The 57,671-nt window shown below is 37.9% G+C and carries 55 protein-coding genes, 1 tRNA gene and 1 other RNA gene (1 of these 57 only partly in view); 21 read left to right on the forward strand and 36 right to left on the reverse strand.

Annotated features, from left to right (window positions below; all coding sequences use genetic code 11):
* The 11 genes in view from ACE01N_RS16210 to ACE01N_RS16260 are tightly spaced (at most 21 nt apart) and all read right to left on the reverse strand, a layout consistent with a single transcriptional unit that may run on beyond the window.
* On the reverse strand, positions 1 to 790 hold the 5' portion of the coding sequence (locus tag ACE01N_RS16210; RefSeq protein WP_380591291.1) for a protoheme IX farnesyltransferase. The gene continues 86 nt to the left of window position 1, outside the view; only the first 790 of its 876 coding nucleotides appear in the window; the start codon lies at positions 788 to 790; its stop codon lies beyond the left edge, outside the window.
* On the reverse strand, positions 791 to 1,720 hold the full coding sequence (coxB, locus tag ACE01N_RS16215; RefSeq protein ID WP_380591294.1) for a cytochrome c oxidase subunit II: 930 nt from the start codon (positions 1,718 to 1,720) through the stop codon (positions 791 to 793).
* Between the two features lie 14 nt (positions 1,721 to 1,734).
* On the reverse strand, positions 1,735 to 2,043 hold the full coding sequence (locus ACE01N_RS16220; RefSeq protein WP_380591297.1) for a cytochrome C oxidase subunit IV family protein: 309 nt from the start codon (positions 2,041 to 2,043) through the stop codon (positions 1,735 to 1,737).
* A gap of 13 nt (positions 2,044 to 2,056) precedes the next feature.
* Positions 2,057 to 2,671, reverse strand: coding sequence for a cytochrome c oxidase subunit 3 family protein (locus ACE01N_RS16225; protein WP_380591300.1), 615 nt, complete (start codon positions 2,669 to 2,671; stop codon positions 2,057 to 2,059).
* 11 nt (positions 2,672 to 2,682) lie between these two features.
* Positions 2,683 to 4,308, reverse strand: coding sequence for a cytochrome c oxidase subunit I (locus ACE01N_RS16230; protein WP_380591303.1), 1,626 nt, complete (start codon positions 4,306 to 4,308; stop codon positions 2,683 to 2,685).
* An 11-nt stretch (positions 4,309 to 4,319) separates the two neighbouring features.
* A complete protein-coding gene (locus tag ACE01N_RS16235) occupies positions 4,320 to 5,090 on the reverse strand; it encodes an SCO family protein (protein WP_380591306.1) in 771 nt (256 codons plus the stop codon).
* Position 5,091: 1 nt separating this feature from the next.
* A complete protein-coding gene (locus ACE01N_RS16240; protein ID WP_380591309.1) occupies positions 5,092 to 5,484 on the reverse strand; it encodes a DoxX family protein in 393 nt (130 codons plus the stop codon).
* A 19-nt stretch (positions 5,485 to 5,503) separates the two neighbouring features.
* On the reverse strand, positions 5,504 to 6,409 hold the full coding sequence (locus ACE01N_RS16245; protein ID WP_380591311.1) for a c-type cytochrome: 906 nt from the start codon (positions 6,407 to 6,409) through the stop codon (positions 5,504 to 5,506).
* A 10-nt stretch (positions 6,410 to 6,419) separates the two neighbouring features.
* A complete protein-coding gene (gene nrfD, locus ACE01N_RS16250; RefSeq protein WP_380591314.1) occupies positions 6,420 to 7,769 on the reverse strand; it encodes an NrfD/PsrC family molybdoenzyme membrane anchor subunit in 1,350 nt (449 codons plus the stop codon).
* Positions 7,770 to 7,780: 11 nt separating this feature from the next.
* Positions 7,781 to 8,752 carry a 4Fe-4S dicluster domain-containing protein gene (locus ACE01N_RS16255; protein ID WP_375728655.1) on the reverse strand — a complete coding sequence of 324 codons (972 nt, stop codon included), beginning with the start codon at positions 8,750 to 8,752 and terminating at the stop codon, positions 7,781 to 7,783.
* Between the two features lie 21 nt (positions 8,753 to 8,773).
* The gene (locus ACE01N_RS16260) at positions 8,774 to 9,112 is read right to left on the reverse strand and encodes a cation transporter (protein ID WP_375728654.1); all 339 of its coding nucleotides are present in this window, start codon (positions 9,110 to 9,112) and stop codon (positions 8,774 to 8,776) included.
* A 332-nt stretch (positions 9,113 to 9,444) separates the two neighbouring features.
* On the opposite strand from ACE01N_RS16260, the gene ACE01N_RS16265 reads away from it, so the two are divergent.
* Both ACE01N_RS16265 and rbr read left to right on the forward strand, forming a co-directional pair.
* The gene (locus ACE01N_RS16265; RefSeq protein WP_380591318.1) at positions 9,445 to 10,227 is read left to right on the forward strand and encodes a flavin reductase; all 783 of its coding nucleotides are present in this window, start codon (positions 9,445 to 9,447) and stop codon (positions 10,225 to 10,227) included.
* 47 nt (positions 10,228 to 10,274) lie between these two features.
* Entirely contained in the window at positions 10,275 to 10,850 is a 576-nt protein-coding gene (gene rbr / locus ACE01N_RS16270; RefSeq protein ID WP_380591321.1) for a rubrerythrin, read from the forward strand.
* Positions 10,851 to 10,929: 79 nt separating this feature from the next.
* Here the strand turns inward: rbr and hydE are convergent, their stop codons facing one another.
* The 7 genes from hydE to ACE01N_RS16305 all read right to left on the reverse strand — a co-directional run bounded on the left by hydE (position 10,930) and on the right by ACE01N_RS16305 (position 19,938).
* Positions 10,930 to 12,015: a [FeFe] hydrogenase H-cluster radical SAM maturase HydE gene (gene hydE, locus ACE01N_RS16275; protein WP_380591324.1), complete on the reverse strand. Its 1,086-nt coding sequence runs from the start codon at positions 12,013 to 12,015 to the stop codon at positions 10,930 to 10,932.
* Between the two features lie 15 nt (positions 12,016 to 12,030).
* Complete coding sequence (gene hydF, locus ACE01N_RS16280) at positions 12,031 to 13,257, reverse strand: [FeFe] hydrogenase H-cluster maturation GTPase HydF (RefSeq protein ID WP_380591327.1); 1,227 nt, start codon at positions 13,255 to 13,257, stop codon at positions 12,031 to 12,033.
* Positions 13,258 to 13,266: 9 nt separating this feature from the next.
* Positions 13,267 to 14,706, reverse strand: a complete 1,440-nt coding sequence (locus ACE01N_RS16285; protein WP_380591330.1) for a lyase family protein — start codon at positions 14,704 to 14,706, stop codon at positions 13,267 to 13,269.
* Positions 14,707 to 14,716: 10 nt separating this feature from the next.
* Positions 14,717 to 16,141, reverse strand: coding sequence for a [FeFe] hydrogenase H-cluster radical SAM maturase HydG (gene hydG / locus ACE01N_RS16290; RefSeq protein ID WP_380591333.1), 1,425 nt, complete (start codon positions 16,139 to 16,141; stop codon positions 14,717 to 14,719).
* Positions 16,142 to 16,151: 10 nt separating this feature from the next.
* The gene (locus ACE01N_RS16295; RefSeq protein ID WP_380591336.1) at positions 16,152 to 16,397 is read right to left on the reverse strand and encodes a TM1266 family iron-only hydrogenase system putative regulator; all 246 of its coding nucleotides are present in this window, start codon (positions 16,395 to 16,397) and stop codon (positions 16,152 to 16,154) included.
* A 168-nt stretch (positions 16,398 to 16,565) separates the two neighbouring features.
* Positions 16,566 to 17,375 carry a hypothetical protein gene (locus ACE01N_RS16300; RefSeq protein WP_380591339.1) on the reverse strand — a complete coding sequence of 270 codons (810 nt, stop codon included), beginning with the start codon at positions 17,373 to 17,375 and terminating at the stop codon, positions 16,566 to 16,568.
* Between the two features lie 61 nt (positions 17,376 to 17,436).
* Positions 17,437 to 19,938, reverse strand: a complete 2,502-nt coding sequence (locus ACE01N_RS16305) for a PAS domain-containing sensor histidine kinase (RefSeq protein ID WP_380591342.1) — start codon at positions 19,936 to 19,938, stop codon at positions 17,437 to 17,439.
* Positions 19,939 to 20,125: 187 nt separating this feature from the next.
* Between ACE01N_RS16305 and ACE01N_RS16310 the strand changes: the two genes are divergently transcribed.
* From ACE01N_RS16310 to folK, 7 genes are all read left to right on the forward strand, one after another.
* Positions 20,126 to 20,677, forward strand: a complete 552-nt coding sequence (locus tag ACE01N_RS16310) for an RNA polymerase sigma-70 factor (protein ID WP_380591345.1) — start codon at positions 20,126 to 20,128, stop codon at positions 20,675 to 20,677.
* Between the two features lie 36 nt (positions 20,678 to 20,713).
* Positions 20,714 to 21,700, forward strand: coding sequence for a FecR family protein (locus ACE01N_RS16315; protein ID WP_380591348.1), 987 nt, complete (start codon positions 20,714 to 20,716; stop codon positions 21,698 to 21,700).
* Positions 21,701 to 21,730: 30 nt separating this feature from the next.
* On the forward strand, positions 21,731 to 23,029 hold the full coding sequence (locus ACE01N_RS16320) for a hypothetical protein (protein ID WP_380591351.1): 1,299 nt from the start codon (positions 21,731 to 21,733) through the stop codon (positions 23,027 to 23,029).
* A 433-nt stretch (positions 23,030 to 23,462) separates the two neighbouring features.
* Complete coding sequence (locus ACE01N_RS16325) at positions 23,463 to 24,095, forward strand: HAD family hydrolase (protein ID WP_380591354.1); 633 nt, start codon at positions 23,463 to 23,465, stop codon at positions 24,093 to 24,095.
* A gap of 46 nt (positions 24,096 to 24,141) precedes the next feature.
* Positions 24,142 to 24,648 carry a 5-(carboxyamino)imidazole ribonucleotide mutase gene (purE, locus tag ACE01N_RS16330; protein WP_375728640.1) on the forward strand — a complete coding sequence of 169 codons (507 nt, stop codon included), beginning with the start codon at positions 24,142 to 24,144 and terminating at the stop codon, positions 24,646 to 24,648.
* A gap of 2 nt (positions 24,649 to 24,650) precedes the next feature.
* The gene (locus ACE01N_RS16335; protein ID WP_380591358.1) at positions 24,651 to 25,259 is read left to right on the forward strand and encodes an NUDIX hydrolase; all 609 of its coding nucleotides are present in this window, start codon (positions 24,651 to 24,653) and stop codon (positions 25,257 to 25,259) included.
* A 3-nt stretch (positions 25,260 to 25,262) separates the two neighbouring features.
* A complete protein-coding gene (gene folK / locus ACE01N_RS16340; RefSeq protein ID WP_380591361.1) occupies positions 25,263 to 25,763 on the forward strand; it encodes a 2-amino-4-hydroxy-6-hydroxymethyldihydropteridine diphosphokinase in 501 nt (166 codons plus the stop codon).
* Positions 25,764 to 25,767: 4 nt separating this feature from the next.
* On the opposite strand, the gene yaaA is transcribed toward folK, so the two are convergent.
* Complete coding sequence (gene yaaA, locus ACE01N_RS16345; protein WP_380591364.1) at positions 25,768 to 26,520, reverse strand: peroxide stress protein YaaA; 753 nt, start codon at positions 26,518 to 26,520, stop codon at positions 25,768 to 25,770.
* Positions 26,521 to 26,626: 106 nt separating this feature from the next.
* Between yaaA and ACE01N_RS16350 the strand changes: the two genes are divergently transcribed.
* Positions 26,627 to 27,760, forward strand: coding sequence for an alkaline phosphatase (locus tag ACE01N_RS16350; RefSeq protein WP_380591367.1), 1,134 nt, complete (start codon positions 26,627 to 26,629; stop codon positions 27,758 to 27,760).
* On the opposite strand, the gene ACE01N_RS16355 is transcribed toward ACE01N_RS16350, so the two are convergent.
* Entirely contained in the window at positions 27,757 to 28,389 is a 633-nt protein-coding gene (locus ACE01N_RS16355; protein ID WP_380591370.1) for a redox-sensing transcriptional repressor Rex, read from the reverse strand. The two genes, ACE01N_RS16350 and ACE01N_RS16355, sit on opposite strands and share 4 nt — an antisense overlap.
* 132 nt (positions 28,390 to 28,521) lie before the next feature.
* Between ACE01N_RS16355 and ACE01N_RS16360 the strand changes: the two genes are divergently transcribed.
* Positions 28,522 to 29,064, forward strand: a complete 543-nt coding sequence (locus ACE01N_RS16360; protein ID WP_380591373.1) for a hydrolase — start codon at positions 28,522 to 28,524, stop codon at positions 29,062 to 29,064.
* A 1-nt stretch (position 29,065) separates the two neighbouring features.
* Here ACE01N_RS16360 and ACE01N_RS16365 read toward each other — a convergent pair whose 3' ends face one another.
* The 6 genes from ACE01N_RS16365 to ribD form a co-directional block, all read right to left on the reverse strand.
* The gene (locus tag ACE01N_RS16365) at positions 29,066 to 30,049 is read right to left on the reverse strand and encodes a D-alanine--D-alanine ligase (RefSeq protein WP_380591376.1); all 984 of its coding nucleotides are present in this window, start codon (positions 30,047 to 30,049) and stop codon (positions 29,066 to 29,068) included.
* Between the two features lie 8 nt (positions 30,050 to 30,057).
* Entirely contained in the window at positions 30,058 to 31,107 is a 1,050-nt protein-coding gene (locus tag ACE01N_RS16370; RefSeq protein ID WP_380591379.1) for an RluA family pseudouridine synthase, read from the reverse strand.
* On the reverse strand, positions 31,100 to 31,918 hold the full coding sequence (locus ACE01N_RS16375; protein ID WP_380591382.1) for a PASTA domain-containing protein: 819 nt from the start codon (positions 31,916 to 31,918) through the stop codon (positions 31,100 to 31,102). The genes ACE01N_RS16370 and ACE01N_RS16375 overlap by 8 nt, the downstream gene beginning before the upstream one ends.
* Positions 31,919 to 32,045: 127 nt before the next feature.
* Positions 32,046 to 32,204, reverse strand: coding sequence for a 50S ribosomal protein L34 (rpmH, locus tag ACE01N_RS16380; RefSeq protein ID WP_375728630.1), 159 nt, complete (start codon positions 32,202 to 32,204; stop codon positions 32,046 to 32,048).
* A gap of 1,072 nt (positions 32,205 to 33,276) precedes the next feature.
* Complete coding sequence (gene cls, locus ACE01N_RS16385; RefSeq protein WP_380591386.1) at positions 33,277 to 34,746, reverse strand: cardiolipin synthase; 1,470 nt, start codon at positions 34,744 to 34,746, stop codon at positions 33,277 to 33,279.
* Positions 34,747 to 34,769: 23 nt separating this feature from the next.
* Positions 34,770 to 35,825, reverse strand: coding sequence for a bifunctional diaminohydroxyphosphoribosylaminopyrimidine deaminase/5-amino-6-(5-phosphoribosylamino)uracil reductase RibD (ribD, locus tag ACE01N_RS16390; protein ID WP_380591389.1), 1,056 nt, complete (start codon positions 35,823 to 35,825; stop codon positions 34,770 to 34,772).
* A gap of 39 nt (positions 35,826 to 35,864) precedes the next feature.
* Between ribD and prmC the strand changes: the two genes are divergently transcribed.
* The gene (prmC, locus tag ACE01N_RS16395; RefSeq protein ID WP_380591392.1) at positions 35,865 to 36,713 is read left to right on the forward strand and encodes a peptide chain release factor N(5)-glutamine methyltransferase; all 849 of its coding nucleotides are present in this window, start codon (positions 35,865 to 35,867) and stop codon (positions 36,711 to 36,713) included.
* 4 nt (positions 36,714 to 36,717) lie between these two features.
* Here the strand turns inward: prmC and ACE01N_RS16400 are convergent, their stop codons facing one another.
* From ACE01N_RS16400 to ffs, 3 genes are all read right to left on the reverse strand, one after another.
* On the reverse strand, positions 36,718 to 37,548 hold the full coding sequence (locus ACE01N_RS16400) for an SDR family NAD(P)-dependent oxidoreductase (RefSeq protein ID WP_380591395.1): 831 nt from the start codon (positions 37,546 to 37,548) through the stop codon (positions 36,718 to 36,720).
* Between the two features lie 130 nt (positions 37,549 to 37,678).
* Positions 37,679 to 37,752: transfer RNA gene (locus ACE01N_RS16405), tRNA-Thr, on the reverse strand.
* A 6-nt stretch (positions 37,753 to 37,758) separates the two neighbouring features.
* Positions 37,759 to 37,858, reverse strand: an RNA gene (gene ffs / locus ACE01N_RS16410) — signal recognition particle sRNA small type.
* Between the two features lie 170 nt (positions 37,859 to 38,028).
* Between ffs and ACE01N_RS16415 the strand changes: the two genes are divergently transcribed.
* The 5 genes from ACE01N_RS16415 to ACE01N_RS16435 all read left to right on the forward strand — a co-directional run bounded on the left by ACE01N_RS16415 (position 38,029) and on the right by ACE01N_RS16435 (position 43,054).
* Positions 38,029 to 38,619 carry a DUF4199 domain-containing protein gene (locus ACE01N_RS16415; protein WP_380591398.1) on the forward strand — a complete coding sequence of 197 codons (591 nt, stop codon included), beginning with the start codon at positions 38,029 to 38,031 and terminating at the stop codon, positions 38,617 to 38,619.
* A gap of 14 nt (positions 38,620 to 38,633) precedes the next feature.
* Positions 38,634 to 39,590, forward strand: a complete 957-nt coding sequence (locus ACE01N_RS16420; protein WP_380591401.1) for a glycosyltransferase family 2 protein — start codon at positions 38,634 to 38,636, stop codon at positions 39,588 to 39,590.
* Between the two features lie 2 nt (positions 39,591 to 39,592).
* The gene (locus ACE01N_RS16425) at positions 39,593 to 40,114 is read left to right on the forward strand and encodes a DUF7935 family protein (RefSeq protein WP_375728623.1); all 522 of its coding nucleotides are present in this window, start codon (positions 39,593 to 39,595) and stop codon (positions 40,112 to 40,114) included.
* A gap of 2 nt (positions 40,115 to 40,116) precedes the next feature.
* Positions 40,117 to 40,647: a nitroreductase family protein gene (locus ACE01N_RS16430; protein ID WP_380591405.1), complete on the forward strand. Its 531-nt coding sequence runs from the start codon at positions 40,117 to 40,119 to the stop codon at positions 40,645 to 40,647.
* Positions 40,648 to 40,729: 82 nt separating this feature from the next.
* Positions 40,730 to 43,054 (forward strand): transglycosylase domain-containing protein, encoded by a 2,325-nt coding sequence (locus ACE01N_RS16435; protein WP_380591408.1) that lies wholly within the window; start codon positions 40,730 to 40,732, stop codon positions 43,052 to 43,054.
* Here the strand turns inward: ACE01N_RS16435 and ACE01N_RS16440 are convergent.
* Positions 43,051 to 43,398 (reverse strand): nitroreductase family protein, encoded by a 348-nt coding sequence (locus ACE01N_RS16440; protein ID WP_380591497.1) that lies wholly within the window; start codon positions 43,396 to 43,398, stop codon positions 43,051 to 43,053. The two genes, ACE01N_RS16435 and ACE01N_RS16440, sit on opposite strands and share 4 nt — an antisense overlap.
* A complete protein-coding gene (locus tag ACE01N_RS16445; protein ID WP_380591411.1) occupies positions 43,371 to 43,598 on the reverse strand; it encodes a nitroreductase family protein in 228 nt (75 codons plus the stop codon). Before ACE01N_RS16445 ends, ACE01N_RS16440 begins: the two co-directional genes overlap by 28 nt.
* A gap of 81 nt (positions 43,599 to 43,679) precedes the next feature.
* Here ACE01N_RS16445 and argF point away from each other — a divergent pair, with 81 nt between their 5' ends.
* A complete protein-coding gene (gene argF, locus ACE01N_RS16450) occupies positions 43,680 to 44,687 on the forward strand; it encodes an ornithine carbamoyltransferase (RefSeq protein WP_380591414.1) in 1,008 nt (335 codons plus the stop codon).
* Positions 44,688 to 44,696: 9 nt separating this feature from the next.
* Here argF and ACE01N_RS16455 read toward each other — a convergent pair whose 3' ends face one another.
* Positions 44,697 to 48,905 (reverse strand): CheR family methyltransferase, encoded by a 4,209-nt coding sequence (locus ACE01N_RS16455; protein ID WP_380591417.1) that lies wholly within the window; start codon positions 48,903 to 48,905, stop codon positions 44,697 to 44,699.
* A gap of 84 nt (positions 48,906 to 48,989) precedes the next feature.
* Between ACE01N_RS16455 and dusB the strand changes: the two genes are divergently transcribed.
* Entirely contained in the window at positions 48,990 to 49,973 is a 984-nt protein-coding gene (gene dusB, locus ACE01N_RS16460) for a tRNA dihydrouridine synthase DusB (RefSeq protein WP_380591420.1), read from the forward strand.
* Here the strand turns inward: dusB and ACE01N_RS16465 are convergent.
* Both ACE01N_RS16465 and ACE01N_RS16470 read right to left on the reverse strand, forming a co-directional pair.
* Positions 49,970 to 51,607, reverse strand: a complete 1,638-nt coding sequence (locus ACE01N_RS16465; protein ID WP_380591423.1) for a hypothetical protein — start codon at positions 51,605 to 51,607, stop codon at positions 49,970 to 49,972. The two genes, dusB and ACE01N_RS16465, sit on opposite strands and share 4 nt — an antisense overlap.
* Before the next feature lie 37 nt (positions 51,608 to 51,644).
* Positions 51,645 to 53,216 (reverse strand): hypothetical protein, encoded by a 1,572-nt coding sequence (locus ACE01N_RS16470; protein ID WP_380591426.1) that lies wholly within the window; start codon positions 53,214 to 53,216, stop codon positions 51,645 to 51,647.
* A 98-nt stretch (positions 53,217 to 53,314) separates the two neighbouring features.
* On the opposite strand from ACE01N_RS16470, the gene surE reads away from it, so the two are divergent.
* A complete protein-coding gene (gene surE, locus ACE01N_RS16475) occupies positions 53,315 to 54,079 on the forward strand; it encodes a 5'/3'-nucleotidase SurE (protein WP_380591429.1) in 765 nt (254 codons plus the stop codon).
* Positions 54,072 to 54,371, forward strand: coding sequence for a hypothetical protein (locus tag ACE01N_RS16480; protein ID WP_375728614.1), 300 nt, complete (start codon positions 54,072 to 54,074; stop codon positions 54,369 to 54,371). Before surE ends, ACE01N_RS16480 begins: the two co-directional genes overlap by 8 nt.
* A gap of 58 nt (positions 54,372 to 54,429) precedes the next feature.
* Here the strand turns inward: ACE01N_RS16480 and ACE01N_RS16485 are convergent, their stop codons facing one another.
* Both ACE01N_RS16485 and pnp read right to left on the reverse strand, forming a co-directional pair.
* A complete protein-coding gene (locus tag ACE01N_RS16485; RefSeq protein WP_380591433.1) occupies positions 54,430 to 55,098 on the reverse strand; it encodes a uracil-DNA glycosylase in 669 nt (222 codons plus the stop codon).
* A gap of 75 nt (positions 55,099 to 55,173) precedes the next feature.
* Positions 55,174 to 57,318, reverse strand: coding sequence for a polyribonucleotide nucleotidyltransferase (gene pnp / locus ACE01N_RS16490; RefSeq protein WP_380591436.1), 2,145 nt, complete (start codon positions 57,316 to 57,318; stop codon positions 55,174 to 55,176).
* Positions 57,319 to 57,671 lie beyond the last annotated feature (353 nt).

Raw genomic sequence — 57,671 nt, forward strand, 5'->3', positions numbered from 1 at the left:
TTTCCTCTTTTGGTTTATACAATATTCTGTAGAATCCGATAATAAATCCAATATTTAAAATCATCAGAGCTATCATTACCAACAATGATGCATGTTTGAAGAATAAAGGGAATGCAAGTAAATAGGCAGAGGTGATGGCACCCCAGAAAAACACAAGTCTTTTAATTTTCTGCTCATCTATTTTACCCGACAGAATGGAAAAACCGGCTTTTTCGTACTCTTTGCCATATTTTATAACCAGTAACCAGAAATGAGGCATTTGCCATAAAAACATAAACATGGCGAAATAGACTATCTGAGGTTGCATAATATCACCACCTGCTGCTGCCCATCCCATCATTGGAGGGATAGCTCCAACAATTGCTCCTGGTAAAACGGCATACTGAGTTTTTGTTTTAAGTTTTGTATAAATCAGGTTATAAATTACGGCATTAAGTATACCTAATGCTGCCGTGGTGATATTATTAAATGTAAATAAAATTAGTGTTCCTAAAAGCATCAGCAGTAAGGCAATGGAAAAAGCTGAAGGTGCTGATAGAATACCTGATGGGAGAGGCCTGTTTTTGGTTCTCCCCATCATTTTATCCAGTTCACGTTCCTGATACTGATTCATTGCCGACGAGCCGCCAGCTAGAAAAAAGGTACCCAGATACAGAGCAAGTATGCCAAACGATATTTCTGAAGAAAACAGGAACCATCCAACTACCGACGAAAAAGCAACAGTCATTGATAACCTGTGTTTCATCAACACAAGAATGGTATGAAAATATGAAGTTTTATTTCTTTCCATTTAATTTTGTTCTGAGATGGTTTTCAGATATTCTGTTATCTGTGCAACTTCATCCTCACTTATAATGTCTTTATAAGACTGCATTAATCCTTTATTATAGCCTTTTACTATTTCCTTATTTGGCTCATAAATGGAAGACTTAATGTAATCATCCAGTGCTTTGATTGTCTGTTCTCCCTGATCTGTTATTACAACTGCATCGTGCCCGTAGAGTCCTTTAAAACTTGGACCAACCAGTTTTGAACCGTCAAGAGAATGACACGCAAGACATCCATTCTTTTTTAATATTGCCAGCCCATTGTTTTCTGCTTTTGTGGTGTCTACTGCAGCAAGGTTACTGAACCAGTTATCATAGTCTTCCTGAGAAACGACTTTGGCTTTGGCCAGCATGTTTGAGTGTAGAAGTCCACAGTATTCAGCACATAATACATCATAGTTGCCGATGTAAGTTGGGGTGAACCAAAGGTAATTGTCATAACCCGGAACCACATCTTCCTTAACCCTGAAAGCAGGGATGAAAAGCGAGTGATTCACGTCTTCTGAGACCAGGTTAAGTTTTACCGGTTTATTTAAAGGCACAACCAGATCTTTTGATTTTTTACCGTTTCCATAGTCAAACTCCCATTCCCACATTCTTCCAATAGCTGTTATTTCCATTGCACCTTTAGGTACTTTTCGCATGGGGGCAAATCCTTTCCATCCATAATAGAACATTATCAGTACAAGAATTAGCGGGATAACAGTCCAGATAACTTCCAGTTTTACATTCCCGGTAAATTGTCTGGCAGGTTTGTTTTTTTTACGGTTAAAGTGAATGACCGTATAAATCATGAAAATTGTAATACCAATTATAAACAGAAAGGCAACGCTGAATATAAAAATAAACGTCCTGTCTACACCTTCTGCTAAGTTTGAAGCTCCTGAAAACATAGTCTAATATTTTACTATCTTAAAAAGTAGTCAATAAATGTAATTAATATTACAAGCGCAAAAAGGAAAAAAACCCCTCCAACCATAATTCTCATAAATGGTTTTTCATACTTCAGGTGCATAAAGTATGTTGCAACTGTTGTTCCTTTAATTGATGCAACAAGCAATGCCACCACTATTGAAAGGGCTCCGAAATGTATTGCAGCCACAAATACTGACAGAAAAGTAAGGAATAACAAAACAACTAATATTATGCCCAATTGATAATAACTGGAAATATGCACTTGTTTTTTTTCTGTTCCTGGTGTTTCTTCGTTTTTCATTTTGTTATCAAAGTTAAGTTACCAGATAAAGTAGTGGGTAAAGGAATATCCATATAAGGTCTACCAGATGCCAGTAAAGTCCACTGTTCTCAAGTAGCAGGTATTTATCCTTATTGATTCTCCCTGACATAACCCTTCGCATGGATATGATCAGCAACACTGCTCCAACAATAACGTGAACTGCATGAAGCCCGGTCATAATGTAGTAAAGTCCAAAAAACTGAGCCTCTCCGTGTGGCAGATTCTCCATTACAGGTGAACCAGGATAGAGATGCAGATGAAATTTATGACTCCACTCAAAATACTTATTTATCATAAATACTAGAGCCAGAATAAGTGTTGCTAAAAGGAACCAAACGGCCTGCTTGTTTTTACCTCTTTGAACGGCCGTAATTGACATGGCTACCGTCATACTGCTGATAAGAAGAACAACTGTATTCAGGGTTCCAATTAATGCATTCAATTCCAGTGCAGCTTCATGAAAATCTTCAGAATACCTGAACCTCATTACTGCATACACGAGAAATAATCCACCGAACAGGAACAGCTCTGTAAACAGGAATATCCACATTCCCATTTTCCCTGATTCGCTATCAATTACATGCTCTGTGTGCGCTGTTTGTGACATATTAATAAGTTTTATGCATCTTCGTCTTTTGTTGTTTTAAAGAGATACGGGGGATGCTTAATTACCGGTATCTCATCAAAATTCTCAACAGGAGGTGGCGAAGGGATCTGCCATTCCAGTGTAACTCCGTGCCATGGATTTGGTCCGGCTTTCGGGCCTTTTCGTCCTTTTACAAGGTTCCATATCATCATTATTAAACCGGTAAACAGAATAAAAGCTCCTATGGTTGATATAACATGACCTGTTTGGAATTGTGGCAGGTAATCGAAATATCTTCTTGGCATTCCCTGTAAACCAATAATGAAAAGCGGAAAATAAAGAATGTTAAATCCTGCGAACAGAATGCCCCATGCTATGTTGGCTCTGCGGATATTATACATGGTTCCGTAAATTTTAGGATACCAGTAATGAATAGCCGCAAAGAACGCAAATCCCATACCTCCGAAAATAATGTAATGGAAGTGTGCAACAACAAAGGTTGTATCATGTGTCTGTACGTTGGTTGCCAGTGCACCTAAAGTTAAACCGGTAAATCCTCCGATCATAAAAAGAAAAATGAACGAAATAGCATACAGTAGTGGGGGTTTCATGTCGATGGATCCCCCATACATGGTAGATATCCAGTTAAATACCTTGATCGCACTTGGTATAGCAACAATAAAGGTAAGGAAGGAGAAAAACCATCTTGACCAGTAACTGATACCAGTTGTAAACATATGGTGACCCCAAACAAAATATCCAACCACTGCAATGGCAATACTGGATATAGCAATTGCACCATAACCGAATACAGGTTTTTGACTAAAAGTAGGGAATATCTCAGTTACGGCACCCATCGCCGGAAGGATCATAATGTATACTGCAGGATGTGAATAAATCCAGAACAGGTGCTGATAGAGCAACGGATCCCCACCCAAAGCAGGATCAAAAAATCCAATCTGAAGTACTCTTTCTGCGATTACCATTAAAAGTGTTATTCCTACAATAGGTGTAGCGAGTACCTGAGTCCACGCTGTGGCATACAGTGCCCATGGGAAAAGTGGCATTTTGAACCAGCCCATGCCGGGAGCCCGCATACGGTGAATGGTAACGATAAAGTTAATACCCGTAAGAATGGAAGAGAAGCCCAGTATAAATGCTGCCGTAAGGGCATAGATTACATTGGAATTGGCTTCGGCACTATACGGAACATAAAAGGTCCATCCGGTATCCGGCGGTCCGTTACCTACAAACTGTGATAACACACCCAAAATGGCACCTAAAATATACAGATACCATGAAAAGAGATTTAATTTCGGGAACATCACATCTTTAGCCCCAATCATAATCGGGAGGAAAAAGTTCCCAAATACGGCTGCAAGCCCGGGTATCACTACTATAAAGATCATAATAATACCGTGGATGGTAAATAATCCGTTATAGGTCTGAGCACCCATAATTGTTTCTCCAGGCGCAATTTTCTCAATTCGCATAAGCAGTCCTAAAACAGCTGCGATCAAGAAAAAAGTCATAATGGAATACAGGTATAACAAACCAATACGTTTATGGTCTGTTGATGTAAGCCATCCCAGGAGACCCTTATACTTCCCCTGATGTTCCAGATAACTTTCGTAATTCTGATTTTCAGTTACAGACATATGAATAATTGTTATTTAACTACTTTTTTTCTTCCTTTAATCAGCAGGATTATAAATGTAATTGCGGCAATCCCAAGTATAAATGCACCAGCTACTGTTGTAACATTAAGCGTATAGCCCCTGCTTTTGGGATCGTACGCAAAACATACCTGGAGTATTTTACTGATGCTCGGTCTTGATATTCCTTTTTGCGCTTCAATCAGAGCCATTTTAACATCAAACGGAAGGAATGATAAGCCGTAAAGATACCTGGTGATTTTACCATCAGGACTTACGATAATAATAACTGAGGGATGAGCAAAATCTACTCCTGTAGGTTTGTATTTAAACCCAAACGCCTGGGTTGCTTTAGTGATATTTTCCTGAGATCCTGTCAGATATATCCATGCATCCCGATTTTCCTTACTAATTTTTTGAATGAAATTTTCTTTTTTCTCACGCGCTTTTTCTGGTGTGTCTTTGGTATTAAAACTGATGGTTATAACCTGATAATCATCACCTAGTTTCATGTCGAGTTTGCTTACTGCATCTGAAACACCACTTAATAGGGGACTGCAAAGCCCCGGACAATCAAAATACACAAAATTGAAGATGGTTGGTTTGGTTACCAGTTCTGCCAAAGAAACGGTATCGTTATTCTCATTAAGAAACGTAAGATCCAGAGGAATGGTATCGTTCAGATGTTCAACCACTCCAATTTCAACTTCTTTTTCATTACTCTGCGCAAACGAGAGAGAAAACGAAACGGCAGCGAGAAAAATTATGAGACCTCTTTTTAACATGTTAAGCTTCTTGTTTTACTTTATTTCTTTCTTTACAAATACCTGCCACAATTAAAGAGCCACCCATCAGGGAAAGGTCTTTTAGCATGGACATCATGGCAAACGCTTTTTCTGTTTCATTCCCGTTTAAATAATTCGGGATATGAATTGTCAGAATAAATACAAATATCAGAGCAGCCAGTAATAAGGTTGATACCTGTATCAACTTATTCGTTACAATACTAACACCGGCAGCTATAAGTAGTAGACCGGTTAACATAATGGTATACGGACCAATAGCTATAAATGACGTAAACTCGGCTGTAAAAAAGTCCAGTTCAATAAAATGACCCAAACCAAGAAAAATAAACGGAATCCCGAATAACAGCCGTCCAATAAAAGTGAGGTTTTTCATAGCATGACGATTTAAATGATTAATTATTTTTACCTATAAGAAAGATATTTCTGATCTGGAACAGGATATAAAAGATAAATCCCCATACACCTGCAACAACAGTAAAATATGTTATCAGTAACCAAACCGGAGCCATCCAGATGGTATTCCACATACCTCTGTGTGCTCTCAAACTAACAGGATGAGTAGGTACACCAGCCTGAAGTATGGTGTCTGTTTCAACGGTACCATAAAGATCTTCATTTGGAAGGTTAGCTATAAAATTAATATAGCCTGCCGTATCTCCAGGTAGATCTTTAGGTGCTGCAAAATACACTGTTCCTTCTTCATCCGTTCGTTTTACTTCGTCAACAGGTAAATTCCCAAAATGACGTTTAGCAAATAAATTGACTTCAGCATTCTGAACCGGAATCTTTTCACCGTCTTTTGTTCCGGTAACTGAAGCCTGTATTTGCTGTTTATCCTGCAGATATTGTAATAATATCTTTAAATCTTTACCACCAAACGAACCTTCCACAATTTTTTTTGCAACTTCCTGTGCATAATCAGGATTAAAACTTCTTATATATGCAATTACGTTCCAAATGTCAGTAGATGATAATATATTTTTAAAGGAAGGCATTAATAACCGGCCGTTTGTAATTTTATAATGAAGTGTTCCGTCAGTGTTATTCTGAATTTTACCGGTAGCAGGATCACCGGGAACCGGATTTAAGGCGTGGTTGTAATCTCCCTGACCCGGATGACCATGACAGGATGTACAGTTTGCTTCAAATATTTTTTTGCCTGCTTCAACATTTTCGTCAGTGAATTTAAACGGACTTAACTGTTTTGTTTTGTCTTCGGGGACAACCCAGTCCGGATCCTGACTAAAAGAATTAAGCCCGGTTAATAAGAGCAGTGCTAAAAGTGCAAATAATTTCATGATCCTTCCTTTATTCATTAATTTCTTTGGTTTCTTTTTTCTCTGCTTCCTCTGCCATTTCCCATATTGGTATTACCGGAAAGAATTTTGATAATCCCGTTATAATTAAAACAGCAAGCACAAAAGTTCCCAGCGTGATAAAAACTTCCGGAGCTGTGGGCACATAATGCATCCATTTTTCAGGCACATACATCTTTGGTAAAAACGGATGTTCCTGGGCCGGAACAACAATGATATACCGTTTGGTCCATGATGCCATAAAAACAAAGATTGATATTATCAGCATTGGCAGCGGCTTACGCATTTTCCTGAAGAGCAACAGTATAATTGGCAGTATCAGTCCTGACAGCTGGGTTCCCCAAAATAATAAAGCATGTTCACCTACAAATAATTCCCGTATATGAACGGCTTCTGCTTTTTCCATCTTGTATGCAGGAACCAGAAATTCATTGATATTGAAATAAAGATAAACCAGCGAAACCAAAACCAACAGTTTCCCCATTTTATCAAAATGCATGTCGGTGAGATAATTCCCCAGCTTGTAATTTTTTCTAAAAAAGTACATCATAATTATAACTCCTGCTACTCCGGTCACAAATGCACCCGTGATAAAGTAGGGGCCAAAAATTGTACTGTTCCAGCCTGCTCTGGGAGTTACTGCAAATAGCCAGGATGTAACCGTATGAATAGCAAATGCAGTTGGAATAATCAGAATCAGCAGAATTCGCATAGATTTAAAAAGAATATCGTATTGTTTGCTGCTGTGGTTCCAGTTGAGCGATAAAAACTCATACACTTTTGCCAGCCATTTGGGTGCATGCTGTAATCGCGTTTTAGCTATTGCCAAATCAGGTATTAACGGTAAAAAGTAGAGTAACAGACTGATGACCATATAGGTAGTTACAACTGTAACATCCCACAGAATAGGGGATTGAACTCTTCCATACATAAATACATAAGGTAACCTGTCGGGGCGTCCCATGTCGGAAACTATTACCAACCCTGCTACTGCAGAAAAGGCTACCGCAATAATTTCCGCTATTCTTCCTATCGGTTTGATCCATTGATAACCGATAAGTCCTAAAACAGAACTTATCAGCATCCCGATCAGACTGGCAGCAACAAAAAACACAAAGTGTGCAATGTAAAGCCCCCAGCTTACATAATCCCTTAATCCGGTAACTCCGAGCCCGTTTTTTAATTGATAAATATAGTATCCTACACAAACCAGTAACAGTATATGCAGGAATGCTATCCATGCCAAAAAACTTCCGTTAATTCTCACATGACCCAACAGATCGGATGAGATCTTATTCAGTTTTTGATTGTCGTCAGTGAATATTTTTTTGTGATCAGACATAGTTAATATGATTAAGCTTCGTTGATGTAACTATCCTTCGGTGGTTTTTCGTCCGGGAATTTGAACGTCCTGTCTTTAGGAGGCAGGTAATAAACTCTTGGTTCAGTTCCCAGTTCCGGCATCAAGCGGTAACCACCTTTTTCTTCTATCAATTCACTGAAACGTGTTGTCTCCTTAGTAGTTCCGTTGGTGACAGCATCTTCGTTTTTATCACCGTACCAGAATACACCATTAGGACAGGCAGAAACACAATATGGCATTTTACCTTCCCTCAATCTATCGGCACTGAATAAACATTTTGAAATTGTTCCTTTTTTCTGGGGTACGTTCAATTCAATATTGTATACCTGACCTTCGTATTTTTCATGATCACGTGGTTGGCTCCAGTTGAAAATCCTGGCTGAATAAGGACATGCTGCCATACAAAACCGGCAACCAATACACCGCTCGTTGTCGATCAAAACTATCCCATCCTGACGTTTAAATGTTGCATTAACAGGACAAACAGCAGTACAGGGCGGATTATCACAATGCTGACACGGCTTTGGCATAAAGTAAGGTTCTGTCGATTCATCCTCCTGCATTACCAAAGTGTTAATGTGATACTGATAAGGTTGTAACTGGTGAGCTGTCTGGCATGCATTCACACATTTTCTGGCATTGCGGCATTTTGAAAGGTCAATTACCATTACCCAACTTTTGCCTTCAAGTCCTTCACGACCACGGGTCTGAAGCTCATCAAGATCAAGCTTAACTTTTTTAATCTGATCTTTTGGTATTTGAACCAGTTTATTGTCGTCTGTTAATACAGTTACGTACTCGTCCTTTCCTTTTTCCTGCTCAAATTTATGGCCGGTATATATAGCAGCAGCACCTGCGGCGAAAGCGGCACCTGCAATACCGAATTTCTTAACAAATTCCCTTCTGGATGCTCTACTGTCCTTTAAAGGACCTGTTGGATTGTTATTCGGTTTGTCACTCATATCGGGGTTTTTACAAATTCGTTATTCTAAAGATTGTGTGATTCCTGTAACAGTATAACCCGAACCAACTATGGCTTGTTTAATGGCAATGGTGTCTGTTTTATCCGGGTCAAAACTAACTGTCGCCTTCTTTTCTGTATGTGAGGCTGATACAAGTTGAATGCCTTCAAGCTTTCGGACATTTGCCTGGATGGTCTGTTCACAACCTGTACATGTCATACCTTCAACATCGAAATTGTAGGTTTGTAATTCAATTTTTGCATCGGTAGCTTCAGAGTTGGTTGTGGTGCTTTTTTTGCTGTTACAAGAAGTAACTAATAAGATAAGCACAAGGGAGAGAACTGTAAAAATGTTTCGCATAGTCAATTCTGTTAGTGGTTGATAGTCAGAGATATTTATGACATCGTTTTATAAAAGTACTAATTATTATTTAAACTGGTTAAAATTAACCAAAAATTTTCCCCAAAATTTTAATCAGACCAAATAAATAGGATTGATCGTTTATAAGTACAATTAAGTGAGCGAAAAGTTCATGCTACAGTTAAAAAATTTTACAAAAAATCTGTTTTTTTAACAAAAATCATTTTCGCTGTTCTGTGTATAATAAAACTAGCAGTTAAAAAATTTCAGGAACATTATTATCAACGCTTCAGATTCCTTATCTTTACGCATACCACTTATCTTTAGAAATCATGAATTACGAAGCATTTTATAAAATAAGTTACGGTTTGTTTGTTATCTGTTCCGGGGATAAAAACCAAAAAAGCGGTTATATCGCGAACACTGCATTTCAGGTAACATCAGAACCTCCTCAGTTGGCAATAAGTTGTCATAAAAATAACCATACGAACAAAGTGATAAATGATACCGGAGTATTTTCGGTATCGATTCTAAAACAGGAGGCCGATAAATCAATCATTCAGCAATTTGGTTACGAAACAAGTTCAAAAACGGATAAGTTTACTGCAGGCCTTGATTTTAGATATGGTGACACGGGTGTGCCAATTATGTTGAGCGAGTGTGTAGCCTGGTTTGAGTGCAAAGTTACCATGCAGTTCGATGTAGGGAGTCATATTTTATTTGTGGGAGAAGTGATGAATGATGAACTTCTTGAACCGGATATGGATCCATTGACTTATGATTATTACAGAACAGTAAAACGTGGAATTGCACCACCGAACGCACCAACCTATATTGACAGAAAAAAGCTTAAAAAGGAGAGGGAAGAGCGAGAAGAGGAGCAAAGACGGAGTGAGAATCAGGAAGATAAAAAAGACGTAAGCGACAATAATACGACTGAAGAAAAAGAAGAAAACGGAGCACAATGTCTTGTTTGCGGCTATATTTATGATCCTGAAAAAGGTGATCCGGATGGTGGTATTCCTCCCGGAACACCGTTTGAAGATATTCCGGATGACTGGATATGTCCCAATTGTGGAGCTACAAAGGACATGTTTGAGGTGATAGGTAAATAAATATTTTACCTTGTATTGCGCTTAATTCAACAAATAAATAAAGACACATGAAAAGTTTAAAAGGATCTCAGACTGAGCAAAACCTGCTCAAAGCTTTTGCGGGTGAATCCCAGGCCCGTATGCGGTACAATTATTTTGCAAAACAGGCCAGAAAAGAAGGCCTGGAGCAGATAGCTGCCATTTTTGAAGAAACAGCGGTGAATGAAAAAGCTCATGCCAAACGGTTTTTTAGATTTCTTGAAGGAGGAATGGTAGAAATTACTGCCAGCTATCCGGCCGGAGTTATTGGTTCAACCCTTGAAAACCTGAAAGAAGCAGCTAACGGTGAGAATGAAGAGTGGACCGAGTTATATCCTGAATTTGCTAAAATAGCAGAAGAAGAGGGATTTAAAGAAGTAGCCGTGGCATTTAAGATTATCGCAAAAGTTGAAGCAGCTCATGAAGCACGCTATAAAAAACTGTATGAAAATCTTGAAAACGGAAATGTATTCGAACGCGAAGGCAGGGTAACATGGAAGTGTCGTGTTTGTGGATATTTACATGAAGGAACCAAACCACCTAAGGTTTGTCCGGGATGCCAGCATCCGCAGGCATTTTTCGAAATTAAAGAGGAAAATTATTAATGATAAAAATCGCTTAACTTTTCCAAAGTTTAAACTTTGGAAAAGTTGGCTCTTAAAGCTACTTGTTTTTAGCAGCTTTTTATTTTGTGTTTCTCATTCTGAAATGTAAGGAGTCTCCCCATTCGCCCAGCGCTACTTCATTTTCTGCCATTGCAATGCGTGCTTCCAGACAGTTAGAACAGTCTTCAGCATTTTCATCGGTGCAGGGCTTGTTTTCATATAATTTATAATCGTCACGGTATTTCCCGGGCGTAATATTGGGCATAATCACATTGGCCCCAATCTTTATTGCTTTTTCCCTTCCGATTTTGTCAATAGCCTGCAGTGCTGTGGCTGAGGCAATGTTAATATCTTTCATCATGATCCGAAGGATGGCTACCATTTTTAGTGTGAGCTGAAAGCGTTCATCAACAGATAGAAGCTGATCTTTGTATTGGTATAGAGGCGTGTCACGATGTTCGATGTATGGCCCCATACCAACCATGTCAATGTCAAAATCACGCATAAACAGCAGGTCATTTGCCAGGTCTTCTAAGGTTTGAAACGGAAGCCCGATCATTATACCTGTTCCGGTCTGATAACCCGTATCCTGTAAAGCTCTCAACGCTTTGATCCGGTTTTCAAATCGGTGTTTTTCATCATCGGGATGCAGCTTTTTATACAATTCTGGATTGCTGGATTCGATACGCAACAGGTATCGATGGGCGCCGCTTTCCATCCATCGGCGGTAGGTCTCTTTGTTTTGTTCTCCACATGAAAGCGTAACATGCAGTTCTCTATTGGTTCTTTGATGAATGGTTTTCAGGAGCTTATCTATCCGGTTTACAAATGTTGAACCGGTCAGTTCACCCGATTGCATTACTATGGAAGCATACCTGTTTTTCCATGCAAAAACAGCTGCATTTACAATTTCTTCATCGCTTAGGTTATAGCGTTTTATCTTGACATTATCCTTGCGGATCCCACAGTAAAAGCAATTTTTATCACAAACATTGGAGAATTCTATTAGTCCACGGAAATAGACTATATCATCTACGTATTGCTTTTTAATACGTGACGAAGTTTCAAAAAGTAGTTTTTTATCCTCACCTTCAGTTGTTAAAAGTGCAATAATATCTTCTTTAGTTAAAAAGTCCGACTGTAATATGGCTGATATGGATCGCATGTTTGAGCTCAAAATTTAAAGATAATCTTCAACCGATTCAGCCGATTTTACAAAAGGTGCGATGGCCCGGTTATAAATGCCCTGAACCCAGGCAATGGACATGCCATAATTGGTGACCGGAATGCCCGCATCAATGGCCGGTTTTAAGCGGTTAATAAGCTGTTTTCTGGTTATCATACAGCCGCCACACTGAATCACCAGTGCATAATCTGTGATTGGTCGTTCCAGTTTATTTAGTCCTGAAACAACATCGTACTCCAGTTGTTTTCCTGTGAAATTGCTGATCCACCTTGGAATTTTTACCCGTCCAATATCGTCACAGGATACATGATGTGTACAAGATTCCAGCAATAAAATCCGGTCTCCGTCTTTCAGATCACTGATCTTTGGTGTACCTTCCAGATATTTTGGAAAATCACCCTTAAAGCGTGCCAGCACTACACTGAACCCGGTCAGCGGTATATTCTTCGGTATCGATGCATCGGCTTTCAGAAAAATAGAGCTGTCAGTTACTGCCAGTTTGGGTTTTATACCTGTTTTTTTAAGGAAGGCATCTACTTCACGTTCTTTCAGTACAATGGCTACACTGTCGTTGTCCAGAATATCGCGAATAGCCTGAACCTGTGGTAAGATTAATCTTCCGTCCGGTGCCTCAATGTCAATAGGAATTATAAGCAGAACGATCTCCCCGTAACTTAATAGGTCGCCTAACATGGAAGGTGTTTGATATGCTGTAGCGGGAATAGCTTTTTTTATAGCATGAATCAGGTGTTCTGTATTCTGTGCGTCAACTGCGCTAAAATCCTCAATCAGAGCACTAAACTTATTCGAAATAGTGTGTTTCGTTGTAGGTTTTAATGGCTCAATATCCGATTTGTTATGAATGAAAAGTGCCGGTACCCCGTAGTCGTACAGTTCATTAAAAAGTTGAACTTCTTCCTCTCCGATTTCATTGTTGTTGATTACAATTAAGCCAAGATCGATAGACTGAATAGTCTGTCGTGTTTTTTTTATGCGCTGTTCACCAAGGCTCCCTGAGTCATCAATTCCTGCGGTATCTACCAGAACTACCGGCCCGATGCCGTGAATTTCAATGGATTTTTTTACAGGATCAGTCGTGGTGCCCGGTGTGTCTGAAACAATAGCAATATCCTGTCCTGTCAGCACATTAATGATCGAGCTCTTTCCGTAATTGCGACGGCCAAAAATTCCGATATGTGGTTTTAATTCTCGTCCTTTCATCTTATGATCCTAAATATCTTTCAGTGAAAACCCTTCTTTTAAAAGGTTTTCAGGTTTCATTAGAGATTCCAGTTTTTCAGCTTCAATAAGCTTTAGGTCAGCATTTGCTTCAAAAACAGATTTATGATTCGCGGTCATAGCTTTTGCAAGTTCAGCGGATTTATGGTATCCCAAAACCGGAAGAAGGGCTGTTGCCACTGCCGGACTATGAATGAGCTGATCATATGCTTTTTCGCTGTTGATCCGGATATCTTCGATCAAATTCTTTTTCAGTGTCTGGCAGGATGCGATTAATAGTTTTAGTGATCCAATCAGTTTGTGCCCTATGACCGGAAGGTATGCGTTCAGTTCCAGGCAACCCTGCGCACACAAATTGGTGATGAGCATGTCGTTGCTGTAAATAGTATGGCTTGCACTGATCACAAATTCCGGAATTACCGGATTGACTTTTGTTGGCATAATGGAACTTCCAATCTGTTTTTTCGGGATTTCCAGTTCTTTAATGACATGTGTGTCGGAAGCCAGAAGCCTTAGGTCATTCACCATCTTTTCGAGGTTAACGGCGTGTGCTTTTAATATGGCATGAATCTCCACGAAACTATCAAGATTAGCTGTGGCATCGTGCATGTTTTCGCTCCTGGTAACGGGTAAGCCAGTTAGTTCCTTTAATGTCTGAACCACTTCCATAACTACATAACGGGGAACTGTCAATCCGGATCCGATGGCACTTCCTCCCAGATTTACGGGTTTAATGCGTTCGAAACATTTGGAAACCCGCCACCAGTCTCGTGACAACGCATCGCTGTAGGTGCTGAATAATCTTCCAAATGAGGTCGGTACAGCTTCCTGCATTTGTGTGTAGCCAACCCGGAGTTTATTGCGCCCATCCTGTTCTTTTAATTCAACGGAGTGGCGCAGGTCGTTAATTTCTTCTTCCAGCTGATTTAGCAGTCGCATTACTGCAACTTTCAAGGCTGTAGGAATCACATCGTTTGTGGATTGAAAAATATTGGCATGTTCCACCGGATCAATAACAGAGTAGGAACCTGGTTTTTCTCCGGATTGGATCAGAGCCGCATTAGCAATAATCTCGTTGATGTTCATGTTAATGCTGGTTCCGGCACCACCTTGGATGGCAGGAACAATGAACTGGTCGAACCATTCGCCTTGTGCAACCTTCTCAGCTACAGCCTCAAGAATATTAAGCTGATCTTCCGGAATCATCCTGATCTTGAAAGCTGAAAGATCGTATTGTCTGGAGGCGGCTTTAAAAAAATTACCCGCAGTAATATAACAAGCCTGCTTAACCATTCCAACGGCCTTATACCACTCAATCTGAAACGGTGTGTTATCCGGAAAGTTCTCTTTTGCACGAACTGCATTAATGCCGTAAAGGGCATCTTCAGGAATTTCGATGGATCCTATAAAATCAGTTTCTGTTCTTGTCATAAACACTGGTTTAAAAATAAAGGTCCCTTTCTCCTGCTTTTATTTTTTCAATCCGGCTACGAAGCTCGGGTACGTTAGCATGTCCGTTTAACTCTGAAATATTTTTTTCGATGACTTTCCAGCCTTTTTCAGCTGTTTCTTCCGGCGCGTAATCCACCAGGTATTCGGCCAAAGTCAGGATGGCATTTGGTGAGCAGAACCGCTTAATAAAGCCCGGAACAGAAAATTCCATGAAGTGTTCTCCTGTTCTTCCAAGCCTGTAACAAGCAGTGCAAAACGATGGCAGGTAATCGTTATCCAGCAGTTCGTTTATAACTTCATTCAACGATCTGTCGTCGTTAATCATGAACTGTTCCTTGTCAATATGTTGATCGGCTTTAGCCGCTGCGTAAGCGCCAATTTCTATTTTTGTTCCACCATCAATCTGTGATACACCAAATCGCATGACTTCCTTTCGAAGAGCCGCATTTTCGCGCGCTGTCAGGATCAAACCGGTATATGGAACAGCCAAACGCAAAATAGCTACCAATCGTGTAAAATCTTCGTCTGAAACCGAATAATCCTGATCGAGGTTTACGTTAAGGGCGTCTTTTATGCGTGGAAATGATATGGTATGTGGCCCGATATTGTAGCATGCCTCCAGATGATTGGTGTGGCGCACCAGAGCCATCACTTCAAATTTCCAGTCGTAAAGGCCAAAAAGTGCGCCTATACCAACGTCGTCCAGTTTAACATCCTGTGCTCTGTCAAGCGAAGTAAGCCTATTATTGTAATCGGCCTTTTTCCCCGACGGGTGGAATTTTTTGTAAATTCCGGGATGATATGTTTCCTGGAAAATCTGGTAAGTGCCAATGCCGGCTTCTTTTACTTTTTTAAATCCTTCGTGATCAAGTGGTGCAGCATTAATGTTAACCCGCCGAATTTCACCGTTGCCTCTTTTTACTTTGTAAACGGTTCGAACCGAATCGGCAATAAAATCCGCATCGTACATGGGATGTTCACCGTAAACAAGGATTAAACGTTTTTGTCCGTTGTCTTCCAGTGCCATTACTTCCTGGATTAGGTCATCGTGGTTTAATGTATGGCGGACCGCATCTTTATTAGAAACCCTAAAACCGCAATACTGACAGTTATTAATACATTTATTGCCCACATATAATGGTGCAAACAGCACAATTCTGTTTCCGTAAACCGCTTCTTTCAGTTTCATGGCTCCTGCTTTTATCTGCTCAACGGATGATGGATCATCGGCATTAAGTAAATCGGCTACCTCAGGAAGTGATAAACGCTTTTTGGAAATGGATTTACGGATGATTTCATCAATTCTTTCTTTTGAAGGACGCGGTCTTTCCAGAAAGTTTTCGATTTCATGGACATCAATGAACGGTTCATGAGGTCTGTCTTCAATGGTGTACTTTTCAGGTGTAAATTTCATGGTTCTCCCTTTAATCTTTTGCTAAAACCGATTTTACGGTAATCCCTTCCAAACGTCCAAGTTTACCGCTTAATGTACTAATCTCGTCAGTTGTTCCTTCAACCACGAGAGAAATTATACTAACCGATTTTTCTTTCAGGGGAATGCCTTGCCGGGCAATGATGACAGGTGACTGTTCAGAGAGAATCGTATTCAGTTGCTGAACATGATCCTTATTTTTTATGACAATGAGCAAAGCTCCTATTCGCTTCTCCATCAGAAAAATCCTTTGGGTCAGTTAAACATACATTAAGATCTTTGAAGCCGATAAATCAACTCCTCGGATTAGGAGCAAAGGTAAGAAAAACTTTTAATTAGAGAAATATTTCTTTAATTAAAAAGAAAAAATAACCCGGAAACTTTCCGGGTTATTTTAATGAATATTTTATTCCGAAAGAATCAGTTGTTTTTTCTCATTTATTTTATCCAGCTTTTGTTGCTGTACATTCAAAAGTTCCCGCTTAACCTGAACATCTTTTTCCTTGTTTTCCAAATCAAGTTTAAGTTGCTCTATGTTGTTTTCTGATTCAGTAATTTCACTTTGCAGTTCTTTATTCTCAGCTTCCAGTTCAAGTATTTTCTTCTCATTTTTACTTACATCAGATTTTGCTTTTAGGATATCCCCCTGCATTTTAACAATATCCTTATCCACGTCCGCTTTGTTTTTCATGGCTTTTTCCAGATCAGATTGCACATCATCGTGAACATCCTGAATCTTTTCCATTTCATCTTCCACAATTCTTAGCTGATAGAATTTTACGAAGCGCTTGATAAATATTTCAATCTTTTCACTCTCCTCAGGGTATTCTTTCTTCGATAAATATTCATACCTGTTGACAGAGATAGCGACTATTAAACCGGCATCGGGTGCTTTTGAATTTACCAAAGAATAAAGTGTCACCATTTTATTTGTTATGTCCGGCAGGTGAATATCCGGTGCGACTCGTATACTTCCGGATCGTTTTAACTTTACATCATAATTGTCTTTTAAAAAATCTTCCCAGGCATCTTCAAGATCTTTGCGGTCCCCTTCAAAAATAACCTGAAAAGCCGGATTAGGATTGCCATCATATTCAAGGGTTGTTGTAAAGACTTTGGTGCTTCCTATAACCGAATATGGTCCGTTTTGTGCACTTATAAAAGACAGAGATACAAATACTGCAAACAAAGCAGTAATAAGCTTAAGTTTTTTCATAATCATCAATTTTAAATATAACATAATCAAACAGGGATGTGTTTAATTGTTTGATTAATAATTACAAAGGTAACGTAAAACTAAATGTGGAACCAATACCAGGTTTTGAATCTAATTGGATTCTACCTCCCAATATTTCCACAAGCCCTTTAGAGATTGAAAGACCTATTCCAGCCCCGCCTTTCTGACTAGCTTTTTCATCTGCCTGCCTGAACCTTTCGAATATCATCGCCTGTTGGTGCTTTTCAATGCCTACACCTGTATCTGAAACGTAAATCTCTACGAAATTAGTGTCTGCCATTTTGCATCCCAGTGTAATTTTGCCGCTTTCAGTGAACTTAAATGCATTACTCAGCAAATTTGTAATGATCTGTCTTACTCTGGCCGGATCTGTGTTAGTGCTTAGATTCTTATCTGTTTCGATATTAAGCTTGAATTCAACCGAAGATTTTTGAGATTTTACCCAGAGCAAATCAAAGCTATCATAGAGATTTTGTAAAATGTCGGGAATATTCTCTTCTGAATTTATAATTTTAATCTGACCGACTTCAATTTTTGATATATCAAGAATATCATCGATCAGTGTCAGCAGGTCAACGGATCTTTGTTGAATAATTTCTGTGTAATGTTGCCGTTCTTCTTTTTCAAGATCATAATCATTGATAAGTTCAGAGAAACCTACGATGGCATTCATAGGTGTTCTTATTTCATGACTCATATTTGCCAGGAAGGTAGATTTAAGTTTATCACTTTCTATGGCTTTTTCTTTTGCTTTTATCAGTTCTGCCTCAGTCCTTTTTTTGTAAATAAAAATGCTCATTTCGTGAGCTACAAGCTCCAGAATCTCCTGGTGTGTTTCGTTAAGTGCATCCTCCGACTGGTAGTTCTGCATTACCAGAGCACCAATAGGATCGCTTTCTACTATTAACGGAACACTGATCCAGCATTTAGGCATTGAACCGACCAGGTTAACAGTGCCATCCTGAGTCATTTTAAGGATGTCTTTCTCTTTCAGAACCAGTGGCCGTTTTTGTTCTATTGTATAACCGGTGATGGATTTTTTTGCAGGCCATTCTTCAATTTCATCTTTTTCATCCGTAAAGTAGGGGGCGTATAACGTATCTTTACCTTCATTATACAAGGCGCACAAAAAATTAGACGTGTCTATAATTTCTTCCAGTTCATTGTGAATAACCTGGATAAGCTCATGTAACGATTCCGATTTAATCGCAGAAATTGAGATATTATAGAGCATGCGTTGAATCCTGACCGTTTTTTTCTGGTCTGTAATGTTTAGTCCGAATCCAACAATTCCTTTCACGTTGTTTTTGCTGTCTTTCCACGGAACTTTTGATGTAAGATACCAGATCTTATCCCTTTTGGATATATTGATGCATTCTTCCTTTCTTATAATTGACTTACCTTCGTTTATAACAGATAAATCATCGGTTTTAAATTTTTCAGCCAGTTTTTCGGGGAATATTTCTTCATCAGTTTTGTCTTTCAAATCACTGGCTTTTAAGCCTAGCTCAGGAATTCCCTGATTATTAGACATTATTTTTTTCCGGTTCAGATCCTTAACATAAATTTCGAACGGAGCACTGTTTATAATTGTTTGTAACAGATTTCGGTCAGCTTTTATCTCTTCTTCATGTCGTTTAATTTCACTGATATCATTTGCAAGCGCTATAATAACCTGTTCACCCATGTACTGACCCGGATATAACCTGACGAGTTTTGGAAAAATTTCACCGTTATAGCGCTTTCCCCAGAATTCAAATTCCTGTTCTTCTCCTTTTGCTGCATTAGAAGTCGCCAAAGCCAGCATATTAAGGTCGTTCATGCCTTCGGCTGCCAGATGTTCAGGTGTTTTACCGATAAAATAATCTTTAGGATACCCATACATTTCTTCAGCACCTTTGTTGACTTCTAAGAACTCACCTTGTAAATTCTGAATGTATATGGCTTCCTTGACTGTGTTGAACAGACCTTTAAAATTATTAACACTTTCTTTCAGCTTTTCCTGTGTTAGTTTTTTCTGATCAATATTTTTACTAACGCCAAGTATGCCCATGCATTCTCCTGAATCGTTATAAATTCCTTTAATGTTTAGTTCAACCCAAAAAGCATGTCCATCCTTATGTAGTTGTTTTAGCTGCACATTGACTTTGGGAAATACTTTGTTTTTTTCAAGGTACAGAAATCCTTCCTTTATCATTTCTGTTACCTCAGGAATGAATTCCGGACTTAACGTTTCTGTTATCGTTTCCTGCATCGCTTCCTCAACTGTAAAGCCGCGTAGTTTTTTTATGGAAGGACTTATATAGGTAAATTCACCGGTAAGATTCATTGTCCAGATGACGTCATCTGAGTTTTCAGCGATTAGGTTGTATTTGCCGTCACTGATCAGCAGAGCATCGCTTGTTTGGCTGATCTGGGTTTGAGTGATTTTCTGAATACGGTTTAAACAATCCTCCATGCCAATTTTTCCATGCGAGAAATCGGACAGAATTTTTTTAAGATCCGGTTTGTAAACCTCTACCAATCGGTCAGAAAATTTCATTAGATTTTAACTGAAAATTAATTGAGCTCAAATCTATATTAAATTATTGTTAAATCCTAATCTCATGTTCTATATTTTTAAGGTTATTTGTTTAGATGACTGAAAGATGAACGTTTTTCCCTGTTTGGAATAATTTTTATCTCTGTTTCTAAATGCTTATACTTGCACTATAAAATTTGGACAAAATTTGCAGGATAAAGAAATACTTGAGAGAATAGCAAAGGGTGATAAGCAGGCATTTGCAGTAGTTTATAAGGAATTTTATAAACCTTTGTGTTATTATGCCTTTAAATTCTTTCAGGATGAGATTACTGCTGAAGATATTGTCCAGAAAACCATGGTTAAGCTGTGGGAGCAAAGAAAAAAAATTACTGAAATTAACAGTATTTCGTCTTTTTTATATCGGACTGTTCACAATAACAGCATTAATGAGTTAAAGCACAGACAAGTCAGAGATAAGCATGCGGATAATATTAAATCTGAACTTGATGCAATAGCATATGAAAGTCCGGTTGAAGAATACGAAGACCGCTTGAGTAAGATGTTGATGGATGCGATTAATGATCTTCCTCCCAAGAAAAGCGAGATTTTTAAGCTGAAGTATTTTAAAGGCATGAAACATAAGGAAATTGCGGATCAACTGGGAATATCATACAGAACGGTTGAGACACATATTGTAAAAGGCTTACAGAAGCTCCGCGAAACATTGGGGGATAAAAATTTTTTCGTGGATGAGTAAGTAGTAAATAACAGGTAGTTGTCTATTTGCTGAAAGATGATAGTTAAACTTAAACATATTGATGAAATTGACCGACTGATTGTACGTTATAAGAATAACGATGCGTCACGAGATGAACAGTTGGCCCTTCTGAATTGGATAAAGGAATCCGAATCAAACAAAGAATATTTTCAGAATACCCTTGCTCTGTACGATAGGATAAATTCAGCACATGTAAAATTCAACAGTGATAAGGCGTTTGAAAGTTTTATGCACAATACTGTTTCAACAAGGAAAGTTTTCTTACTTACTCCCTTTATGAGAATTGCTGCAACAATTTTAATCATAGTTGGAATTGGATTAACAACGTTTTATATTACCCGTGATGTAAATCAGATTGTGGTAGCATCAAATGTTGAAATTATAAATCAGGACTTACCGGATAAAACAGAGGTAACACTGAACAAAGAAAGTGAATTAAGTTATCCTTCCAGGTTTACAGAGGAAAAACGAAAAGTTAAACTCAACGGTCAGGCATTCTTTAATGTGCATCATAATGAGAAACATCCGTTCGTTGTGAAGGCAGGTCCGGTGGAGGTTGAAGTTTTGGGTACCTCTTTTGATGTTCATAATGATACCTTGCTTCAGGTTACAACGGTAACTGTAGAAACTGGAAAGGTCAAAGTCAGTTATCCTGATAATAATTTTATTGCCTATCTTGAACCGGGTGATCAGTGCACTGTGGACTGGGGTGATCATTCTACAAGCGAAAGTAAAGTGAATGATACAAATTATAAAGCATGGCTTACCAAAATATTGGTATTTGAATCATCACCCTTATCTCAGGTTATTAAAGATCTTAATCAGGTATATGATAAAAAAATAGTTATTGCAGATCAGAATCTGAAAAATTGCATGCTTACCACAAAAATTGACAATACCCCGCAAAAGGAGGTTTTAACTATGCTGGAAAAATCATTAAATGTTGAAGTGATTGACAACGGCGAAATGTATATTCTTATTGGTGACGGTTGCGTTCAGTAATAAATCACTATATTTGAAAAAACCTTTAATATGCGGGTGAGGAGCAATAAATTATATCTCTTACCATATATATTTCTTTTGTTTTTTGTTCTGAATAACATTAAAATTTCGGGGCAGGATAATTTATTGTTGTATACCACTAAGGTTACAATAAATGCTCAGAATACTCAGATTCGTGAAATATTAAGCCTCATTGAACGTAATCACAACATTGTTTTTTCGTATAAAGATGGTTTATTTAATGATCAGGCGCGAAGAACCTTTATTGTAAAGGATATGCCGCTTTATAATGCCCTGGATTCTTTACTCCAGTCTGATTCGCTTTCATATTATCCATTGGGAAGGAATGTTGTAATTTACAGACCAACAACTTTGCGTCCCAGGAATATCGTGGTCAGGGATACCCTCGTTCAAAACGTGTTACGAAAAGATACAGTACATGTAAAAGTTCTCAAAAGAGACACAGTGATCGTATTTAAAACAGATACGTTATTTGATACCATTTATGTGAAAGATCCTTATCCGGTATATGATACTCTGTATATGGATAAGCCCAAAATCCAGTTACTAGGATATTACAATTATAACTTTTATCGTGTTAACAGAACCGGCATGCCTGATTATCTTGATTATTCTGATTCATTATTTAATCAGGCTGAGTCAAATCCTAATACCTACAGAATTGGTCTTTTAGCCCAGGTAAACCTCAATGAAAAATTCTATTTTAAAACTGGTTTGGGATTCGGAAAAAGTAAATGGAATTCTGCTTATAATTTCAGAACGGTTACAACAGATTCTTCCAACGTTGTGGATTATCATGTGTCAATGGAAACGGAAGTTTACAAGACGGATTCAATATTTATCTATTTTCCAGGTTCCGATACTCTGTGGTTTTATGATTATGATACTGTTTATCATTACAGTACCAATCCGGAATATAAAAAGGATACAACCGATTATAAATATTCAGGTAAAAACGAATTGATGTTTCTGTCTATACCATTTTATATGGGATGGGAGGTTCCTGTATTTAAGAAAAGCAAAATTTATGGTGAAGTTGGTTTAATCGTTGATTTTCTTCTTTCAACAAAAGGCATGGCTTTGTCCGATTCTCCCTATGGTGAGTTGGTTCCTTTATCTGATCTGCCATTGTCCCCAATTAGTGCATATATGTCGTTAGGAATAGGTTTTGAAAGCCCACTGTCTGAAAATCTTGATTGGTTCGTCAAATTTAATTACGATTGGCAGCTGAATTCCGATTATGCAAAGATTTATCCCGTAAGGCAAAGGCGAAAAGGACCTGGTTTTTCGCTTGGTATTAAATTCTGACAAAAAAATCTGTAAAATTTAAGTTAATTGTACGTGTTTTTATTTTAAACATTGTCATTATGGTGTATTATGACTTTTCAGTTTGTTGATCTGTGAAGAGCTATTAGATATATCATTTTATTGATAGTTTGAAATTCTGATTGAAAAGAAACACTCATGAGACGACGAAGAGTTCATGCTTTGAGAGATTTTGGTCAAATTAAGTGGGTTAACTTCAATTTTTATCTTCGTCAGTCTTAAAGTTGAAATGGTGGCATCCATATACACTACAGAAAACCACCATCTCTTCTTTAGTTCAAAAAGGCATACTCCGGCGGGAGGTGCCTTTTTTACTTTTACAAAGGTATGAAATACTGAGAGATTTTAGCGTATGTAAGTGTATTACGATTCCGATATCATCAAAATATGGCATATCGTTTTTATATTTGTGGCCATGAAGAAGGGTGAAGTGAAGAATATTTTATTCGATTTAGGAGGTGTGATTCTGGATCTTGACAAACAAAAATGCTTTGACTCATTTCGGAGCCTTGGTGTGGATTTAAATGGACAGGGACTGGGTTTTTATGGACAAACAGGTTTATTGGGTGAACTTGAGCTTGGTAGGGTTGAAGAAAGCATGTTTTATGACCGGTTCAGGAAAGAGTATAAAACCAATGCCGATGATGATTCAATAAAGCATGCCTGGAACAGTTTTCTGGTTGGTATTCCGGAAGAGCGTCTGGAATTTTTAAAAATGCTAAAACAAAAATACAACCTCTATTTATTAAGCAATACAAGTAAGATCCATTATAATTACTGGCATCCGATGTTTCGGTATGACGATGACAAGGTTGGGACACAGCATTTTTTTAAGGGGGTATTTTGTTCATACATGTCGCAGGTGGCCAAACCTGATAAGAGGGCATTTGAAAATGTAATTAGCGAAGCAGGCATAAAACCTGAAGAAACATTATTTTTTGATGATAGTGAAGCCAATATAAAAGCTGCATCAGAGATGGGATTTAAAACTATATTTATCCCGGAAGGTGAAAAGCTTGAGCTTATTTATATTGACAAGCTGGTATAGTTTTCATAATTTTGCGCTTTATTTTATGAATAGTAAAAATATCAGAATGAAACCACAGGTAAGCATTATAATGGGAAGTACAAGTGATCTTCCGGTGATGGAAAAGGCTGCAAAAGTGTTGGACGATTTTGAGATTCCTTTCGAAATAAATGCACTTTCGGCACACCGAACGCCGGAAGAAGTAGAAAAATTTGCAAAAGGTGCTAAGGATAGGGGGATTAAGGTAATAATTGCTGCTGCAGGTATGGCCGCACATTTACCCGGAGTAATTGCCGCCATGACTACCCTGCCTGTTATTGGTGTTCCCGTTAAAGCCAGTCTTGACGGGATGGATTCTTTGCTGGCAATTGTTCAGATGCCTCCCGGTATTCCTGTGGCTACAGTTGGAATTAATGGTGCAATGAATGCAGGTATTCTTGCAGCCCAGATGATTGCTGTTGGCGATGAAAAAATTCAAAACAGATTGGTTCAGTTTAAGGAAGAACTGAAAGAAAAAATTGTGAAGGCAAATAAAGAATTAAAAGAAGTTAAGTTTAAGTTTAAAACCAACTGATTTTGATTGTCCCTGTTTATTTTGATGACCGTGTGTTAAAACTTACTGATAATCTGGAAGATACGATTGATTCCGGGTTTGATGCTATTCATGAACATTCTTCGCATAGCGATTTGAAGTTGTTTCTTGAAAAGTTTGATTCGAATCATTTGTTAAAGCAGGGGATCCTTTACAGTTCCGGATCGATTGAAAAATTGATGGAGCATATAAAATCCTGTTTTAAATATATTGAGGCTGCGGGAGGAATAGTATACAATAAAAAGGGTGAAGTTTTGTTTATCTACAGAAGAGGTAAATGGGATTTGCCAAAGGGTAAAAAGAAAAAGGGTGAACGTGTTGAGGATACTGCTGTGCGGGAAGTCAAGGAAGAATGTGGGCTGAACGATTGTAATATTGGGGAAGTTTTAACTGCAACATATCACACCTATCATTTAAAGGATAAAAGGGTTTTAAAAAAGACCTATTGGTATAAAATGACAACAGCGGATTTGCATTTAAAACCACAGTTAGAGGAAGATATTTTAAAGGCTGAATGGCTTAATAAAACGGATTTAGATACGGTATTGCTTAATACCTACAGGTCTGTAAGAGATGTTATTGAGAAGATTTAAAAAATGGCAATTGTTACATTGGTTACCGGCGGCAATGTAGGGAACAGATATTATTCCCTTTCAGAAGCGCAGAGAGAGATAGAGGAGAAAATTGGTGATGTATTGGTTTCCAGTTCATATTATGAGTCTGAGCCCTGGGGATTCGATTCGGATCTTCCTTTTATTAACCAGGCCCTGATTGTTTCAACAAAACTTGCACCGTACGATATTTTGAGCGAAATCAAGGATATTGAAACAGCCATTGGAAGAACAAGTAAATCTTTTAATGGCGAATATACGGACCGCGTTGTTGATATTGATATCATTTTTTACGATAATCTCATTATGTTTGATGATCCGGAATTGATTATTCCGCACCCACATATGCACAAGCGACGTTTTGTGCTTGAACCGTTGAACGAGATCGCTTCCCAAATGGTACATCCAACAAAAAAAGTCTCGGTAGCTGCATTGCTACATGCTTGTATTGATACGAATAAAGTGTATTCTGCCCGTAGTATGTGATTTTTTAAACTTCCCTTGTGAACACAGGATTTTCAGTCGTGCTTAAATGGCTGTTGAAGTAGTATCCCTCTTCGTTAAACGCTTTAAGATCTTCGTGATCCGTTATTTTGTTCCGGAGTATAAACCTACTCATTAATCCGCGGGCTTTTTTTGCATAAATGGCGATTATTTTATACGAACCATTTTTAAGATCTTTAAAATCAGGTGTTATAACAGGTGCACAGAGTCTTTGTGGATTAAGGGCCCTGTAATATTCCTTACTTGCCAGATTGATCACCGGTCCGCCTACAACTGAAATTTGCTTGTTTATTTCGTTTGTGATCTTATCACCCCAAAATTCATATAACGATCCAAAATCCATTTCGGTACTCATTTCCAGCCTGTAAGGTTTTATTTTGTCCAATGGCTTCAGTATACCAAATAGTCCGGATAATATACGCAAATGGTCCTGTGCATATTTTAGTTCTTCTTCGTTAAAATCCCATCCCCTTAAACCGTTAAAAACCTCTCCTTTAAATGCGCAGATAGCTTTAAGTCTTTCAAGGTCAGGCTGATCCCAAGCCTGAAAACGTTCATAGTTTAAAATGGCAAGTTTCTTGCTTATTCCCATAAGTTCGATCAGATCGCTGGTTGTATATTGTTTGAGGTGAGCTGCCAACCTGTTGGCCTCATGTTCAAAGACGGGATCAGTTGAATGATCGGTGCTGCAAGGCAGATCGTTTACAATTGTTTTGGCTGGAGAGATTATTATGATCATTGTAACAGTTTTTTAATACAACTAACATTCAAACAAAATTGTTTATACTTTAAATTTGCTAAAATAAAAGATATTCATTTCTTTCGAAGCTTAAAATCTAAAAAAGATGAAATACGCACTATCAGTATTACTTGTGTTAATAGGTTTAAATGTAACTGCCCAGTTTCATTATAACGAGGAAATTAAAAGTAATAAATTTCCTGTTTACAAAGTTGATAAACTGAATCTTCCAGACATAAAAGAAGGGAAAAAGCCTAAAAGCATTATTTTACTTATTGGTGATGGTATGGGAATCGCAGAGATACAGGCGGGAATGACCGTAAATAAAGGGCTTTTATATTTGAATTATTTTAAAAATACGGGTTTTTCCAAAACTTATTCTGCCGATAATTACATTACGGATTCTGCAGCAGGAGGAACTGCTTTATCCAGTGGTCATAAAACAAAGAACGGAATGATAGCCATGGCACCGGATTCAGTTCCTGTTGAAACAATTCTTGAAATTGCTGAGAAGCTTGGGAAAAGTACAGGTCTGGTTTCAACATCTTCTATAACGCATGCCACACCGGCTAGTTTTATTGCACACCAGGCATCCAGAAATATGTATGAGGATATTGCAGCGGATTTTATGAATACGGATTTTGAAGTTATTATAGGTGGTGGATATGATAATTTTGCAAAACGAAAGGATGGCAGAAACCTCCTCAAAAAATTTAAAGATGAAGGATATCAGGTTATGACCGATATGAATGAGATAGAAAAAGTAAAGGACGGGAAGCTGGTAGGACTAACAGCAACAGGGCATAATCCGCCATTTGATGAAAGAGGAGATATGTTGCCCAGGGCGGCAGAAACGGCAATTGATATTCTTGACAACAATAAAAAAGGATTTTTCCTTATGGTTGAAGGTTCGCAGATTGATTGGGGAGGCCATGCCAATAATACGGATTATATAGTAGGAGAGATGCTTGATTTTGATTATACCATAGGGGAAGCATTAAAGTTTGCTGTAAAGGATAAAAATACACTGGTCATTATTACTGCGGATCATGAAACAGGAGGAATGGCAATTGCCGGTGGAAGTTATTCAGAAGGAGAGATACAGGCTGCTTATACTACAAAATCACATACTGGTGTTATGGTGCCGGTATTTGCGTGGGGGCCAGGTTCTGAAGAATTCAGGGGAATAATGGATAATACTGAAATTTTCAAAAAAATGAAGGAACTGATAACCCGTTAATAGTTATCGCCGTGTATCAGTTTATTAAAAATAAGGGCCAGATGCGCATAAAGTGATGTGTTTTGAACCACTGCTTTTTTGGGTACTTTAATCTTTACCGGTGTAAAATTCCAGATCCCACGGATGCCGCCTTCAATCATAAAGTCTGCCACATCCTGAGCTTTTTCTGCAGGAACTGTTAATATTCCTATTTCAACTCCGGTTTTTTTCCTGACTTCAAAATATTCATCTACATGACGTATAGGCACTCCGTTGACCGTTGTGCCAACAATATCCGGATTTACATCGAATGCGGCGGAAAGATAAAGACCAAATTGCCTTAGTCCGGTATCCTGTAGCAGGGCTGAGCCAAGACTCCCGGCTCCAAATAAATATGCTTTATGTTTTACGCTGAACCCGAGAAAGGTTTCAAGCACTTCAATCAAAGGTTTGATTTCATATCCTACTCGGGTTTTTCCCGTAATGTCAATGAATGAAAGATCCTTGGCTACCTGCGAAGAGTCAACACCAATATCTTTAGCCAACTGTGTAGAGGAGATAAATTGCTGCCCACTGTTACTTAATAATTTTATATGTGCCAAGTAAAACGGTAGTCTTCGAATAGTTGGCTCCGGAACTTTACCTATCATGTTATTTTTTGATATATAAAAATATACATACAAAAATAGAAAAAAAAATAATAAGGAAATAATTCATTATTTATAACTCTCAAATCCTTTTTATTACAGTCAATCATGCTTATTTTTGTAAAAAATATAAAGATGAGAATTGTAAAATCAGATACTGCTGCAGTGATGATAGATATGCAGGGAAAATTACTTCCGCACATGAAAAAGCAGCCAACGGTACTTGAAAATTGTGTTAAGCTTACTGAAGGATTGAAGATACTGGATATTCCTATACTGGTAACTCAACAATATACTAAAGGGCTGGGGGAGACCGTTGATTATCTTCGTGAAGCATTTGACAGGTTTGAATATATTGAGAAAACTTCATTTAGCTGTTGTGACGAACCGGAATTTAATTTAAAGCTCAAATCTACAGGAAAACACTTTGTGATTGTTGCAGGAATCGAAGCACATGTGTGTGTATTACAGACCGTTATTGATCTGATTAATTTTGGTTATCAGCCGGTCGTTGTTGAAAACTGTGTGTCAAGTCGTTACGATGAAGATAAGGAATCGGCATTACAAAGGCTTAGACAGGAGGGTGCAATAATAACCACGTATGAATCGGTATTATTCGAACTTACCCAGAATGCAAAAGCACCTGAATTCAAAGCGATTTCAAAATTGGTAAAATAAGTCAGGTTCTCTTTATAGCATCCTCAATAATTTCTGTAAATACATCGGCAATGGGTACGTTCATTGCCTTTATCTGTTGAGGAATAAAGCTTGTCAGGGTCATGCCGGGTGTCGTGTTAACTTCCAGAAGATAAATAGTATGGTCGGAAATGATGTAGTCGATACGCACAATGCCCTTGCAGCCCAGTATGTTATAAATAGCGGAAGTCAGTTTTTGAACTCGCTGTGTAAGTTCTTCTGAAATTCGTGCAGGTGTAATTTCGTCTGCCATTCCAGGCGTGTATTTAGCTTCAAAATCGAAATATTCATTTTTCGGGACAACTTCGGTAACGGGCATAACTACTTCGCGATCCAGTGTTTTGTAAATACCGTTTGTGACTTCGGTTCCTTTAATAAATGACTCAATAATAATTTCATCACTTTCTTTAAAAGCCTTTTCAATGGCAGGTAATATATCTGTGGTTTGAATTACTTTGGTTACGCCAAAACTTGAACCGCCGGCATTAGGCTTGATGAAACATGGAAGGCCAACGCGGCTAATAACTTCATCTGTTGTGATGGCCATACCTTTCCTGAGCATCAAAGATTCAGCTGATTTAATACCAAAAGCCTTCAGGTAAGTATTGCAAAAGAATTTATTAAAGGTAACAGACGAGGCCAAAACCCCAGAAGATGTATATGGAATGGAAAGCATATCGAGATAACCCTGTAATTTTCCATCTTCTCCCGGCATGCCATGGATGGTATTGTAAACACAATCGAATGTTACTTTTTGCCCGTCAACTATTGCACTAAAATCGTTTTTATCTATGGTTACCTCAATACCGCTATCGAGTCTTAAACGCCAATTGTTTTTCTCTAAAATAACAACATAGAGGTTGTATTTTGAATGGTTGATAAATGATTTCAGGCCTTCTGCGCTTTTAAGTGAAACCACAATTTCAGATTGATCACCACCGGTTACAATTGCAATATTTTTTTTCATAAATCAATTTATTCGAGATTTCGGTTAGCAACATAATTCCGCCACTTTTCGATCAACTGGCTCATATCATCCGGTAATTCAGAGTTAAACTGCATAAATTTATTGGTTGCAGGGTGTACAAAACCCAATGTTTTGGCATGTAATGCCTGTCGGTCGCAAATGCCAAAACAATTATCTATAAACTGTTTATACTTTGTAAATGTGGTGCCTTTCAGGATTTTATCGCCACCATAAGTTTTATCATTGAACAGCGGATGACCGATATGTTTCATATGAACCCTGATCTGATGTGTTCTTCCGGTTTCGAGGTTACATTTTACCAGCGATACATAACCAAAACGTTCAAGAACTTCGTAATGGGTTACTGCATCTTTTCCATAGTCGCCTTCATTGTCAAAAACATCCATTCCAATACGATCCTTAAGGTTTCGTCCTATTTTGCCTGTTACTGTTCCGGATTCTTCTTCAAAATCTCCCCAAACTATGGCGTTGTAGGTGCGTTCAGTTGTTTTATCAAAAAACTGTTTGGCGAGCTTGTTTTTTGCCAGTTCGTTTTTCGCAATCACCATAAGTCCGGTGGTGTCTTTGTCTATCCGGTGAACCAAACCTGGTCTGGGATCATCTCCGTTAAACATTGGTAAGTCACTTAAATGATAAGCCAGCGCATTTACCAAAGTGCCTGTATAGTTTGCTATCCCGGGATGAACAACCAGTCCGGCGGGTTTATTGATCACCATTAAATGATCATCTTCGTAAACAATGTTTAAAGGGATATCTTCCGGAATAATTTTAAACTCATAGGGCGGATATTCGAGTACAATGGTTACAATATCGTTCGGTTTTACTTTGTAGTTTGGTTTAACACTTTTATTATTAACTAAAATATTGCCGGCATTTGCAGCAGACTGAATCTTAGATCTTGAAGCATTTTTTATCCGGTCAACTAAAAATTTATCTACCCTTAACAATGTTTGACCCGGATCGCATTCAAATCTGTAATGTTCAAAAAGTTCCTGGTCCTGGCTGTCTTCATCTATGTTATTTAAAGCCTCACTCATTTTGTAATGTGTCTGTATTCAATGTATCCGGCAAGAGTTTCATTGTGTCGGCTGTAAGCCACAACGTAATTGATGATCCAATCTGAACCAGTGATTCAGATGTTGGTTTTTGATTTAATACGAATAAAGAATCTTTGTCCTGGTCTTCTGTTAAATCCTTGTCTGCCAGTATTGTTGCTCCAATATTTAGTCCTTTACCAGTTAACAGTTTTTCAGCATCAGTATAGAACTTGCCTTTTAAATCGGGTAACATTGTTTTCTCACTACTCAATCCATTTGCGACTAAAACGTCAATTCGGCTTCCTTCGACAACAGGTTTTCCTGGTTCTACTTCTTTTCCCTCAAAGTGTTGCCCGATTACGAGGTTCCTGAATTCAGAAGGAACGTAAATCGTATCGCCTATTTTCAGACCTGCACTTTCAAGCACGGTTTTGGCCTGCCTCAATGAAAGGTCCCTGATGTCAGGCATCGCAACACTCTTTCTGGTGGATGCATTAAATATGAGGAAAAGTTTTCGGTGCTTTTTTACCTTTGAACCTGCTTCCGGAACCTGTTCCCATAATGTTCCGTTTGGAACAGAATCGGTATAGATAGAGTCTATTATTTCGTATCTGAGATTCTGGTTATCCAGTACTCTTTTTATTTGTAGTTCATTCATCCCTTTTAAATCGGGAACAATTTCAGATTTGCCATGATTGGTGTAAAAATAAAGTCCAATAAATACAGAGGCAAGGATCAGAATTAATAAAATAATACTGATTATAAGGTTTTTAAAAAAGACCTTTGAGGTTAGAAAGCGAATGATACTCATTTTGCGTGATAAAAAATTTTACGCGTAAAAGTAATGAATAAATAGAATGGAAAAAAATACAGGTAAAAAGTAATTGATAGGTCTGGAAACAAAAAAAGTAAAGATCTCTCTTTACTTCTCTTGTATATTATTTTCTTAACGCAGGCTCATCAGAAACAGTAAGTTTTTTTCTTCCTTTAGCCCGGCGAGCATTTAAAACACGACGACCGTTTTTTGATGACATTCTTTCACGAAAACCGTGTTTATTTTTTCTCTTTCTGTTTGAAGGTTGAAATGTACGTTTCATTTTATTTTAATTTACTCTGTTTCTACTCCATAAATCGGGATGCAAAAATAGACTTTTTTATTAAGTCCCAAAAATATTTTATGGGTTTTTAATGCGTAATCGCAAATTATTTTTGATACTGTAATAAATTAAATGTAAAAGTACAGGGATGAAAGCTATTTGTCATAAAGTGAGATTATTAAAATGTTAAAAGTTGAGCTGGGATGGCAGAATTAATGTTATGATGATAATTTGTTACTAATTATAATAAAAAAAGGGAAGTATATAATAAAATAATGATATATTTGGCTCGCCAACAAACAGTTTTGTGTGGATTTTTCTGCATGAAAACCGGGGGGAGTTGAATATTCAACTCCCTTTTTGTTTTTATAACTTTCTGATTAATAATTCCTGATGATTCACTCAATAAAAAGAAAAAATATTTTTAAATTAAATTTTTGATTTAGAGCGACTAAAGGGAATCTGGCATTTATCCTATCAAAAAAATAGCAAAACAATTTTAAAAATATTTGGTAGTTATTGAAAATTGTCTTTTCTTTGAACCATTCAACAAACAGGTAATTTTTTTCATAGGTTTAGGTTTAGGGTAATTTAGGTTAAGGATGAGCGCCCGCTCATCCTTAATTTTTTTATATACCTGTCCTTTTAAAAATGTTTAAAATTGAACTAAAAATTTGGCAAATATTAAAAAATGCCGTTACTTTGTTGTATTCAACAACAAACAGGTAATTTTTTTCATAGGTTTAGGTTTAGGGTAATTTAGGTTAAGGATGAGCGCCCGCTCATCCTTAATTTTTTGTCTATGCCTGATAGATCGATTGATGTATATATGAAAAAATGTTAATTTGTTTTTGGGCCATTAATTTATTGGTAATGAATATTTTGATCTCCTTTTAAAAGTGGCTTGTAAACGTTTTCAGGACAAATCTTAGCTGAAAATTTGCCGATATAAATTATATACTATACATTTGTATTACTTCTACGTATTTTTTCATAGGTTTAGGTTTAGGGTAATTTTAGAGGAGCAAAGATGCCTATCTTTGCTCCTCTTATCTTTTAAATATGTAAGTGATTAGAGAAGAGGGCTGAAGAGCCTTGCCAGAGACTCCGCGAATTTGCGAAACCGTTTTCTTTTTTTCCATTCTTCGAGCGAAATTTCATAGGATGATGCCAGATCAGACATGAAATTTTCCCTTGCAGTAGCAGCTGTAGCAGGGTCATAAATAAATGCTGTAACTTCAAAATTGTCCTCAAAACTTCTGAAGTCCATATTGGCAGAACCGACAGCGGTCAGACTGTCATCTGCAATTAGAAGTTTGCTGTGAAGGAACCCATCCTGGTAAAAATAAACACGGACCCCGGCTTCCATTATTTCTCTTAAATAAGAATGTGAAGATGCTTCGGTTATAGCCGCATCAGATTTCCCCGGAACAATTAATCTGACATCCGTTCCACTCAGAGCCGCTGTTTTTAATCCCATTAAAATACTTTCTGTAGGCAAAAAATATGGGGATTCAATGTAGAGGTACTTTTCTGCGCCATTGATTGCAGTGAAAAATGCCTGTTCTATGGTTTTCCAGTCACTATCCGGACTGCTCCATGCGATTTGCATTCTAAGGTTGTTTTTCCTTGTTGGGATGATTTCAGGAAAATATTTGCTGGCTTTAATGCGTTCTCTGCTTACAAAATACCAGTCTAAAATAAAAATACTTTGTAAGCTTGATACAGCATCACCTTCAATCTTAATATGCAAATCCCGCCATGCTCCCAGTTTTTTGGCTCCTTTCACATAGCGGTCAGCTACATTTAATCCACCCGTGTATCCAATCTTTCCATCTATAACCACTATTTTTCTGTGGTTCCTGTAGTTTATTTTGCTTGTAAAAAACGGAAACCTGACTTTCAAAAAAGGATAGACTTCAATTCCTCCGGCACGTAGTTTCTTGAAGAATTTCTGTTTTAAATGCCAGCTTCCAACATCGTCCACTATTAATCTGACTTCTACACCTTCTTTTATTTTCTCAAACAGGGCCTGAATGATAGTGTTCCCGATGTTGTCGTCTTCGAATATGTAATATTCCAGATGGATAAAGGATTTTGCCTTCTGTATATCATTCAAAAGTTCAGGAAACTTTTCACTTCCATTATTCAGGAGTTTTATTTTGTTATTATCAGTAAATAATGTGTGATTGTTTCTAAATAAGAGAGATATGAGCCTTCTGTGTTTTTCCAGTTCAGTCGGGAGCAATATTTTTTTGATGTTGAATTTATTTTTCAGAACGTCATAATACCCATTGATCAGTTCGATCTGTTTGATGCTTTTTCTGGAAATTATTTTTTGCCTGCGGTAATTTTGTCCAAAGAATATGTATAGGATCAAACCTGCATATGGTAGCAAAATAAGAACAAGTACCCACGACATGGTTTTAACCGGATTCCTGTTCTCCAGAACAATAAGTATGGCAATGCTCCATACCGTAACGATATAGATATGATTAAGAAGCTGGAGAACTACTTCAGGAAATTCAAAGCTATTAAACATATACAGTAATTATATTCTTAAAATTACTGTTTTTTGTTTTTAAATACAAGCAATATGGAATCAGACATTTTTTCTCTGCCAATTAACTCTCCTGTTAAGCGTGGTGCATCAATGCCCGATATAAATGATTTATTGCCGATGAAACGCCAGGCTTCATCCCAAAGTCCTTTGGAAATAAACCCCTTCAGAAGTCGTGTGCCACCTTCGATGATAACAGACATGATATTTCTTTCATACAGTTCATCCAGAATGTCTTCATGAAGATAGTCTTCAAAATCAACTTCAAAATACTCCAGGTTTTTTACGTTCTTTTTGGCATCCCTGGTAAAAACCAGGGTCGGATTAACATAATCAAAAAGATGAAGTTCTGAAGGAAGTCTGTGCTGACGGTCCAGAACCAGTCGTAACGGATTGTGGCCTGTCCAGTAGCGTACACTTAACGAAGGGTTATCTCTTTCAGCGGTATTGGTTCCAACCATAACAGCATCCTCATCAGCCCGCTGTTTGTGAACTGCAACTTTACAGGCATCCGAAGTAATCCATGTTGGTTTGCTAATGACTTTAGATCGGTCCCTGTCAATAAATCCATCAACTGTTTCCCCCCACTTAAGGATTACATAAGGTCTTTTTTTATTGTGAAAGGTAAAGAACCTTTTATTAATTTCCCTGCATTCCTCTTCCAATAAGCCAACTTCTACTTTAACTCCAGCGTCTTCCATTTTTTCAACCCCTTTCCCCGCTACTTTTGAATATGGATCGATAGTTCCGATAACAACGCGGGGTATTTTGTTGGCTATGATAAGGTCGCTGCATGGTGGGGTTTTACCGAAATGAGCACATGGTTCAAGATTTACATATAAAGTCGAATCTGTGAGTAGCATTTTATCTTTTACGCTGTTGATGGCATTTACTTCGGCATGCGGCCCTCCATATTCAATGTGGTAACCTTCGCCTATAATCTTATCTTTATATACAATAACACATCCAACCATTGGATTGGGAGATACGTGCCCCGATCCGAATCCTGCCAGCGTTAAACAGCGCTGCATAAATAACTCCGGTGAGTTAACTTTTTTCATGTTTTTAATGCTCTAACCTTTTCTTACCTTTGCAAAGCTATGCAAAAAAACATCAACTACATAAAACAAAAGCTGAGCGGTCTGTATCCGGATCGCGAGGTCGAAAGTTTTGTTGTCTGGATACTGGGGCATGTTCTTGGATATGACAAAACACGTATCTTGCTGAATAATGACAAGATACTACCTAAAGATGTGTCATCAAGGATTTCGTCAATTGTTGATCGTCTTACCAAGTACGAACCTATCCAATATATAACGGGTGATACTGAATTTGTAGGACTGAATCTTAATGTTAAACCCGGAGTATTGGTTCCAAGACCGGAAACTGAAGAACTGGTATCGCGTATCAGCAATAAAGTGGCAGCTAATTCTGCTAAAATACTCGATATCGGTACCGGATCAGGTTGTATAGCACTTGGATTAAAGAAGTATATGCCAGGAACCAAGGTGTTTGGCTGTGATATATCGCAGGTTGCGATTGAACTGGCCAATGAAAATGCTAAGCTTAATAATCTGGACGTACACTTTTTTTATTACGATATCTTATCTCAAAACGGTACATTGCCCGCCAAAAAGTTTGACATGATTGTGAGTAATCCGCCCTATGTGCTGGAAAGTGAAAAAGTTCAAATGGAAGCCAATGTCCTGAAGTATGAGCCCCACGGTGCTTTATTTGTTCCGGATGATGATCCATTGATTTTTTATCAGAAAATTTCTGATTTTGCTCAGTTACATCTGGCCAATAATGGTGAAATATGGTTAGAAATTAATGAAAATAAAGGAGCCGAGGTTAAAGGTCTGCTTGAAAATAATTTTTTCCATGATGTGGTTGTATTGAAAGATATTTTCGGAAAACAACGGTTTGTTTATGGAAAATTCAGGGAATAAACAGTTATAATTTTTTTATTCCCATCTGCTTTCTGAACAAAAAGTCCATCATACGGTCTGAAGCATATTTTCTGAGAATAAAGAGAGATTTTGCAAGTAGTGTTACTCTGTATCTTGCACGTGGATTTCTTTTATGAACAGCTTTAAAAATTACATTGGCCACATCATATGGCTTTCCTGCCACACGGTCGTTTAATGTGTTTTTTGACCATCCCGTCAAACGATTGATCATTGACTTATATACACTTGATTCCGGAACATGATCGGCAGATGAATAAGCTGTTTCTCCGAACATTGTGCGTATTGGTCCGGGTTCAATAGTAATAACTTTGATCCCAAACTGTCCCACTTCTAAACGTAATGCGTCTGATAATGCTTCCACTGCAAATTTTGATGCACAATACCAGCCGCTTAAAGGCATGGAAACTTTTCCAGCAATGGAGCTGATATTTACAATGACACCTTCCTGATGTTTTCGAATCAAAGGTAATGCATGCCTGGTCACTGATGCCAGTCCAAGAACATTGGTATTCATCTGGTTAAATGCCTGTTCTTCGGTTGTTTCTTCAATCGGCCCCATTTGTCCGTATCCGGCGTTGTTTATCAGGCCGTAAAGCTGGGTTTCGTCCTTTTCAATTTTTGCAACCACGTTTTTAATGGATTCTGTATTTGTGACATCAAGATATAAGGTTACGGCGCCTTTATTTTTAAGATCCGTGATGGTTTCAGGTTTGCGCGCAGTGGCGTAAACAACGTAACCATTTTTAAGGAGTAATTCTGCTGTGGCTCTGCCGATACCTGAGGAACATCCGGTTATAAGAAATGCTTTTGACATGTAAGTGAGTTTTTAGCGTTTTACAATTACGTGAAAATACTTCAATATGCTATATTTTGTAACTTAAATTAACTAACGCACTCATCGAGGTATAAAAAAGGAGGTAAATCATATTGATTTACCTCCTGAGAGCCGGATCTCAGATTCGAACTGAGGACCCCGAGATTACAAATCACGTGCTCTGGCCAACTGAGCTAATCCGGCATAAAAAGAGGGCAAGCTGCCCGTATCGCACCGCTACAACCGCCTACCCTTGCTGCCGTCAAGCCCTGGGGGAATTCAGCAGGAGCTGGTCGTACGGGACTTGCCCGGGCGCAAAAGTAGAAATTTTACCATTCATCGCAAACTTTTTAAACTTTTTTTGAATGGCATATTTCAGTTTCATTTCATACCGGGCATGTTGATTTCTCAGAATAAAGAAATTCTATCATCGCTCTTTGCTTAAAAACTAATATATTTGCCCTATTAATTTAAAAAACTATGGAAAAGGATCAATCAATTATTAGTAATTCAATGTTTTACGGTTTTATTTTTGGAATCGTACTGGTAATTTACAACATTATTCTTACTGCAACAGGTATTAATAAAACACTTGTTTCGGGTGGTTTCACAATGTCGATGATGTCGATGCTGTTATCTTTGATCTTATATTTTGGTGGCGTTTTTATATCTCAGCAACAATACCGAAACAGAAAGCTGGGAGGCTACATTCCTTATGGTAAGGCTTTTACGTTTGGGCTACTGGTAACAGTTTTTGCGTCATTACTGGTTGCTGTTTATAGTTTTGTTTATGCGAAATGGGTGAATCCTGATTACGGAAAGGAATTGTATGAGATGTCCAGACAACTTACCATGGATATGCTTGACCGTTTTAATGCTCCGGCAGAAGCAGTGGATCAGGCAATGGCTAAACTTGAGGAAAATGGTATCTCAACACCACAGGATTTTGCATTCGGATCTATAACAAATGGGATCATTATTGGTACAATTATTAGCCTTCTAACCTCCATTTTTGTTAAAAAAGTGAACAAAGATCCTTTTGCAGGAATAGAAGAAGACATAACAGAATAATAGAAAACAGATTAATGGATATATCTATTGTAATTCCCTTGTTTAACGAGGAAGAATCATTGCCGGAGTTGACGAGATGGATAAATGATGTGGTTGTTAAAAATAAATTCGCAACCGAAATTATATTTGTTGATGACGGAAGTAATGATGATTCATGGAATGTTATTAAAAAACTTAAAGAGAGTTACACCACTATAACAATAAATGCTATAAGTTTCCGGCGTAACTATGGCAAATCTGCTGCCTTATATTGTGGATTTGATGCTGCTGTAGGTGATGTGGTTTTTACCATGGATGCTGACCTTCAGGATAACCCGGAAGAAATTCCTCCCATGTATGATATGATTATGAAGGAGGGATATGATATGGTTTCGGGATGGAAAAAGAAGCGATACGATCCTGTATTTTCAAAGAACCTCCCCAGTAAATTCTTCAACTGGACTGCCAGAAGAATGAGTGGAATACAACTGCATGATTTTAATTGCGGACTCAAAGCCTATAAAAATAGAGTGGTCAAAAGTATTGAGGTATACGGAGATATGCACCGCTATATTCCTGTTTTAGCCAAATGGGCAGGGTTCAAAAAAATCGGTGAGAAAGTAGTCCAGCATCAGGAACGAAAGTTTGGCGTAACAAAGTTTGGGCTGGAACGATTTATCAGAGGCCCGCTGGATTTGTTATCTGTTACATTCATTTCCAGATTCGGGAAAAGACCAATGCATTTTTTTGGAGTCTGGGGAATTATAATGTTTTTAATTGGTGTAATAGCAGCTGTTTGGGTTGGCGTTCAAAAATTGTTAGCCTTGTCGCATCATCTTAAGGCACCATTGGTTACTGATAATGCATTTTTTTATATTGCACTCACTTCAATGATCATAGGGGCACAGCTGTTCCTTTCCGGTTTTATTGCCGAGTTGGTTTCGCGTAACGGGGCCGAACGTAATAAATACCTTATTGCTGAAAAAATTTGATTATGAATGAACTTTGGGATGTGATTAAGTACTTATTGCCGGCTTTACTGGTATGGTTGGCGGTTTATACTACACAGAAGCGGTTTTTTAAGCTGACTGAAAACCGCAGGTATTTTGAATTGAAGAATAATAATCTTAAGGTCACAACACCATTACGGTTTCGTGCGTATGAACGCATGATTCTTTTTCTTGAACGGATAACACCAGAAAACCTTGTACTCAGGGTTCAGCGTCACGATATGAATGCCATGCAGTTGCATAGTGAACTTTTAAAAACTATCCGCATGGAATATGAGCATAATTTGTCGCAACAATTATACGTTTCGCCTGAAGCATGGACATTGATCGTAACGGCAAAAGAAAGTGTAGTTAGATTATTAAATTCAACGGTGTCAGGAATAAATCCTCAGTCACCTGCTCTTGAATTATCAAAAGAATTCATTGAGGATTATCACGATGCAGGTAAAACGCCTGTAGATCTGGCAAAAAATCAGTTGCAAAAAGAGGTAAGTCAATATTTTTAGTTATGGATTTTAAAGAACTGATCCAAAAGCGATATTCAGTACGACAATACAAAGATATTGTTATTGGCAGGGAGAAAATTGAAATGATTTTGGATGCTGGTAGGATAGCTCCTTCAGCTGTAAACTATCAACCCTGGCAGTTCATTGTCATTCGTGAACCGGAAATGTTGGAAAAAATACATTCCTGTTATTCCCGTGAATGGTTCAAAACGGCTCCGGTTGTAATCGTAATTTGTGGTGATCATGCTGAAGGATGGCACAGAAAGGCTGATGGGAAGGATCATACCGATATAGATGTAGCAATTGCGGTAGATCATATGACATTACAGGCAGCTGAAATGGGGCTTGGAACATGTTGGGTATGTAATTTTAACCCCGTTCTCACACGTGAAATTCTGGATCTTCCTCCTAATATTGAACCGATTGCAATGCTGCCTGTCGGAATCCCTGCTGATAATGATGATCTGTCTTCAAAAGTAAAAAAACGCAAACCCCTTAATCAGATCGTCCATTGGGATTGTTATAATGGTTGACGTGATAAATTACAGATGCGTTTTACCGCTACGTGCAATTTATCTGTAGTTTGTCGTTTATAGGTAAAACGAAATCTATTTTATGGCTTTGAAATCTAAAAAGCGTTTTCTCAGAATTGTTATTATATTATTTCTGTCTGCTGTTCTGCTGCTTGTTGCGGGGCTTAGTATGCTTTTTTCTGGCAGATGGGGCAATATTCCTACGAAAGAGGAACTGAAAGACGTAAGAAATTACCTGGCTTCAGAAGTTTACAGTGACAATAATGAATTGTTGGGTAAATACTTTTTTGAAAACCGGTCTAATGCATCTTTTGATGAGATTCCCACATTTATTATTCAGGCATTGGTGGCAACTGAAGATGCCCGCTTTTTTGAGCATGGAGGAATTGACAGGCGCAGTGTCATAAGAGTTTTGGTGAAATCCATATTGATGGGAGACAGAAGCTCAGGTGGAGGAAGTACAATCAGCCAGCAACTGATTAAAAATCTTTATCCCCGAATTGGGGATTCATTTTTAAGTCTTTCTTTCAGTAAAGTGAAGGAAATGATTGCAGCAAGGCGTCTGGAAGATATCTATACCAAGGATGAGATTCTGACCCTCTATCTGAATACGGTTCCGTTTGGTGACAATACATTTGGAATTAAAAGTGCAGCAGATCATTATTTTAGTAAGGATCTCAAAGATCTGACAGTGGAGGAGGCTGCTGTTCTCATTGGGATGTTGAAGGGAACCAATTTGTACAACCCGTATTATCATCCGGAAAACGCACTGCCTCGGCGAAATGTCGTTTTAAATCAAATGGTTAAATACAATTACCTGGAAGAAAATGTAGCCGATTCACTAAAGGAAATACCTCTTGAAATAAACTATAAACTATTGTCTCATCACAGTGGGTTGGCACCGTATTTCAGGGAATATCTGCGGCAGGATCTGCAGAAGTGGTGTGCCACACACTTTAAAGAAAACGGTGATCCATACGATTTGTATAGGGATGGTCTTAAAATTTATACCACCATTGATGCCGGGTTGCAAAGGGATGCAGAGGATGCAATGAAGTATCATATGAGCCGGCTTCAGAGCGATTTTGCTAATCACTGGAAAAACAGTAAACCATGGAACAAACATCCGGAAATCATTAGAAATGCCATTGAAAATTCTGACAGGTTTAAGCGGATGGTGAAGCAGAATAAAACAAGAACTGAAATTGATTCTGCATTTAATGCACCTGTTAAACGTAAAATGTTTTCGTGGAACGGGGAAAAAGATATGACGATCACTCCATTGGATTCCATAAAATACAGTCTTCGGTTTTTGCATACAGGATTGCTTGCATTGCAACCCGACAGCGGATATGTAAAGGCCTGGGTTGGTGGAATAAACCATAAATACTACCAGTACGATCATGTGCTTTCCAGGCGTCAGGTTGGTTCAACATTTAAACCTTTTGTGTACACTACAGGACTTGAGTATGGCATTGAACCCGATGATTTTTTTAAAAATGACAGTATTGTTTACACGGATTATGACAACTGGACTCCTTCGAATTCAGATAACAAATACGGAGGGGAATACTCGGTTCTTGGTGCCTTGGTAAATTCCGTAAATACGGTTACAGTTCAGGTTGCCATGAAGTGCGGTCTTGAAAATGTAAAACAAACGGCATATGATCTTGGCATCAAAACAAGCTTGCCGGATGTGCCTTCAATAGCGCTTGGTACAGCTGAGATTCCACTTATTGAGATGGTGCCGGCCTATGCTGCCTTTGTAAATGGCGGATATCGGGTTGAACCCTATTTTCTGACAAGAATTGAAGATAGAAACGGGAAGGTGCTGGAAGAATTCAGACCAGTAAAACCGGTTAAAGTACTGGATGAGGACGTGGCTCTTACCATGGCGTATATGTTAAAAATGGTGGTGGACAGCGGCACAGCACGATCTATTCGCTCGACGTATGGTATAAGAATGGATATGGGTGGAAAAACCGGGACAACTCAGCAAAATGCTGATGGCTGGTTTATAGGCGTGACCCCTGAATTAGTTACAGGTATTTGGGTCGGTGCAGAAAATCCGGCGATCCATTTCCGTACCATAACATACGGACAAGGGGCATACATGGCTTTGCCAATTTTTGCCAATATGGTTAAAAACACACAGACTGATGGCGAATATACCCGATATTTCGACAGTTCGTTTAAAATGATGAATAACAGAATGGCCCGGCAGTTTGATGTGGCATTGTACCGCGACCACGCAGATCCTTCTGACAGAATTGAACAGTTAATAGATATTGTGGGAGATATTTTTGCAGGAAACAAAAAACATATAAAAAGTGATTCCACTCAGGTTAAAGAGGAATCATTTCTGGAAAAACTGGGAAATTTATTCAGAAAAAAGAAAAAACGTTAGTCAAAATTATATTTGTTTTTGAATTGATTGTGTGATATCCTGTCCCTTTTTAATTTTTGAATGTCATGCGGTTCTTTATTTTCATCTCTGAACCCTAAAGCAATAATGGATTCTACCTTCAGGTTTTCAGGAATGTTCAGTACACCCCGGATATATTTCTCAGAGGTGGTTTGTTCATCATAATCTCTGTTTCTTATCTGGACCCAGCAGCTTCCCAGACCGGAATCTTCAGCTGCCATTTGCAGGTTGATGGATGCAATTGATGTATCCTCTATCCATACATCGCTGGTTGCCGGATTTGCCAGAATAACGATGGCTATCGGTGCTCTGCAATTAGTTTTGATCCATGTGGTTTACTCATAGATAGACGTTTCAGTAGCGCCTGGTCATCAATTAAAACAAAATGCCATGGGCTTCTGCTTTTGGATGACGGTGACATCAAACCAGACTGTAATATTTTGTCAATTATACTTTTGTCTGGTTTTTCATTCTTAAATTTTCTGCAACTACGTCTCGACTTGATAAGTTCAAAAAAGGATTCCATAAATTATGAGGGTTATCAGATTTACTACACTTAAGATTTATTATTTTAGTGCAAATATACAACGCAAAAAAAGCAATTGTTATGGTGAATCCATTATTTAATCGTCATTTTATTAAATTACTGGACCTCAGTACAGAAGAGATAAAAATGCTGCTTGATTTGTCAGCAAAACTGAAAGCGGAAAAGGAAAAGGGTGTATTGATACCAAGGCTTGAAAACAAACAGATTGCGCTGATTTTTGAAAAAACTTCAACACGAACCCGTTGTGCATTTGAAGTTGCTGCCAAAGATATGGGAGCGCACACCACGTATCTGGGACCAAGCGGCAGTCAGATAGGGCATAAGGAGTCCATAAAGGATACGGCCCGCGTATTGGGTCGAATGTATGATGGTATTGAATACCGTGGATTCGGTCAGGAGATTGTTGAGGAACTGGCTGCATACGCAGGTGTACCCGTCTGGAACGGATTGACCAATGAATATCACCCTACTCAGATTCTGGCAGATCTTCAAACCATGCGGGAACATTCAGACAAGGAGCTTAAAGACATCACATTTGCGTATTGTGGTGATGCCCGTTATAACATGGGAAATTCGTTGATGGTTGGAGCTGCAAAGCTTGGAATGGATTTCAGGGCTGTGGCTCCAAAGGCATTCTGGCCAAACGAAGAACTTGTGAAAGAATGCAGGATGATTGCCGCTGAGACCGGATCAACAATAACATTAACCGAAAGCGTTGATGAAGGTGTAAAGGGATGTGATTTTATTTATACTGATGTTTGGGTCAGCATGGGAGAACCACCTGAAGTTTGGGCCGAAAGAATAAATATGCTGAAACCCTATCAGGTCAATGCCGAAATGCTGCAAAAGACAGGTAAGGAAAATGTGAAATTTCTGCATTGTTTACCTGCATTCCATAACAGGGAAACCAAAACAGGTGAGGAGATATTTCAAAGGTTCGGAATGGATGCACTGGAAGTGACCGACGAGGTTTTCGAATCAGAAGCATCAATTGTTTTTGATGAAGCTGAAAACAGGATGCATACCATCAAAGCAGTGCTGGTAGCAACTTTGTGTGAGCATTTCTGACAGTGGTATTTAGCAGTATTTTTTAAGCTTGCTGATAAGTAATTGTGGCTTTATTGGTTTCGTAAGGTAGTCAACACAGCCTGCCTTTAGGCATTTCTCTATTTCTTCCGGCATGGCATAAGCAGTTTGTGCAATTATGGTTGCGGAAGGATCGTAACGCATAATATTTTGAGTGGTATTAATTCCATCCATTCCCGGTAAATTTATATCCATAAGGATAGCATTAATATGTTTCGCGTTCTTTTTATATTTTTCAATTGCCGATTCTCCATTGTCGGCCCACATAATTTCTACTCCGGAACTTTTAAGTGCCTCTTTAAAAAAAGTTACAATGTTCTCCTCATCTTCAACCAATAATATGTTGACGCCGTTAAGGGTTGCGTCACCGTCTTCCTTTAATTCGCTTTCTGATAAAAGGTTGAGTCCAAGACATTCTTTATAGGGAATTGTAAAATGAACAGAAGCCCCATCTTTATAATCTGTATCAACCCAGATATTACCGCCCAAAAGATCAGTTAATCCTTTTGAAATAGCCAGTCCAAGACCGGTTCCTCTGTATTTTCGGTGAGCTTTGGAGTCAAGGCGGTAAAAACGTTCAAATATTTCGGAGGCCTTAGCAACGGGGATACCGATGCCTTCGTCCTTAACAAAAAACTCAATTTTTTTATTATTGATTTTGTATCCGAAGGTTATTTTTCCTTTTTCAGTAAATTTTATTGCGTTGTTCAGAAGGTTTACCAGAATTTGTCGTAATCTTAATTTATCCGTACGTATCAGTTTGTGATTCAGTTCTGAATCCCGGTCAATCAGAATTTCAATCTGTTTTTTATTTAGGGTTGTTTTAAGTCTGTCATATTCTGTTTTAAGCTGATAAAACAGTTCACTTATATCAACAGGTTCTTTAAATATTTTTATTTCGTTAGCTTCAATTTTTGAAATATCAATAATGTCGTCGATAAGGGATAAAAGCGACTGTGAGTTGTTATTGATGATCTGCAGGTACAGATCCTTTTGCTTAGGTGTTATATCATCTTCTTTTAAAAGTTCTGAAAATCCAATAATCCCATTCATGGGTGTTCTTATCTCATGGCTCATATTTGCCAGGAAATTGTTTTTATGGATATTTGCGATTTCTGCCTGCTCTTTTGCCCGTATCAACTCATTTTTTATTTCTTCCTCGGCTGTGATATCCCAGTTTACACCTATCATCTTATACGGATTGCCATTAGGTTTTTTAATTATAATGGCTTGTGAATGAATGCAATGTACTGACTTGTCCGGATGTAATATGTGGAATTGGTCCTTGTAGTCTTTCACTCCCTGCAACGCAAGTTTAAATTCTTTCATGGCTTTATCCCTGTCGTTTGGATGTAGTGCTTTTTGCCAGCCTTCAAAATGGTTACTGAATTTGTTTTTTTGAACGCCATAGATTTTATACATCTGATCGTCCCAGTGTAGCGTATTCGTTTCAAGATCCAGTTCCCAGATTCCAATGTCGGCCGATAGTGTTGCCAATCTGAATCGTTGGGTAATTTTATTTAATTCCTCTTTTGCATATTTTTGGGCAGTTATATCGGTATGAGAACCAAATATGCGGATTACTTTTCCATTGTCGTCCAGTATGGAAGCTGCTTTACTGAAAATCCATACATAATTCCCATTCTTATGTTTTAACCTGAACTCAATTTCAAAAAAATCTGTAGGGTTATTAATGTATGAGTTTAAAGCATTGTTAGTCTGTTCTTTGTCATCAGGATGAAGCAATTTATTCCATGTTTCAAATTTATTGGCCAGTTCATTGCCTTTATAACCCAACTGCGCTTTCCAAATAGATGAATAATAGATTCTGTCTTCCTTAATATGCCAGTCCCAGATCCCAATGTTTGATGCTTTGGTAGCAAGATTATACCGTTCTTTGGTTTCAGTGAGTTTTTTGTTTTTCTCTTTGATAATTTCTTCGTCAAGATATCTTTTTGTTACATCAATGGTGATTAAAACAATATATCCTTCCTGAACCAGGTAGCCGGATATTTCAAAATATTTATTTTTCAAATCAGAAAAAACTATCTTACGTATTGGCCCCCGATACGTTATGATTTCATCGAAGATATCAATCCATTTTTTGTATCTGTCAGGCCAGACTTTGGTTAACGGTTTTCCAATGATGTCCTTGGTTTTAAGTCCTGAAATCTTTTCGAATTCTTCATTCGCCTCCATAAAAATGGAGTCGACTGGTTTACCGTTGGAATCTGTAATTATCCTATGCAGTGTAAAGCTGCTAGGCATTGTACTGATGAGCTTTTTGTACTTTTCTTCGCTTTCCTTTATCCTTCTTTGAGATTCTTTGGTATGTGTAATGTCTACAAATGTAATGACTACGCCTTCTATAAGATTTCCGGAAGTTTTAAAAGGGCCTATTCTTCTAATATATGTGCATCCTGAACTATCCTCAACTTCTTTTTCAATGGTTTCAGCATTTTTTAATACCAGATAAGAATGTTTGATGATCTCATCCATTATATTGTTATTGAATTTAGAAGAAAAGCTGTTAAATGGTCGGCCTACATCATTTGTTTGTACATTAAAAAGATCTTGTACTTTGGGTGTGAAATTTCTTATTTTAAGATTAATGTCTAAAAATATGGTGGCTATTTCAGTACTATCAAGTAGATTCATCATGTCATCATTTAGTTTGATGAGCATCGCGTTTTTTTCAGAATATTCATTGTTAAGAGAGTTCAGCTCTTCGTTAACCGATTGCAATTCTTCGTTTGTTGCCTGAAGTTCTTCATTGGAAGCCAGCAATTCCTCGTTTGAGGTTTGCATTTTTTCTTTAATGTAATCCAGTTCCTGTTTTAATTTTAGATTTTCTTTTTCAAAATCCTCCAATTCATTTTCAAGATCCTGAATACGTTGTTCTGAGATTTTATCAAGTTTCGGAAGCTCAAGAATCCTGGTGTCCTTTTTTAAAGGATTTTCATTCATAAATAGCACCGCGATGTTAGGGTAAGCTTCTTCGCTGTCAATATAAAAGATCTTTAATTTAACTTCATAGATTCCTTCCGAACTATCAATCCTGAGCTTTTTTATTGTCACAGGAACTTTAGTTGACTTGACTTCAGATATGGCCCTTTTCAAAATAATCGCAGATTCCTTTTTGAGCATTTTAATCAGGTTTGGCTGAAATATTCCCTGATCTACCTTTAGGTATTTTGAAATATCACCTTTGATATAAATAATGTTATCTGCCTGGTCCAATAATATCATTGGAGGTAACAGATTTTCGAGAATTTTCTGAACGGAGAATTCATTCATAGAAGTTGATTTAAATAGCGGGTTAAAATAGGTATATGATTTTTCACTGAATCCTGCAGTGTTTTGCGGATTTATTTTATTATAAGAACTAAGTCTTTTTTTCTTCTTAACGATCTGAAAAAGTTTCCATTTTGAATCAATAACTTTAAAAAATGGTTTCAAAGATCCCAGGTTTTCACTTTTACCCAACAGGAGGTAGCCTTTTGTTTTTAACGAAAAAATAAAATTTTCCAAAACTTTTTCCTGTGTTGAACTTTGGAGGTAAATCAATAAATTTCTACAGGAAACAAGATGAATATTTATAAATGGAGGATCGGATATCAGATTGTGTTGAGCAAACACTATCTTTTCACGTAAGAATTTTTTTACACAATACCCTTCGGTAGAAATATTAAAGTAGTATTTTCTGTCCTTTTGACTAACTCTTTCCAAAGCTAATTCAGAGAAACAACCTCTGCTGGCATAGTTTACTGAAAATGATGAGACATCTGTGGCAAAAATTTTAAAATCGGTATTTAAGTCATGCCGACGGATATAATTATTAAGTAGTATTGCCAGTGAATATGCTTCTTCTCCGGTACTGCATCCTGCAACCCATATTCGTATAAGCTCATTTGTGTTTAACAAACCGGGAATAACTTTTGATTTCAGAAAACTAAATACATCTGTATCTCTGAAAAAGGACGTTACACCAATCAGGATATCATTTTTAAGCGCTTCTGTCTCCTGGGGTGAATTCTGAAGAAGCTCATAATATTCTTCCAGGGAATTCAGCCCTGACATAGTAAATCTTTTATTTACTCTTCGGATCAGTGTATTAGGCTTATAGGAAGCAAAATCAAGACCCGTTTGTGCTTTCAAAAGTGTTATGATTTGTTCTGGTATATTTTCCACAATACTCACACAGGTAAATTCTAACCATAAATATACATTTTTTTGTTGATTAATAAGATATTTGCACAATTGAATTCTGTATAGTGTAATAGAATGAGAATTGGAGATATTAGTTTGAAGGACAGAGCTGTAATCCTTGCACCAATGGAAGATGTTACGGATGGTGTGTTCAGGAAAATGTGCAGAAAATTTGGTGCAGATCTCGTATTTACAGAATTCGTTTCGGCAGATGCTTTGATTCGGAACGTCAACAGAACTGTGAATAAAATTCAGATTGATCCGGAAGAAAGGCCTGTTGCCATTCAGATTTACGGCAAAGACCCGGATGCGATGGCTGAAGCTGCAAAAATTGCAGAAGATGCAACACCGGAAATTATCGATATTAATTTTGGCTGCCCTGCCCGAAAAATTGCTACAAAAGGAGCTGGGGCAGGACTGTTGCGCGATATTCCACTTTTGATGAAAATTACAAGGCATGTTGTTAATGCTGTTAAAACTCCGGTTACAGTTAAAACCAGGCTGGGCTGGGATGACAATTCAAAACAAATTAAAGAGATTGCTTTACAGTTAATGGATACCGGTATAAAAGCCTTAACCATTCATGGGCGTACAAGGGAGCAGATGTACAAAGGTTCGGCTGACTGGACTTTAATTAAAGAAGTTAAACAGATGCCGGAAATAACAATTCCAGTCATAGGTAATGGTGACATCAGTACACCGAAAGAAGCTGAATTTGCATTCAATACCTTTGGCGTGGATGCTATTATGGTCGGACGTGCATCCATAGGTGCTCCATGGATTTTTAAAGAGATTACAGAATACCTTACAACAGGCGAAAATAGGACGTGGTATTCTAACGCACAAAAAGTGGATATACTGAAGCAAATGCTTTATGAAAACTGCGAAAAGTCAGGAGAAATAAGGGGTATATTACATACCAGAAGACACCTGGCTGCTTCACCTGTTTTTAAGGCCCTGGATAATTTCAGACCGCTGCGAATTAAAATGTTACGATCCGAATCTGTGCAGGAAATTTTTTCAATACTCGATGAAGTAACAGATACTTATTTTGCCTAAAACCCAATGTTAAAGCCTGTTGACATGGTAAACAGATTTCCTCTGAAAAAGGCAGGAATATATCTGTCAGCCATCTCTCCGTCTGTATTGCTAAATGATGCATTTACAAACAAATGTAACCCGTAAGTAGGCTCATAGTTAAAACACAGGTTAGCAACTGATCGTCTGTATTTGACTTCCTCTATAAAGGGATGCCGGACAAGGTCTGGTGATGTACGGTTATAACCGTATTCTTCTCCTTTTCGTTCCAGTGTGTAATTCCCGGTAATATTCATGTTTTTTGCCGGATGGAACCGGAGTTCAAAAAATAGTACGTCAGCATTATCCCGCATATAGTGGCCAATATTGTAACCATTGCTTTCATAGGTAGTTGTGGCAATATCGTGCTGGTAGGTTACAGGAACTGTTTTTGTATATTCCGCTGTAAAAAAAAGATTATCAACGGGCCAGTTACTAACCATTATGCCGGTTTTCTGACTATAGAAATTGTGTTCATCCGGTGATGTCCAACGTGCAATTTTTAATTCGTCAATGAACTGAACATGATACAGATGTACATGATTAATTCCTCTGAAGCTGATGTCGAAAAACATGGAGGAATTCTGCCCCACATTTTTACCTATACCATCTGTGGAGTTATTGGAGTGGTCAACTGATTTATAAAATAAAAAAGGGATAAGATAGCCCGGATTAATCTGGTAATCGCTGTAAACAATGGAATTGCCGAACGACAGGTTCAGTGTTTTCCAGGGCCTGAATGTAAACATGTTAGAAGCAATATATTTTTTATGCATCACATCGCGGTGTATACCGCCATTCAGAACATAGGAATTTGTGCTGTCAATCACATTTGAGATCAGCCAGCCATGCATATAATTGAATTCAAACCAATCCCAGGGAGTGAGTTTAAGTTTGATATGTGCAAAAGAAGGGGCCCTGTCAGAAATAATGTTGGATCCCGAATAATTGGTTCCAAGCGTATAGAAATCTTTGACCAGTCCTACTGATACCCAGTCTTTTTGATACGTAATTCCACCCAGCATTTCGCTGTAATCCAGTCCTTTGTAGTTACCCCCTGTACGCCGTGTCAGAAAAGCAGGTTTTGATATCGCTTCAGATTCATGATTATCGCGCAGGCTTGCATAAAATCCCCAATTCCCTTTTGATCCATAAGCTTCAGCACCGCCCCAGCGATGGTACATTGATCCATTATCATTGAAAAAATAATTGATTCCCCAGATGGGTTTAACAGCCAGTTGTGATCCTGAATCGGCATAGTAAAAGCCTAAGGGATGAAGAGAAAATGAGATGTCATCTTTAGGCCTGTAAATATCAATATCACCTTTTTGCTTTTTGTTTTCAGATATATCATTTTGATATTCCCTCAAATACCAGTTCAGTTCTTTGGCTTGTCGTGCACTGAGTTTATCTTTTTGATTTTTTATCTGAAGTAATAATTCTGCAACTGTTTTACGCGAATACGGTTTAATGGAAGTATTTAAAACAATCAGCTTTGCGTTTGCCATTTCATCCAGAAAGGCATAAATATCTGTTTCATGGATATTCACAGGTATATCCTGAGCAGAAATAACCTGAAGCGAAAAAAACAGTAATATGATTATTTTAATTTTCATTCTCAAAGATTTACAGGATCAAAAATAGTAATTATTGTTACAGGCCGATGATGAATCCGGTTCTAAAAAAGAAATCCACATTCTCATTATAATCCACCACCCTGAATGACGGATCATCACCCTTGTGGTTTATAAAATGTATTCCGGCAAATAAAGATGAACTGTATCCCGATTTTAAAGTAAATTCAAAGCTGAAAATATCAGTCTTGCGCTTAACAGGACTAAGTATTTCAAAATCGTAGGGGTAGGGATTTGAATAAGTGTAACTATCACCCCAGGCTTCTCGCTGATAGCTAGCCTGAATCATGAGATTAAAAGTAGGGTTCATCACAAATTCCAATCCATAAAATCTTCTGTTGTCCACCGAATACCTGTTTGTGCTTAACCATAAATTATATAAGGGTGAAGTTTTGTGATCTAAAAATAACGGAGACTGAACATTGTAAAATCCATGGATGCTTAGATTCGGCGCAGGCCAGTTGCTGAGCGAGACGTCAAAATACATAGCATGTACATTTTTATCGTAGTCTGATTGCATCCTTTCCATGCTGAATGCGTCAATAATATGGCTGAAGGAAAAATTCAGATGTTTAACAGACGCGATATTGATCCTGTAAAACAGAAAAGTATTTTGTTTCGGATCATTGGAAACATAAAAATTTACCGGAATCAGGTACGTTGATTTAAAGCCGTTATTTTTTAGAAAAGCCGATTGACCCAGTGCTAATTCAATTGATTTATAAGGATTAATGATCAACTGATTAGTAGCAAATGAGGTTATCAGGTTGGTGCCTGAAAAGTAATTTGAAATTTGTGTATTATCAAAACTTGTATTAATGTATCCGGTTCTGAACTGATAGGATAACCATGGCAATGGACTGGTTGTGATTAAAATACTAGGAAATGCGGGTGTGTAAGTATTCAAAACACTTATTTCTTTAGCAACCGGCATTAATTTCGGATTATCGAAAGAAAAAGCCGTAGTAAGGAAATTATTAGAGAATGAAATACCCGCCTTGATTTCGTTTTGAGATGCGTAACTAAAACCCAGCGCAGGGAAATGCTCCTGAACATACGGCTCGTAGGTGTACTGTGAGTGTATATTTCTACGATAAGAAAAATAGTATCCTACAGGTCCAATATTACCAGATGTTTTTAACCCGTAATGATATTGCAGGTTTTTGTCAACGCTGTTAAGGGTAAACATTGTGCCTGCTAAAGGTGTTAGAGAAAAGCCTCCATTTTCATTTCGTACATAAAGTCCGGGAGGATTAATTCCCAGGGAGAAATTCTCAAATCTTGCAATATCCACATCGTGCTCGTACCATCGGTTTGCTTCGTTGTACAACTTGAAATACCTGACATAAAATCCAAGTTCCTGCTTTTGCCTTTGGTTAAGATCTCTGGCGTTGTATTCGGCTTGTTCAAGAATATAATAAATGCTTTTTTCTGACCATTCAAATGAACTTTGATTGAGGTTATCAATTATATGTTCAGTTTCCAGTTCGTTAAGGAATAACATCAAATGATCGTCCGGAGATACAGGTACATATTGTGCAAAGCCGGATATGCTTATAAACAGGAATAATATGGCAGATTTAAACTTCAAGATTACGATATAAAAACAAATGTAGTAATTTTTAGTTACAACCGTCAGACTGGTTTTTTTGTCACCTTCAATTGATTAATTTTGTAAAAATTTATTTCATGGCTAAACCATTAATACTCATAACAAACGATGATGGATTTCGTTCTAAAGGCATAAACAGTCTTGTGGAAGCGTTAAAACCTTTAGGCGAAATTTTTGTAATTGCACCGAACAGTTCCAGGTCAGGTATGTCCGGGGCTATAACTGTAAAGGAACCTATTCGAATAGCAAAAGTTTGGGAAGAAAAAGGAGTCTCAATTTATCGTTGCAGCGGAACACCGGTTGATAGCGTTAAAATAGCTATTAATCAATTATTGCCACGTAAGCCTGATATAGTAGTTTCAGGGATAAATCACGGTTCAAACACATCTATTAGTGTGCATTATTCCGGGACTATGGGTGCAGCTATTGAAGGATGTTTTAACGGCATCCCTTCCGTTGGAATAAGTCTGAAGTCATTTGATCCGGATGCTGATTTTACGCAGGCTGAAAAATATGCGAAAACAATTGTAAAGGATGTTCTGAAGAACGGTTTGCCGAATGGTGTTTGCCTGAATGTTAATGTGCCTGACGAGGAGCAGATTAACGGGGTGAAGATCTGCAGACAGGCTAATGGAGTGTGGTCGGAGGAATTTGAGAAACGGGTTGATCCGCATGGCGGAACATATTACTGGCTCACAGGGTATTTTAAAGATCATGAACCTGACTCAGAAGAAACGGATGAATGGGCACTGAAAAATGGTTTTGTTTCTGTGGTTCCCTGTATGATTGATTTGACAGCTTATAACTTTATGGATAATTTAAATAAAAGGTTAAATGGTTGAACCGGATCCGGATTACAGTAAATTTTGGTGGGGATTCTTACCGGGGATTGTTTTGCCACCGGTTATTATGGCCATATATTTTTTCGTGAATGTTTCTACCGATGCCTATCTTGATTTTTTTCAGGAAATGGTGAAGCAGAGAATATTTCCGGCTTTGGTTGCGGTAAGTTCAATTATTAACCTTATTATTTTTTACTTTTTTATGCAAAAAGAAAAATGGAAAGCAGGACGTGGTGTTATCCTTGCAACCATGATTTATGCATTAGTGATGATGGCTTTCAAATTTTTTTAAGTCATAGAACACAAGAATTAAAATACAAGCTATAAGACAAAATCCTGATTCGTAATTCTTAAAGTTTCCAGTCTATTTCAGTCTTTCCTTTTGAGCGCAAATATTCGTTGGTTCTGCTAAAGTGATGATTCCCGAAAAAACCGCGTGAAGCAGAAAGGGGAGAGGGGTGTACTGATTTTAAAATCAAGTGTTTATGTGGATTTATCATTTCGGCTTTTTTCTGTGCATAGGCTCCCCAAAGCAGGAAGACCAGATTCTCCTTTTTTTCAGCCAGTTGCTTTATGGCTTCATCTGTAAATGTTTCCCAGCCTTTCTTTTGGTGTGATCCTGCATTATGAGCCTGAACCGTTAAAGTAGCATTCAAAAGTAATACACCCTGTTCAGCCCATTTGGTCAAATCTCCGTTTGCCGGAACCGGGATATTTAAGTCTCCCTTAATTTCTTTAAAGATATTATTCAGTGAAGGTGGAAATGCAATGCCTTGCTGAACCGAGAAACAAAGTCCGTGAGCCTGTCCGGGGCCGTGGTAAGGATCTTGTCCTATAATTACAACTTTGGTTTTATTGAACGGACAAAGATTAAATGCATTAAAAATGAGGTTTCCTGGAGGATAAACTTTTTGGGTTTTATATTCATTTTTCACAAAGTTAACCAGTGACTGAAAATATTCTTTCTCAAATTCAGGTTCCAGTACCTCCTTCCAGGAGTCTTCTATTTTAACATCCATTATTTTGTGTTTTTGCTAAAATAGTAATTTGAACGGGAAGAAAAAAGCCCCGGTTTTAACCGGGGCTTTATGGAATTAATTATTCTCTTTTTGTTTGTCTTCTCTTGGAGGCCTTGGAATCAAAACCTTGTGTGATAATTTGAATTTACCGGTTTTTTCATCGATAGAGATGAGTTTAACCTGAATCTTATCACCTTCTTTAAGACCTGTTTCTTCCATATCCTTGAACCGTTTCCAGTCAATTTCAGAAATATGTAAAAGACCTTCTTTGCCTGGAAGAATCTCCACAAAGGCACCAAACGGAGCAAGTGCCTTAACGGTAGAATCGTAAACTTCACCTATTTCCGGTACTGCAATAATTGCTTTGATTCTTGCCATCGCTTTGCTGATACTGTCAAGATTTGCAGCGGCAACCTGAACCTGACCTCTTCCGTCAGCTTCTTCAATAGTAATAACAGCACCTGATACTTCCTGAATCTCCTGAATAATTTTACCACCAGGACCAATCACAGCTCCAATCATTTCTTTTGGAATTGAGAATGCCTCAATTCTTGGAGCATTTGGTTTAAGATCTTCACGTGGTTCTTCAATTGTTTCTGCAATTTTGTCCAGGATATACATTCTTCCGTCTTTAGCCTGGTTCAATGCTTTTTCAAGAATTTCGTATGATAAACCGTCAACCTTGATATCCATCTGTGTTGCAGTTATGCCATCGCGTGTTCCTGTTACTTTAAAGTCCATATCACCCAGGTGGTCTTCATCGCCCAGGATGTCAGATAATACGGCAAACTTCTCATTTCCTTTATCTGTGATAAGTCCCATGGCAATACCTGAAACAGGCTTTTTAATTTTTAAACCTGAATCCATAAGTGCTAAGGTTCCTGCACAGACTGTGGCCATTGAAGATGAACCGTTTGATTCCAGAATATCCGAAACAATACGGATGGTATAAGGTGTTTGTTCTGGAAGCATCCTCTTTAATGCTCTGAATGCCAGATTACCATGGCCAATTTCTCTTCTGCCAACACCCCTTTGTGGTCGCGCTTCGCCGGTTGAGAATGGTGGAAAATTATAATGTAACAGGAATTTCTCTTTTCCTCTTAACAATACGTCATCAATTATTTTTTCATCCAGTTTGGTGCCAAGCGTTACCGTTGTAAGGGATTGCGTTTCACCACGAGTAAAAATTGCAGAACCATGTGCCCCTGGTAAATAATCAATTTCTGACCAAATAGGACGGATCTCTGTAGTCTTACGGCCGTCAAGACGAATACCTTCATCCAGGATCGCTCTTCTCACGGCTTCCTTTTCTACGTCATGGTAGAATTTGCCAATAAGGAAAGCTTTCTCTTCCGCTTCTTCTTCTGATAAACCAGCAATGTATTCTTCTTTTACAGAACTAAATGCATCCTGCCTGGCATGCTTATCAGCGTTCCCTTCAAGTGCAATAGCATATACTTTATCGTAAGTTTTTTCCCAAATATCTTTTTTCAGATCTTCATCTTTCTTTTCGTGGTCATATTCGCGTTTTATTTTACCAACCATTTCAGCCAATTCAATCTGTGCTTTACACTGATCTTTAATTGCATCATGGGCAAACATCATGGCTTCCAGAAGATCTTTTTCGGATACTTCGCTCATTTCACCTTCTACCATCATAATGTTGTCAATAGTAGCAGCAACCATGATATCAAGATCTGCTTTTTCAAGTTCTTCAAAGGTTGGGTTAATTTTCAGTTGGCCATCAATTCTGGCTACACGAACTTCTGATATTGGTCCGTTGAATGGAATGTCTGATACTGCTAATGCAGCAGAGGCTGCCAATCCGGCAAGCGCATCAGGCATATCAACACCGTCAGCTGAGATCAGGTTTACAGTAACAAAGGTTTCAGCATGAAAATCATCCGGGAAAAGCGGTCTTAACGCTCGGTCAACCAGACGGCTTGTCAGAATTTCTGCATCGGATGCACGGCCTTCTCTTTTAAGAAAACCACCGGGAAATCTGCCAAATGAAGCATACTTTTCTTTATAATCCACTGATAAGGGCATAAAGTCAACATCTTCACCTGCTTCCTGTGCAGCTACGGCAGTAGCTAAAAGCATTGTATTTCCCATTCTGACAACAACAGAACCATCAGCCTGTTTGGCTAATTTTCCTGTTTCAATTGTGATGGATCTTCCATCACTTAATTCAATTGTTTTTGTTTTTACTTGTAACATTTCTTTTCTAATTACGCGTTACGTTTTTTAATATATCTCCTTTAAATCGTGGCAAATATACAATTTAATGCGGCAAGTTAATTGTTTTAAATCATTTTATAGGCGTCAAAATATATATAAACAACATCATTTTCAGGTCTTTTATTTAAACCGTCAATTCTTTTAACAAATTTTAATTCAGTCTAAATTACAGAATTTGAAGCCTTTGTCTAAATATGTTTTAAAATCATGTTTTGTAATTATGTTGTAAAACATATTTATTGTATCTTTGAACTGTCAAAAATAATGTTATGAGAATCTCGAAATAGCACAGATGGTGGAAGAAGTAGAAATTCGAGTAAGTTGTTTTTAGA

This window comes from Quyinboa ferrireducens, from assembly GCF_042436675.1.
Lineage (GTDB): Bacteria > Bacteroidota > Bacteroidia > Bacteroidales > UBA5342 > JBHJHP01.

Excerpts from the sequence above, each read along its gene's own strand:
- ACE01N_RS16305 (WP_380591342.1), bottom strand. The coding sequence starts at position 19,938 with ATGAAATTTTCTGACCGATTGGTAGAGGTTTACAAACCGGATCTTAAA.
- ACE01N_RS16240 (WP_380591309.1), bottom strand. The coding sequence starts at position 5,484 with ATGAAAAACCTCACTTTTATTGGACGGCTGTTATTCGGGATTCCGTTT.
- purE (WP_375728640.1), top strand. The coding sequence starts at position 24,142 with ATGAAACCACAGGTAAGCATTATAATGGGAAGTACAAGTGATCTTCCG.
- ACE01N_RS16430 (WP_380591405.1), top strand. The coding sequence starts at position 40,117 with ATGGATTTTAAAGAACTGATCCAAAAGCGATATTCAGTACGACAATAC.
- ACE01N_RS16235 (WP_380591306.1), bottom strand. The coding sequence starts at position 5,090 with ATGTTAAAAAGAGGTCTCATAATTTTTCTCGCTGCCGTTTCGTTTTCT.
- yaaA (WP_380591364.1), bottom strand. The coding sequence starts at position 26,520 with ATGATCATAATAATCTCTCCAGCCAAAACAATTGTAAACGATCTGCCT.
- ribD (WP_380591389.1), bottom strand. The coding sequence starts at position 35,825 with ATGAAAAAAGTTAACTCACCGGAGTTATTTATGCAGCGCTGTTTAACG.
- ACE01N_RS16360 (WP_380591373.1), top strand. The coding sequence starts at position 28,522 with ATGAGAATTGTAAAATCAGATACTGCTGCAGTGATGATAGATATGCAG.
- ACE01N_RS16375 (WP_380591382.1), bottom strand. The coding sequence starts at position 31,918 with ATGAGTATCATTCGCTTTCTAACCTCAAAGGTCTTTTTTAAAAACCTT.
- ACE01N_RS16230 (WP_380591303.1), bottom strand. The coding sequence starts at position 4,308 with ATGTCTGTAACTGAAAATCAGAATTACGAAAGTTATCTGGAACATCAG.
- ACE01N_RS16485 (WP_380591433.1), bottom strand. The coding sequence starts at position 55,098 with ATGGATGTTAAAATAGAAGACTCCTGGAAGGAGGTACTGGAACCTGAA.
- rpmH (WP_375728630.1), bottom strand. The coding sequence starts at position 32,204 with ATGAAACGTACATTTCAACCTTCAAACAGAAAGAGAAAAAATAAACAC.
- ACE01N_RS16220 (WP_380591297.1), bottom strand. The coding sequence starts at position 2,043 with ATGAAAAACGAAGAAACACCAGGAACAGAAAAAAAACAAGTGCATATT.
- ACE01N_RS16415 (WP_380591398.1), top strand. The coding sequence starts at position 38,029 with ATGGAAAAGGATCAATCAATTATTAGTAATTCAATGTTTTACGGTTTT.
- ACE01N_RS16225 (WP_380591300.1), bottom strand. The coding sequence starts at position 2,671 with ATGTCACAAACAGCGCACACAGAGCATGTAATTGATAGCGAATCAGGG.
- hydG (WP_380591333.1), bottom strand. The coding sequence starts at position 16,141 with ATGAAATTTACACCTGAAAAGTACACCATTGAAGACAGACCTCATGAA.
- ACE01N_RS16285 (WP_380591330.1), bottom strand. The coding sequence starts at position 14,706 with ATGACAAGAACAGAAACTGATTTTATAGGATCCATCGAAATTCCTGAA.
- ACE01N_RS16255 (WP_375728655.1), bottom strand. The coding sequence starts at position 8,752 with ATGAGTGACAAACCGAATAACAATCCAACAGGTCCTTTAAAGGACAGT.
- ACE01N_RS16435 (WP_380591408.1), top strand. The coding sequence starts at position 40,730 with ATGGCTTTGAAATCTAAAAAGCGTTTTCTCAGAATTGTTATTATATTA.
- ACE01N_RS16420 (WP_380591401.1), top strand. The coding sequence starts at position 38,634 with ATGGATATATCTATTGTAATTCCCTTGTTTAACGAGGAAGAATCATTG.
- ACE01N_RS16445 (WP_380591411.1), bottom strand. The coding sequence starts at position 43,598 with ATGGAATCCTTTTTTGAACTTATCAAGTCGAGACGTAGTTGCAGAAAA.
- ACE01N_RS16295 (WP_380591336.1), bottom strand. The coding sequence starts at position 16,397 with ATGGAGAAGCGAATAGGAGCTTTGCTCATTGTCATAAAAAATAAGGAT.
- ACE01N_RS16400 (WP_380591395.1), bottom strand. The coding sequence starts at position 37,548 with ATGTCAAAAGCATTTCTTATAACCGGATGTTCCTCAGGTATCGGCAGA.
- hydE (WP_380591324.1), bottom strand. The coding sequence starts at position 12,015 with ATGCGATCCATATCAGCCATATTACAGTCGGACTTTTTAACTAAAGAA.
- ACE01N_RS16480 (WP_375728614.1), top strand. The coding sequence starts at position 54,072 with ATGGTTGAACCGGATCCGGATTACAGTAAATTTTGGTGGGGATTCTTA.
- ACE01N_RS16425 (WP_375728623.1), top strand. The coding sequence starts at position 39,593 with ATGAATGAACTTTGGGATGTGATTAAGTACTTATTGCCGGCTTTACTG.
- ACE01N_RS16315 (WP_380591348.1), top strand. The coding sequence starts at position 20,714 with ATGATAGTTAAACTTAAACATATTGATGAAATTGACCGACTGATTGTA.
- ACE01N_RS16370 (WP_380591379.1), bottom strand. The coding sequence starts at position 31,107 with ATGAGTGAGGCTTTAAATAACATAGATGAAGACAGCCAGGACCAGGAA.
- dusB (WP_380591420.1), top strand. The coding sequence starts at position 48,990 with ATGAGAATTGGAGATATTAGTTTGAAGGACAGAGCTGTAATCCTTGCA.
- prmC (WP_380591392.1), top strand. The coding sequence starts at position 35,865 with ATGCAAAAAAACATCAACTACATAAAACAAAAGCTGAGCGGTCTGTAT.
- ACE01N_RS16245 (WP_380591311.1), bottom strand. The coding sequence starts at position 6,409 with ATGAAATTATTTGCACTTTTAGCACTGCTCTTATTAACCGGGCTTAAT.
- ACE01N_RS16325 (WP_380591354.1), top strand. The coding sequence starts at position 23,463 with ATGAAGAAGGGTGAAGTGAAGAATATTTTATTCGATTTAGGAGGTGTG.
- folK (WP_380591361.1), top strand. The coding sequence starts at position 25,263 with ATGGCAATTGTTACATTGGTTACCGGCGGCAATGTAGGGAACAGATAT.
- ACE01N_RS16265 (WP_380591318.1), top strand. The coding sequence starts at position 9,445 with ATGAATTACGAAGCATTTTATAAAATAAGTTACGGTTTGTTTGTTATC.
- ACE01N_RS16260 (WP_375728654.1), bottom strand. The coding sequence starts at position 9,112 with ATGCGAAACATTTTTACAGTTCTCTCCCTTGTGCTTATCTTATTAGTT.
- pnp (WP_380591436.1), bottom strand. The coding sequence starts at position 57,318 with ATGTTACAAGTAAAAACAAAAACAATTGAATTAAGTGATGGAAGATCC.
- coxB (WP_380591294.1), bottom strand. The coding sequence starts at position 1,720 with ATGTTTTCAGGAGCTTCAAACTTAGCAGAAGGTGTAGACAGGACGTTT.
- ACE01N_RS16365 (WP_380591376.1), bottom strand. The coding sequence starts at position 30,049 with ATGAAAAAAAATATTGCAATTGTAACCGGTGGTGATCAATCTGAAATT.
- ACE01N_RS16350 (WP_380591367.1), top strand. The coding sequence starts at position 26,627 with ATGAAATACGCACTATCAGTATTACTTGTGTTAATAGGTTTAAATGTA.
- argF (WP_380591414.1), top strand. The coding sequence starts at position 43,680 with ATGGTGAATCCATTATTTAATCGTCATTTTATTAAATTACTGGACCTC.
- ACE01N_RS16465 (WP_380591423.1), bottom strand. The coding sequence starts at position 51,607 with ATGAAAATTAAAATAATCATATTACTGTTTTTTTCGCTTCAGGTTATT.
- ACE01N_RS16300 (WP_380591339.1), bottom strand. The coding sequence starts at position 17,375 with ATGAAAAAACTTAAGCTTATTACTGCTTTGTTTGCAGTATTTGTATCT.
- rbr (WP_380591321.1), top strand. The coding sequence starts at position 10,275 with ATGAAAAGTTTAAAAGGATCTCAGACTGAGCAAAACCTGCTCAAAGCT.
- cls (WP_380591386.1), bottom strand. The coding sequence starts at position 34,746 with ATGTTTAATAGCTTTGAATTTCCTGAAGTAGTTCTCCAGCTTCTTAAT.
- nrfD (WP_380591314.1), bottom strand. The coding sequence starts at position 7,769 with ATGTCTGATCACAAAAAAATATTCACTGACGACAATCAAAAACTGAAT.
- ACE01N_RS16320 (WP_380591351.1), top strand. The coding sequence starts at position 21,731 with ATGCGGGTGAGGAGCAATAAATTATATCTCTTACCATATATATTTCTT.
- hydF (WP_380591327.1), bottom strand. The coding sequence starts at position 13,257 with ATGAAAGGACGAGAATTAAAACCACATATCGGAATTTTTGGCCGTCGC.
- ACE01N_RS16355 (WP_380591370.1), bottom strand. The coding sequence starts at position 28,389 with ATGATAGGTAAAGTTCCGGAGCCAACTATTCGAAGACTACCGTTTTAC.
- surE (WP_380591429.1), top strand. The coding sequence starts at position 53,315 with ATGGCTAAACCATTAATACTCATAACAAACGATGATGGATTTCGTTCT.